The 57,082-nt window shown below is 66.6% G+C and carries 48 protein-coding genes (2 of these 48 cut by a window edge); 33 read left to right on the forward strand and 15 right to left on the reverse strand.

The window, feature by feature from the left end:
• The 4 genes from ACVWYS_RS07260 to ACVWYS_RS07275 form a co-directional block, all read left to right on the forward strand.
• On the forward strand, positions 1-221 hold the final stretch of the coding sequence (locus tag ACVWYS_RS07260; protein ID WP_456508843.1) for a putative Ig domain-containing protein. It extends 1,123 nt beyond the left edge of the window; the window shows 221 of its 1,344 coding nt (coding positions 1,124-1,344); the start codon falls outside the window, past its left edge; its stop codon occupies positions 219-221.
• 261 nt (positions 222-482) lie between these two features.
• Positions 483-3,881, forward strand: a complete 3,399-nt coding sequence (locus tag ACVWYS_RS07265; protein ID WP_456508844.1) for a putative Ig domain-containing protein — start codon at positions 483-485, stop codon at positions 3,879-3,881.
• Positions 3,882-4,295: 414 nt separating this feature from the next.
• Positions 4,296-4,931, forward strand: coding sequence for a hypothetical protein (locus ACVWYS_RS07270; RefSeq protein WP_456509563.1), 636 nt, complete (start codon positions 4,296-4,298; stop codon positions 4,929-4,931).
• Between the two features lie 92 nt (positions 4,932-5,023).
• Positions 5,024-6,043 carry an LLM class flavin-dependent oxidoreductase gene (locus ACVWYS_RS07275; protein WP_456508846.1) on the forward strand — a complete coding sequence of 340 codons (1,020 nt, stop codon included), beginning with the start codon at positions 5,024-5,026 and terminating at the stop codon, positions 6,041-6,043.
• 13 nt (positions 6,044-6,056) lie between these two features.
• On the opposite strand, the gene ACVWYS_RS07280 is transcribed toward ACVWYS_RS07275, so the two are convergent.
• From ACVWYS_RS07280 to ACVWYS_RS07290, 3 genes are read right to left on the reverse strand one after another with little or no spacing between them, the layout of a single operon-like run.
• Positions 6,057-6,839, reverse strand: coding sequence for an SDR family oxidoreductase (locus tag ACVWYS_RS07280; RefSeq protein ID WP_456508847.1), 783 nt, complete (start codon positions 6,837-6,839; stop codon positions 6,057-6,059).
• Entirely contained in the window at positions 6,836-7,876 is a 1,041-nt protein-coding gene (iolG, locus tag ACVWYS_RS07285; RefSeq protein WP_456508848.1) for an inositol 2-dehydrogenase, read from the reverse strand. Before iolG ends, ACVWYS_RS07280 begins: the two co-directional genes overlap by 4 nt.
• 6 nt (positions 7,877-7,882) lie before the next feature.
• Positions 7,883-9,085, reverse strand: a complete 1,203-nt coding sequence (locus ACVWYS_RS07290; RefSeq protein WP_456508849.1) for a phytanoyl-CoA dioxygenase family protein — start codon at positions 9,083-9,085, stop codon at positions 7,883-7,885.
• Between the two features lie 374 nt (positions 9,086-9,459).
• Here ACVWYS_RS07290 and ACVWYS_RS07295 point away from each other — a divergent pair, with 374 nt between their 5' ends.
• Together ACVWYS_RS07295 and ACVWYS_RS07300 are read left to right on the forward strand one after the other, a co-directional pair.
• Positions 9,460-10,488 (forward strand): LacI family DNA-binding transcriptional regulator, encoded by a 1,029-nt coding sequence (locus ACVWYS_RS07295; RefSeq protein WP_456508850.1) that lies wholly within the window; start codon positions 9,460-9,462, stop codon positions 10,486-10,488.
• 96 nt (positions 10,489-10,584) lie between these two features.
• Positions 10,585-12,504: a plasmid pRiA4b ORF-3 family protein gene (locus tag ACVWYS_RS07300; RefSeq protein ID WP_456508851.1), complete on the forward strand. Its 1,920-nt coding sequence runs from the start codon at positions 10,585-10,587 to the stop codon at positions 12,502-12,504.
• Here ACVWYS_RS07300 and ACVWYS_RS07305 read toward each other — a convergent pair.
• From ACVWYS_RS07305 to ACVWYS_RS07330, 6 genes are all read right to left on the reverse strand, one after another.
• Positions 12,476-15,331: an FAD-binding and (Fe-S)-binding domain-containing protein gene (locus ACVWYS_RS07305; protein WP_456508852.1), complete on the reverse strand. Its 2,856-nt coding sequence runs from the start codon at positions 15,329-15,331 to the stop codon at positions 12,476-12,478. The two genes, ACVWYS_RS07300 and ACVWYS_RS07305, sit on opposite strands and share 29 nt — an antisense overlap.
• A 44-nt stretch (positions 15,332-15,375) precedes the next feature.
• The gene (locus tag ACVWYS_RS07310) at positions 15,376-16,515 is read right to left on the reverse strand and encodes a Glu/Leu/Phe/Val family dehydrogenase (protein ID WP_456509564.1); all 1,140 of its coding nucleotides are present in this window, start codon (positions 16,513-16,515) and stop codon (positions 15,376-15,378) included.
• A gap of 132 nt (positions 16,516-16,647) precedes the next feature.
• Positions 16,648-18,177, reverse strand: a complete 1,530-nt coding sequence (amaB, locus tag ACVWYS_RS07315) for an L-piperidine-6-carboxylate dehydrogenase (RefSeq protein ID WP_456508854.1) — start codon at positions 18,175-18,177, stop codon at positions 16,648-16,650.
• Positions 18,178-18,217: 40 nt separating this feature from the next.
• Complete coding sequence (gene hglS, locus ACVWYS_RS07320; RefSeq protein WP_456508855.1) at positions 18,218-19,633, reverse strand: 2-oxoadipate dioxygenase/decarboxylase; 1,416 nt, start codon at positions 19,631-19,633, stop codon at positions 18,218-18,220.
• Between the two features lie 77 nt (positions 19,634-19,710).
• On the reverse strand, positions 19,711-20,901 hold the full coding sequence (locus ACVWYS_RS07325; protein WP_456508856.1) for an NAD(P)/FAD-dependent oxidoreductase: 1,191 nt from the start codon (positions 20,899-20,901) through the stop codon (positions 19,711-19,713).
• Between the two features lie 193 nt (positions 20,902-21,094).
• The gene (locus ACVWYS_RS07330; protein ID WP_456508857.1) at positions 21,095-21,760 is read right to left on the reverse strand and encodes a GntR family transcriptional regulator; all 666 of its coding nucleotides are present in this window, start codon (positions 21,758-21,760) and stop codon (positions 21,095-21,097) included.
• Between the two features lie 249 nt (positions 21,761-22,009).
• Between ACVWYS_RS07330 and ACVWYS_RS07335 the strand changes: the two genes are divergently transcribed.
• The 7 genes from ACVWYS_RS07335 to ACVWYS_RS07365 all read left to right on the forward strand — a co-directional run bounded on the left by ACVWYS_RS07335 (position 22,010) and on the right by ACVWYS_RS07365 (position 27,919).
• The gene (locus ACVWYS_RS07335) at positions 22,010-22,855 is read left to right on the forward strand and encodes a substrate-binding periplasmic protein (RefSeq protein ID WP_456508858.1); all 846 of its coding nucleotides are present in this window, start codon (positions 22,010-22,012) and stop codon (positions 22,853-22,855) included.
• A gap of 51 nt (positions 22,856-22,906) precedes the next feature.
• Positions 22,907-23,893 carry an ornithine cyclodeaminase family protein gene (locus tag ACVWYS_RS07340; protein WP_456508859.1) on the forward strand — a complete coding sequence of 329 codons (987 nt, stop codon included), beginning with the start codon at positions 22,907-22,909 and terminating at the stop codon, positions 23,891-23,893.
• Positions 23,893-24,666, forward strand: a complete 774-nt coding sequence (locus ACVWYS_RS07345; RefSeq protein WP_091252141.1) for an amino acid ABC transporter ATP-binding protein — start codon at positions 23,893-23,895, stop codon at positions 24,664-24,666. The genes ACVWYS_RS07340 and ACVWYS_RS07345 overlap by 1 nt, the downstream gene beginning before the upstream one ends.
• 9 nt (positions 24,667-24,675) lie before the next feature.
• On the forward strand, positions 24,676-25,308 hold the full coding sequence (locus ACVWYS_RS07350; RefSeq protein ID WP_456509157.1) for an amino acid ABC transporter permease: 633 nt from the start codon (positions 24,676-24,678) through the stop codon (positions 25,306-25,308).
• Positions 25,305-25,961 (forward strand): amino acid ABC transporter permease, encoded by a 657-nt coding sequence (locus tag ACVWYS_RS07355; protein WP_344367522.1) that lies wholly within the window; start codon positions 25,305-25,307, stop codon positions 25,959-25,961. Before ACVWYS_RS07350 ends, ACVWYS_RS07355 begins: the two co-directional genes overlap by 4 nt.
• A 21-nt stretch (positions 25,962-25,982) precedes the next feature.
• Entirely contained in the window at positions 25,983-27,218 is a 1,236-nt protein-coding gene (locus tag ACVWYS_RS07360) for an NAD(P)/FAD-dependent oxidoreductase (protein ID WP_456509565.1), read from the forward strand.
• Positions 27,219-27,295: 77 nt separating this feature from the next.
• The gene (locus tag ACVWYS_RS07365; protein ID WP_456508861.1) at positions 27,296-27,919 is read left to right on the forward strand and encodes a short chain dehydrogenase; all 624 of its coding nucleotides are present in this window, start codon (positions 27,296-27,298) and stop codon (positions 27,917-27,919) included.
• 34 nt (positions 27,920-27,953) lie between these two features.
• Here ACVWYS_RS07365 and ACVWYS_RS07370 read toward each other — a convergent pair whose 3' ends face one another.
• Complete coding sequence (locus ACVWYS_RS07370; RefSeq protein ID WP_456508862.1) at positions 27,954-28,463, reverse strand: LURP-one-related/scramblase family protein; 510 nt, start codon at positions 28,461-28,463, stop codon at positions 27,954-27,956.
• 109 nt (positions 28,464-28,572) lie between these two features.
• Between ACVWYS_RS07370 and ACVWYS_RS07375 the strand changes: the two genes are divergently transcribed.
• Positions 28,573-29,169 carry a TetR/AcrR family transcriptional regulator gene (locus ACVWYS_RS07375; protein ID WP_456508863.1) on the forward strand — a complete coding sequence of 199 codons (597 nt, stop codon included), beginning with the start codon at positions 28,573-28,575 and terminating at the stop codon, positions 29,167-29,169.
• On the opposite strand, the gene ACVWYS_RS07380 is transcribed toward ACVWYS_RS07375, so the two are convergent.
• Positions 29,166-30,197: an alpha/beta fold hydrolase gene (locus tag ACVWYS_RS07380; protein WP_456509566.1), complete on the reverse strand. Its 1,032-nt coding sequence runs from the start codon at positions 30,195-30,197 to the stop codon at positions 29,166-29,168. The genes ACVWYS_RS07375 and ACVWYS_RS07380 overlap by 4 nt on opposite strands.
• Before the next feature lie 254 nt (positions 30,198-30,451).
• Here ACVWYS_RS07380 and ACVWYS_RS07385 point away from each other — a divergent pair, with 254 nt between their 5' ends.
• From ACVWYS_RS07385 to ACVWYS_RS07430, 10 genes are all read left to right on the forward strand, one after another.
• Complete coding sequence (locus ACVWYS_RS07385) at positions 30,452-31,354, forward strand: LysR family transcriptional regulator (protein WP_116768324.1); 903 nt, start codon at positions 30,452-30,454, stop codon at positions 31,352-31,354.
• Between the two features lie 172 nt (positions 31,355-31,526).
• On the forward strand, positions 31,527-32,903 hold the full coding sequence (locus ACVWYS_RS07390; protein WP_456509567.1) for an MFS transporter: 1,377 nt from the start codon (positions 31,527-31,529) through the stop codon (positions 32,901-32,903).
• A complete protein-coding gene (locus tag ACVWYS_RS07395) occupies positions 32,900-33,811 on the forward strand; it encodes a shikimate dehydrogenase (protein ID WP_456509568.1) in 912 nt (303 codons plus the stop codon). The genes ACVWYS_RS07390 and ACVWYS_RS07395 overlap by 4 nt, the downstream gene beginning before the upstream one ends.
• Positions 33,808-34,563, forward strand: a complete 756-nt coding sequence (locus ACVWYS_RS07400) for an SDR family NAD(P)-dependent oxidoreductase (protein WP_237563555.1) — start codon at positions 33,808-33,810, stop codon at positions 34,561-34,563. Before ACVWYS_RS07395 ends, ACVWYS_RS07400 begins: the two co-directional genes overlap by 4 nt.
• Positions 34,564-34,628: 65 nt before the next feature.
• Positions 34,629-35,753, forward strand: coding sequence for a Gfo/Idh/MocA family protein (locus tag ACVWYS_RS07405; protein ID WP_456509569.1), 1,125 nt, complete (start codon positions 34,629-34,631; stop codon positions 35,751-35,753).
• Between the two features lie 9 nt (positions 35,754-35,762).
• Positions 35,763-37,859, forward strand: coding sequence for an FAD-dependent oxidoreductase (locus tag ACVWYS_RS07410; RefSeq protein ID WP_456509570.1), 2,097 nt, complete (start codon positions 35,763-35,765; stop codon positions 37,857-37,859).
• Entirely contained in the window at positions 37,856-38,776 is a 921-nt protein-coding gene (locus tag ACVWYS_RS07415; RefSeq protein WP_456509571.1) for a sugar phosphate isomerase/epimerase family protein, read from the forward strand. Before ACVWYS_RS07410 ends, ACVWYS_RS07415 begins: the two co-directional genes overlap by 4 nt.
• Entirely contained in the window at positions 38,773-39,612 is an 840-nt protein-coding gene (locus ACVWYS_RS07420) for an aldo/keto reductase (protein ID WP_456509572.1), read from the forward strand. The genes ACVWYS_RS07415 and ACVWYS_RS07420 overlap by 4 nt, the downstream gene beginning before the upstream one ends.
• A 12-nt stretch (positions 39,613-39,624) precedes the next feature.
• Entirely contained in the window at positions 39,625-41,436 is a 1,812-nt protein-coding gene (locus ACVWYS_RS07425) for an FAD-dependent oxidoreductase (RefSeq protein WP_456509573.1), read from the forward strand.
• A 74-nt stretch (positions 41,437-41,510) separates the two neighbouring features.
• Complete coding sequence (locus ACVWYS_RS07430; RefSeq protein ID WP_344367534.1) at positions 41,511-42,014, forward strand: mycothiol transferase; 504 nt, start codon at positions 41,511-41,513, stop codon at positions 42,012-42,014.
• A 16-nt stretch (positions 42,015-42,030) separates the two neighbouring features.
• Here the strand turns inward: ACVWYS_RS07430 and ACVWYS_RS07435 are convergent, their stop codons facing one another.
• On the reverse strand, positions 42,031-42,726 hold the full coding sequence (locus ACVWYS_RS07435; RefSeq protein WP_456508873.1) for a maleylpyruvate isomerase family mycothiol-dependent enzyme: 696 nt from the start codon (positions 42,724-42,726) through the stop codon (positions 42,031-42,033).
• Positions 42,727-42,894: 168 nt separating this feature from the next.
• Here ACVWYS_RS07435 and ACVWYS_RS07440 point away from each other — a divergent pair, with 168 nt between their 5' ends.
• The 3 genes from ACVWYS_RS07440 (at position 42,895) to ACVWYS_RS07450 (ending at position 48,397) form a co-directional block, all read left to right on the forward strand.
• Positions 42,895-43,713 (forward strand): nuclease-related domain-containing protein, encoded by an 819-nt coding sequence (locus ACVWYS_RS07440; RefSeq protein WP_456508874.1) that lies wholly within the window; start codon positions 42,895-42,897, stop codon positions 43,711-43,713.
• A 102-nt stretch (positions 43,714-43,815) separates the two neighbouring features.
• Positions 43,816-44,454: a hypothetical protein gene (locus tag ACVWYS_RS07445; protein WP_456508875.1), complete on the forward strand. Its 639-nt coding sequence runs from the start codon at positions 43,816-43,818 to the stop codon at positions 44,452-44,454.
• Positions 44,455-44,926: 472 nt separating this feature from the next.
• The gene (locus tag ACVWYS_RS07450) at positions 44,927-48,397 is read left to right on the forward strand and encodes a choice-of-anchor D domain-containing protein (RefSeq protein WP_456508876.1); all 3,471 of its coding nucleotides are present in this window, start codon (positions 44,927-44,929) and stop codon (positions 48,395-48,397) included.
• Positions 48,398-48,409: 12 nt separating this feature from the next.
• On the opposite strand, the gene ACVWYS_RS07455 is transcribed toward ACVWYS_RS07450, so the two are convergent.
• Entirely contained in the window at positions 48,410-50,974 is a 2,565-nt protein-coding gene (locus ACVWYS_RS07455; RefSeq protein ID WP_456509158.1) for an alpha/beta fold hydrolase, read from the reverse strand.
• Between ACVWYS_RS07455 and ACVWYS_RS07460 the strand changes: the two genes are divergently transcribed.
• The 5 genes from ACVWYS_RS07460 to ACVWYS_RS07480 all read left to right on the forward strand — a co-directional run bounded on the left by ACVWYS_RS07460 (position 50,891) and on the right by ACVWYS_RS07480 (position 55,189).
• Positions 50,891-51,637 carry a TetR/AcrR family transcriptional regulator gene (locus ACVWYS_RS07460; RefSeq protein ID WP_456508877.1) on the forward strand — a complete coding sequence of 249 codons (747 nt, stop codon included), beginning with the start codon at positions 50,891-50,893 and terminating at the stop codon, positions 51,635-51,637. The two genes, ACVWYS_RS07455 and ACVWYS_RS07460, sit on opposite strands and share 84 nt — an antisense overlap.
• A 58-nt stretch (positions 51,638-51,695) precedes the next feature.
• Entirely contained in the window at positions 51,696-52,697 is a 1,002-nt protein-coding gene (locus tag ACVWYS_RS07465) for a zinc-binding dehydrogenase (RefSeq protein WP_456508878.1), read from the forward strand.
• Positions 52,698-52,861: 164 nt separating this feature from the next.
• The gene (locus ACVWYS_RS07470; RefSeq protein WP_456508879.1) at positions 52,862-53,290 is read left to right on the forward strand and encodes a nuclear transport factor 2 family protein; all 429 of its coding nucleotides are present in this window, start codon (positions 52,862-52,864) and stop codon (positions 53,288-53,290) included.
• 85 nt (positions 53,291-53,375) lie between these two features.
• Positions 53,376-54,359, forward strand: coding sequence for a dienelactone hydrolase family protein (locus ACVWYS_RS07475; protein WP_456508880.1), 984 nt, complete (start codon positions 53,376-53,378; stop codon positions 54,357-54,359).
• Between the two features lie 68 nt (positions 54,360-54,427).
• The gene (locus tag ACVWYS_RS07480) at positions 54,428-55,189 is read left to right on the forward strand and encodes a glycoside hydrolase family 16 protein (protein ID WP_456508881.1); all 762 of its coding nucleotides are present in this window, start codon (positions 54,428-54,430) and stop codon (positions 55,187-55,189) included.
• Positions 55,190-55,219: 30 nt separating this feature from the next.
• On the opposite strand, the gene ACVWYS_RS07485 is transcribed toward ACVWYS_RS07480, so the two are convergent.
• Entirely contained in the window at positions 55,220-55,483 is a 264-nt protein-coding gene (locus tag ACVWYS_RS07485) for a hypothetical protein (protein ID WP_456508882.1), read from the reverse strand.
• 323 nt (positions 55,484-55,806) lie between these two features.
• On the opposite strand from ACVWYS_RS07485, the gene ACVWYS_RS07490 reads away from it, so the two are divergent.
• Entirely contained in the window at positions 55,807-56,460 is a 654-nt protein-coding gene (locus ACVWYS_RS07490) for an aspartate/glutamate racemase family protein (RefSeq protein WP_456508883.1), read from the forward strand.
• A gap of 16 nt (positions 56,461-56,476) precedes the next feature.
• On the opposite strand, the gene ACVWYS_RS07495 is transcribed toward ACVWYS_RS07490, so the two are convergent.
• A protein-coding gene (locus ACVWYS_RS07495) for a glycoside hydrolase family 16 protein (RefSeq protein ID WP_456508884.1) crosses the window boundary here: on the reverse strand, positions 56,477-57,082 show its 3' portion. Its footprint extends 558 nt past the window's final position; only the last 606 of its 1,164 coding nucleotides appear in the window; the start codon falls outside the window, past its right edge; its stop codon occupies positions 56,477-56,479.

Below are 57,082 nucleotides of genomic sequence, written 5' to 3' on the forward strand. Positions count from 1 at the left end.
CCCAGACGATCGACACAACCCAGTGGCACAACTACGCGGTCCAGTGGACCCCGTCCGGGATCACCGGCTACATCGACGCAGTCCCATGGTTCACCGACACGGACCCGGCGCACCAGCCGCCAGTCGGGATGCACCAAACCATCCAGCTCGATTGGTTCCCGGACGGGACCGCCACCAAACCGAGCCAGATGCAGGTCGACTGGGTCCGCGTCTACGCCTGACGCCCGACGTCTGGCTCGGCGGACGCGAACACTCTGACACCACCCACGGAACCCCGGTAGTTTCACTCGAGAGACAAGTATCGCCCACTGGTGACCCGCAGGTTGCCGGGCCGATAGGCTCCGGACTTAGCCGTCATTTCGGCCAATGCGGCAAGCGGGTGCCAGCCGTAACAGGCGTTATCAATGCAGGGGGACTTGATGCGGTTCTTAGCAAGGCTGGGCCTTATCGGACTGCTTCTGGCGCCACTGCTGGGAACGGGCATGCCCACCGCAGATATCGCCGCAGCAGCCACCCCAAGCTGCCAGCCCACCACGCCGGCACCGACCGACCCGTACCCTGGTGCCACCGTCGTGGCCGACAACTTCGAATCAGCTACCCTCGCCCCGTTCATCGTTCAAACCGCCGGAACCGGAACCGCCACAGTCTCCTCAGCTTTGGCACACACAGGCGGCTGCGCCGCCTACCTCCACGTAACCTCCGACGCCGGCTCGCTCGCATACCTCACTGCCCCCTTGCCGGCAGGAACCCCTTCCGCCTACGCAGACGGCTGGTTCAACATCACCACGGCCGGCCTGACCGGCAGTGACGTACCCTATTTCCGGTTCTTCTCCGGAACCACGCGGATCGCAGACGTATACCGCTACAACAGCAATGGCCAGCTCTGGCTGCGTGTGACCTCACCTACCGGCGCTTTCGTCTACACACGCTTGCTGTCCTCCAGCATCCCTCTCAGCTCCTGGCACCACGTCGTCATGCAGATCGTCCCCAATACAAGCGCGACAACGATACAGGTGTGGTTTGACAGCGTCCTCGTCTATTCCAGTAACCAGGTCAGCACCGGATTCACCACCTTGTCGACCGTGCAGCTCGGATCCGAACACACAAGCCAGATGGGCGACAGCTACGTCGACGACGTCATCGTCAAGAGCGGCGCCCAGGCGGCCCCGGTGTTCACGGCGTCCACGCCTCCGGGCGCTGCCACGGTCGGCACTGCCTACTCGTACACGTTCGCGGCATCGGGTAATCCGGCGCCGACGTTCCGGGTGTCGTCCGGTGCCCTGCCGGCCGGGTTGAGCCTGAACACCACTACCGGGGTTCTTTCCGGGACCCCGACGGCGGCTGGTCCGGCAACCTTCACGGTCACCGCGACGAACGGCGTCAGTCCCGACGCGGTCACCCCGTCGATCACGATCACGGCGAGCACCGCCCAGGCGGCCCCGGTCTTCACCGCGTCCACGCCGCCGACTACTGCCACGGTCGGCGCTGCCTACTCGTATACCTTTGCCGCGTCGGGTAACCCGGCGCCGACGTTCCGGGTGTCGTCCGGTGCCCTGCCGGCCGGGTTGAGCCTGAACAGCACTACCGGGGTTCTTTCCGGGACCCCCACCACTGTCGCTACATGGGACCACATCGTCATCCTGATTGACGAGAACCAAAAGGACACGTCCATTATCGGCAACTCCAGCGCGCCCTACCTGAACTCCCTCGCCACATCGGGCGCGAACATGACGCAGACGTTCGCGGAAAGCCACCCTTCGCAGCCGAACTATCTCGCGTTGTTTTCAGGCTCCACGCAGGGGATCACAGATGACAGCTACCCGCATAGCTTCACAACTACGATGCTTGAGGGCCAGCTAAAAGCAGCAGGCAGAACATTCACGGGATTCGCCGAAGGCCAGACCTCGCGAACGAACTACCTCGCTTATCACTCACCATGGAACAACTGGGCATCCATCCCGTCATCGGAACGCCTCGATTACAGCGCATGGCCGACTGACTTCACAACGCTACCGACTGTGTCCTTTGTCGTCCCCGACAGTTGCAACAGCATGCACGATTGCTCCGTCGGCACCGGTGACACGTGGGCAATGAACCACATGGACACATACCTGCAATGGGCCAAAACGCACAACTCACTGCTGATCACCACTTGGGATGAAAACGATTCATCTGTAAGCACGAACAAAATCGCCACGTTCTTCAACGGGGCCAACGTCATCCCCGGCAACTACACGCAGACGATCAATCACTACAGCATTCTTGGCCTGATCCAGGATGCTTACGGGCTCCCGCGCAACGCCAACACGTTAGGGGCAGCGGCACTCGCTGCCCCGTTCAGTGCAACGTTCACGGTCACCGCGACGAACGGGGTCAGCCCCGACGCCGTCACCCCACCCATCGCGATCCACGTGAACCCAGCACCGGCACCGCCTGTGTTCACGGCGTCCACGCCTCCGGCTGCTGCCACGGTCGGCACTGCCTACACATATGCCTTTGCCGCTTCGGGTAATCCGGCGCCGACGTTCGGGGTGTCTTCCGGTGCCCTGCCGGCCGGGTTGAGCCTGAACGCCACGACCGGGGTCCTTTCCGGCACCCCGACGGCGGCTGGTCCGGCAACCTTCACGGTCACCGCGACGAACGGGGTCAGCCCCGACGCGGTCACCCCGTCCATCACGATTACCGTGAACACCGCCCAGACGGCCCCGGTGTTTACCGCGTCCACGCCGCCGACTACTGCCACGGTCGGCACTGCCTACTCGTATGCCTTTGCCGCTTCGGGTAATCCGGCGCCGACGTTTCGGGTGTCTTCCGGTGCCCTGCCGGCCGGGTTGAGCCTGAACACCACCACCGGGGTCCTTTCCGGCACCCCGACGGCGGCTGGTCCGGCAACCTTCACGGTTACCGCCACGAACGGGGTCAGCCCCGACGCGGTCACCCCGTCCATCACGATTACCGTGAACCCGGATACGACAGCCCCAACGGCCCCCACGAATCTCTCCGCCGTGGCCGGTACCGGCCAGATCTCTTTGGCCTGGAGTGCCAGCACCGACAACGTCGGCGTCACCCGCTACAACATCTCCCGCAACGGGGCCGCGATCGGCACCGCTACCGGCACGTCCTTCGTCGATGGATCGGTTGTCGCCGGCACGACCTACAGCTACACCGTGACGGCACAGGACGGGGCCGGCAATGTCAGTGCTCCCTCGAACACCGCCACGGCCACCGCCGCCGGCGTCCGGACCATCACCGTCGACAAGCTCGTGACCGCCCATCAGGGCACCAGCGCCGCTACCGTCAGCGCCGCCGGCCTCACGACCACCGGAAGCAACCAGCTCATCCTTGCCTTCATCAGCTCCGACGGGCCCAGCGGTGGCGGCACCGAATCCATCAGATCGGTCAGCGGGGGCGGCCTGACCTGGACGCTGCGCCGGCGCGCCAACGCCCAGGCCGGCACGGCCGAAATATGGCAGGCCGCCTCACCGGCCCCGCTGACCAATGTCACCATTACCGCCACCCAGAACTCGGGCTCGTGGCAGTCAGCCATGACCGTCGTGGCGTTCAACAATGCCGACACCGCCAATGGCGCCACGGCCGGGGCCGGCGCCGCCTCCGGAGCACCGAGTGCCAGCGTGACCACCACCGGTGCCGGGTCATGGGTCTGGGGCGTCGGAACCGACTGGGACGCAGCGCGGGCCCGGACCGTCGGGCCGGCCCAGACCCTGGTTGACCAGTACTTCCCGCCGGCCGGCGACACCTACTGGGTGCAGCGCCAAACCGGGCTGACCGCCACCAGCGGCACCGTCGTCGCCATCAACGACACCGCCCCCACCACCGATCGCTGGAACCTCGCGGTCATCGAAATCCGCGCCGCCCCCTAAGCAGCATCCGGCTCTACAAGTTGGGGCGCGCGCCCGAACAGGTAGTCAGCACTCATGAGGCAGGTAGCCACTACTCTTGGGCTGGCACCTTCGGCTCGGTTAGGCTCGGACCGCTGTGCCGGTAGACCCGGCCGATTGGCGGCATGTCGCCACGCCGCAGTCAGGGCGTTGTCCCGAAATTTCACGGCAGCCGGTCTTATTCGACAGTTCCGGTCGGTATGCCACCGATGAAATTCACGTTCCACCATCGCGGAGCCTGACCCTGATGCTGCCGCAGCCCCGGGACTGCCTTCCGGGGAGAAGAATGTGGGCGCCGGGAGCGCACCCTGAGGCGGCTTCGTTGTCTTCCGCTTGAACAGAGGATCAAAGGTGAAAAGGGCAATCATCGCATTCATTAGCGCCTCCATATTGTTGATGGCAGCTCCGCTGGCAGCGTCAGCCTCGTCCGTGGCCACGCCGGCGGGAGCCGCTGCGCCGTCGGTGGCCAACGCTTACAGTCCTCTTGCGGCGAAGTGGTGGACCTGGGCACTGAGCCAGCCGGCGGCCTCGAATCCGCTGCTCGACACCACCGGCTCGCAGTGCTCCAACCAGCAGTCCGGCCCCACGTGGTTCCTCGCCGGACTCTTTAGCACCGGTGGAAGCGTCACCCGCAGCTGCACCATTCCGGCCCACAAGGACCTGTTCTTTCCGCTCGCGAACGCCTTCGATATAGAGCCTCAGTCTGCCCATAAGACCCCCGCCTACGTCCGGGCGCAGGTCGCGCTGGCCGGCGTCCAGGCCGGGGCAAGCAATCTGACGGCGACCTTCGACGGAACAGCCGTACCCCCGGGCGTCGTGAAGTATGAAGAATCACCCATCTTTAACGTCACCCTGCCCGCTGACAACGTCTTCCGCGACCCGACGTTCGCTGGCTACTACAACATGGGGGCTGATGCCGGCCACTACGCGCTGATCAAGAATGTGCTTCCGGGCACTCATACGCTGAATTTCACGGGGACACTCAATGGCCAAACGATCAATTCGACGTACACCCTGACAGTCACGCCATAAGAGGGCACCGACACTTCCAGGCAAGCCGGGGGAGTGGAACTGTGGCAGGTGCACTTCCGAAAGTCCGAGTCCTCATGACAGTGTGTGTTCTGATGAAACGGATCGGTTTTCTCTCCTTCGGGCACTGGGGCGACGTCCCCGGTTCGCGCGTGCGTTCGGCCCGGGACGCCCTTCTCCAAGCGATTGAGCTGGCCGTGGCCGCGGAAGAAGTCGGCGTCGACGGCGCGTTCTTCCGTGTCCATCACTTTGCCGAGCAGCAGGCCTCGCCGTTCCCGCTGCTCGCCGCGATTGCAGCGCGCACCTCCCGCATCGAGATCGGCACGGGTGTCATTGACATGCGCTATGAAAACCCGCTCTACATGGCTGAGGAGGCTGGCGCCGTCGACCTCATCAGCGGCGGCCGCCTGCAGCTGGGGGTCAGCCGTGGTTCGCCCGAGACTGTGTTAGCCGGCTACGAGGCCTTCGGGCACCTCCCCGCCGAGGGCGAGTCCGACGCCGACATGGCCCGCCGGCACACCGAGCGGTTCCGTGCCGCCATTGCCGGCTTAGGCGTGGCCCGGGCCAATCCGCAGCTCAGCGGGCACAGCGGGCTGGTCCCGGTTCAGCCGTTGTCACCAACACTGCCCGAGCGGATCTGGTGGGGTGCCGGAAACCGGGCCAGCGCCCGGTGGGCGGGGCAGCAGGGAATGAACCTCATGTCCTCAACCCTGCTGACCGAGGACACCGGGGTTCCTTTCGACCAGTTGCAGGCCGAGCAGATCGCCGGATTCCGGGAGGCCTGGGCTACGGCCGGCCATGCGCACACGCCCCGGGTGTCCGTCTCGCGCAGCATCATTCCGCTGATCGATGACGAATCGCAGCGGTACTTCGGGCTGCGCGCCCAGGCCGATGCCCGGGACCAGGTGGGCTACCTCGACGGCGGCCTGGCCCGCTTCGGGCGAAGCTACATCGGCGAACCCGACCGCCTCATTGACCAGCTGGCCCGGGACGCGGCCGTGGCCGCGGCGGACACCGTGCTCGTCACCGTCCCCAACCAGCTTGGCGTGGACTTCAACGTCCGGCTGCTCGAGTCGATTTCCCGCCATCTCCGCCCGTCCCTGGGATGGGATTGACGCCGTCCCCGACTCAGTCCGAGCCGCCGATCACGTTCTGGTCCCAGTCGATCACGGATCCGGTGACCACCCCGCTCCGTGAGGAGAGCAGGAAGACCACGAACTCGGCGATTTCGTCGATCTGACCGAGCTTTCCCATGGGGACAGACGCGTTGGCCTTGTCGAGCCAGTCATCGCCGGCTCCGTGGAACCGGCGTTGGATCGCGTCTTCCCCTTCGGTCGCGGTCCAGCCGATGTTGACGCCGTTGATCCTGATTTTGTCCCAGCGGTGGGCATGCGCGGCGTTGCGGGTCAGCCCGGCCAGGCCGGCCTTCGATGCGACATAGGGTGCCAGGTACGGCTGGCCGGCGTGCTCGGACATCGTGATGATGTTGACGATGTTGCCGCCCGCGCCGCGATCCTTCAGGTGCTTGATGGCCTCGGACATGATGAAGAAGGGCGCCTTCAGGTTCACCGCGATGTGCTGGTCGAACAGCTCCGGCGTGGTGTCGGTCATGCTGCCGCGGGTGGTCAGACCGGCGGCGTTGACGACAGCGTCGAGCCGGCCGAAGCGGTCGATCGTCCTGGTCACGGTGCTGGTGGCCTGCCCGGTGTTGGCGAGATCCGCCGGCAGGAAGACGGCGGGCACGCCGAGCTCGGTTAGCTCTGCGGCGACCTTCTCGCCGGCGTCGACGGAACGTCCCGTGACGGCGATGCCGGCGGCGCCCTCCACGGCGGCCTGCCGCGCGATGCCGGCGCCGAGGCCGTGAGTGCCCCCGCTGACCAGAACGATGGTGTCCTTGAGTAGTCCTGTCACTTTCGTAGGGCTCCTTCGTGAGTAATGACCTTTTCGATAGCGATGGTTTTGCCCGTTGCGGCCGACTCGGCTGCGGCGTCGGCAAGGATGAGGGCGGCCATGCCATCCTCAAACCCCGGCGAACAGGGGATTCCGGTGTGGATGGCGTCGACAAAGGCGTCCAGCTCACGGCGGTAGGCCGCGGCGTAGCGCTCGAGGAAGAACGGCTCATACGGGTCGGCCCCTTCCACGGCCAGTGTGCCGAAGCTGCGGACCGTGGTGGGTGAAATGTTGTCCGCGCGCAGCATGCCCTGGCTGCCGAAGGCTTCCAGCCGCTGATCGTAGCCGTAGGCGCTGTGCCGGGAGTTCGTGATGCTGACTAGTTCCCCGTTCCGGCCGCGCAGGGTGATGGCGGCGGAGTCGAAGTCTCCTGCCTCGGCGATGTAGTCGGAGGAGACGTTCGCGCCGTGCGCGGTGACCTCGACGACGTCAGGGATGAAGAACCGGGCCATGTCCAGGTCATGGATGCTCATGTCCCGGAAGATCCCGCCGGACGCGGCGATATAGGAGGCGGGCGGGGGTGCGGGGTCCCGGCTCGTGATGGTCAGCTGCTCGAGCCGCCCGATTTCCCCCGCCTGGACCCGTTGGCGGATAGCTGCGAAGGTCGGATCGAAGCGCCGGTTGAACCCCATCATCACCGCGGCGGTGCTGCCGGCCAGGTCCGCCAGGCAGCTCCGCACCCGGCCAATGTCCAGATCGATCGGCTTTTCACACAGCACCGCAACACCCCGCCCGACGGCAGCCCGGATGAGGTCGATGTGCGTCGGCGTAGGCGAACAGACGACGACGGCATCCAGGGACGTATCGGCGAAGACGTCGTCGGTGGAGCCGGTAGCCCGGGCGCCATACAGGGCGGCGACCTCGCTGGCGCTGCTGATCACGGGATCGGCCACCCACGCCAGGTTCACGCCGGGGTGGGCGGCGATGTTCGCGGCGTGGACCCGGCCGATCCGGCCGGATCCACACAACGCGATGTTCAATGTGTTCCGTGAGGTCACGATCGCCTACTGACCGTCGGTGAGGCGGCGACGGCTGGCCGCTTCGAGATCGCGGGCGACGTCTTCCTCGGTGGCGTCTTCCTGCAGGCTGCGCCAGATCAGCTCGGCCTGCGATTCGGGCGCGATTCCGCCGACAGGCTGGTCCCGGTCCAGGTTGGTGGGGAAGCCGTAGCCCTCGGCGGACGCGGCGATGACATTGCGCAGGAACCTCTCGCTAGCGCCGTCGGCCTTTAGCTGCCGCAGCGTCGGGTACAGGGCCTTTGACATAACGGCGCGGTCCACCGACTCCATGGCACGGCCGAACGCGGACGAGACCTGCAGCAGGTTGGCCATGCGCCGAATGTCCGAGGACGTGTTGTGACCCGCGCCGTGGAACAGAGCCGGATTAAAGAAGACCGCGTCCCCCTTTTCCAACGGCAGCTGGACGTAATTGTCCTCGAAGTAGCGGGTGAACTCCGGCTTGTGGAAGGCGAGGTAGCCGGCGTCGTACTTATGGGAGTGCGGAAGGTAAAGAGTAGGCCCTGATTCCATGGGCATGTCGCAGTGTGCCACCGCTCCCTGCAGGGTCAGTGCGGGGGAGAGCAGGTGGACGTGGGCGGGGAAGCGCGAGGCCTGCGTCGCGGACATGAAGCCGAGATGGTAGTCGCGGTGGGCGGTCTGGGCGGCCCCGCCGGGGTTGACAACGTTGACCTGCGAGGTGACTTGATAGTTGGGGCCCAGCCAGGCCTCGGAAATGAGGGCCAGGATGTCGTTGGAGTAGTAGTCGGCGAACACTTCGGGTTCCCGGACGGCGAATTTGTCCAGTGCCCCCCAGATGCGGTCGTTGGCGCCGGGCTTGGCGAAGTGGTCTCCGGCCGCGGCGCCCGAGGCCTTCTGTTCGGCGATGATCGTATTGAAGGATGCGGTGGCGCGGTCGACGATGGCGGTGTCGCCGAAGGCGCCCTTGAAGACCACAATGCCGGGGCCGGTGCTTAGGGCGCGGATGAGTTCGGCCTGGACATCGGCCCGTTCTTCCGGAGTGTCCACGTAGTTGCGGAGGCGGTTTCCGTAGATCAGGACGTTGCGTTCGACGGCGTCAGCATACGCGTAGTCCTCGAGCCGGGTTTCCTGGCTGACGAGGGCGATGAAGTCGTCGAGTTTGCAGATGCCCTCGTCGAACCACTGCGGGCCGTTAGCGCCCAGGGTGTGTGTCTTAGCGGCGGTGGTCATGGTGTTTCCTCCTTGAAACGTCGATCTTGCGTTGATGTTGGTTCTTGTGGTTCCCAGCTTCGTTCATCCGGCCGGAGCGTCACAAGGCCAAAATCCATCAAAAAACCATCATTCGGCGCCCCCGCATTGCCCGGATGTGTCCTCGGCTACGGCCGGCTGCGGCTGCCTGCTGATGGTCACAAAAGACACGGCACTTGTTCGCTCGCACACACCGCATGCTGAACAGGCGTGACGGCCCTCTCTGGGCTCGGTCTCGCTCATGGGAGGCTCCTTTCATTGGTGGTCTCTTGCCTTCCAGCATGAGCTCATGGCAGAGTCGTTTCCACACCCAAATACATCAAAAAGACATCAGGGCGTGTTGTGGAAGGACTCTCATGACCCATCCGTTTTCGGTCAGGGAAATCGCACGCCAGGCAGGGGTAAGTGACGCGACGGTGGACCGTGTCCTCCATGACCGCCCGGGCGTACGGCAGAGCACCGTGGGGCAGGTGCGCCAGGCGATCAAGGACCTGGAGGCCCAGCGAATCCAGCTGGAGCTCACCGGACGCAGATTCATGGTGGACGTCGTCGCCGACGCTCCCGCACGGTTCACGTCGTCGGTGAAACACGCGCTGGAATCTGTCCTGCCGCTCATGCGGCCGGCAGTGTTCCGGGCCCGTTTCCATCTGCACGAGCAGTGGAGCGCCGATGAATGTGTGGCGGAATTGGACACGATCGCCAAACGGGGAAGCCACGGCGTCATCCTCAAAGCCCCGGACGTGGCCTCAATCACGGCCGCCGTGGACCGGCTGGCCCAGGTGGGGATCCCGGTTGTTACCCTGGTCACCGACCTGCCGGCCAGTCACCGTGCCGCCTACGTCGGCATGGACAACAGATCGGCGGGGGCTACAGCCGCCTACCTGATCCACCAGTGGATGGGAACCGCACCCGGAACAGTTGCCGTGACGGTCAGCAACGATTTCTTTCGCGGCGAGGAGGAACGGGAAATGGGTTTCCGGGCGGCCATGCGGGCCATGGACCCCGGACGGGACGTCCTGTATCTGCCCGGCAGCGACGGGCTGGACCGGACCACCCGGCTCCTGATGGGCGATGCCCTGGCGGCACACCGCGACCTTCGCGCCGTCTACTCGATCGGCGGCGGCAACGCCGGCATCAGCGAAGCCTTCGATGCCGCCGGCCGCCGCCCTGACGTGTTCATCGGCCACGACCTGGTCCCGGACAATATGGCTTTGCTCCGCGAGGGGAAAATCAGTGCCGTGCTGCACCATGATCTCAAGCAGGACATCCAGAGATGCTGCCGCATCATCATGCAGGCCCACGGGGCCCTGGCCGACAGTGATGCCGGCGGCGAACCCTCCAAGATTGACATCATCACTCCCTTCAACATTCCATCGGGATTCTGAGGCAACCGGCTCGCATTAGCTCGCACAAATTGGCATGCTGCGCTAAGGGTTAGTACCGTCGTCGTAACGGCACGTTCGCCATCAGGCAGGGGCACCATGAGCAAGAGCGGCAGGAATCGGCACAAGGGCAACGGCTCCGGGGGGAAGAACGGCGCAGGCTCCCAGGTGCCTGGATCCGTTTCCCTGAGCACGTTCCGCGTTGGCCGTGCACTGGACGCGCTTACGCCGGCGTTCGTGCAGTGGTTCGACGACGGCTCGCCGGGTGCCGCCGCTCTGGCGTTGGGGTGCTTGAAGCAGGTCGAGAACGTCCTCGGCCGCTATATGGACAGCACGGCCGCGGCAGAGGTGACCGGATTCGAGCCGGTTCCCCTTGCGGCCGCGATCTCCGACGAAGTCGTTGCCCTGAGCGACGCTCCTGCCGACGGGATGACGGACCTTGAGAACGCCGGTTTCATCGTTGGCGCGTTCCACGTCTATGTTGATTTCCTTGCCGAAACGGGCCAGTGGAGCGGCTCAGCAGAGCAGCTGGCAGGCGTCGTGGATTTCCTGGACCTCATCGCGGATGACGACGACGAACCCGGTGTCATCGATGTGCCGTACATCCCCGAAGAAGAGGCCCTGAAGGCTTTGTCTGAGCTCCCGCTGATCCGACGGGCGACGGCACTGCTGCGGTGGATCGGCGACGGGCGGCCCGTCACGGCCACCGGAGCGCTCCGTCTGCGCGATATCGAAGCGGCGGCTGCCTGCGTCGGCGTCGCCGTCAAGGGCGGGGCCAAGCAGACGAGTGCACCGCTGCCGGGCACTGCCGTATCCTCGGAGCCCGTGCCCACGGTCCGGAGCATGTACGAGGTGCCGCTTCTAGCACAGATGTGGAACGCCCTCGAAGCCGCCGAACTGATTCAGATCAAGTCGACAAAGGCTGTGCCGTTTCCGGACTCGGCCGCTTTCCTGACGGGCAGCGACTCGGAACGGCTGGACGAGTTCTCCCTTTTCGCGCTGTGTTTCCTGCGCGAGGCTGTGCTCGGGTTCGACCCCGAACAGCCTTGGGAAAGGATCCTCGCCGGAATCCAGACGTCGATTCTGATCGCGGCCACGACGGCGGATCCGCCGTCGATGGAGCGCGTGCTCGCCGCCCCGCACCACGCGCCAGCGGCGGAAAAGTCAATGACCGAGCTTTTGACCAGCATGGCCGTGGGGCGCCTGGAAGGGCTCTCCGAGCTGGGGCTGCTCACTATCGACACCCATTTCCGGGTGCCGGCGGCGCTCATTGGCTGCGTGGCGGACGTTTTCGACGACGACCGGCTGCTGGCAGAACTGGGCCTCGAGGAAGACCCGGACGATTCGGATGATGACAAGTTCTTGCGCTGGGGAGGTCCGGAGACGGCAGTTCCGGAGACTGCGGTGCCTCTGACAGCAGTGACGGCGGCACCGCAGGTCGGCGCCCCGGTTTTGCAGCTGAAAATCACGCTCAACGATTCGAGGCCGCCCATTTGGCGGCGGGTTCTGGTTCCAGCGGGCATGCCGCTTCCGCAGCTGCACCAGGTGATCCAATCCCTATTCGGCTGGTTCGACTACCATCTGCATGAGTTCCGGACCGGGGGCTTCCGTGGCCCCGCCTACGCGCCGTTGAACGACGAGGGTGAATTCTACGGTGACGCTTCCCTCGACGAATCGTCGGTCACGGTCGGCGACCTGCTCCCGGCCGTGGGCAGCACCCTGACCTACACGTATGACTTCGGCGATAACTGGGTGCACGGCATCAAGCTGGAGAAAGTTCTGACGTCCGACGACGACGGCGGGCAGCTCCCGCGGTGCACCGCGGGGCGCGGTGCCGCGCCGGCGGAGGACAGCGGCGGCACGCGGGGATGGGCGAACATTGTCCAGGCCGTCAACGATCCAGGCCACGAAGATAATAGGGAGTACCGGGAGTGGCTGGGAATGGTGCCGGGCGAGATCCTGGATCCCAGAGCCTTCGATATCGACGAGCTCAACGAGAACCTGGCAGACCTCTTCTGACAACTGGCTCCGGTGCCGCGGAGCTGTCCAGCGCCTCCGCGATGATCTGGACGATGTGCCGGGAGCCGCGGCCGGCGAGATCGGCCACTTGGGTCCGGCAGGAGAACCCGTCGGCGAGGATGCCCCGGTCCGGGGTAGCCGCGATCTTGCCCAGAATTCCCTGTTCGGCAATGGCCACTGAGATTTCATAGTGGCCTTTTTCCATGCCGAAATTGCCGGCGAGGCCGCAACATCCGTTGGAGACGTCCACGTCGCAGCCCATGGACGTCAGCAGCTCCAGATCCTTCTGGTACCCCATGACGGCGTTGTGATGGCAGTGGGGTTGGGCAAGGACCAGTTCGCCGCTGGCGGGCGGCTGCCAGTTGATGGATGTGAGGAATTCCGCGACGGTCCGGGTCCGGGCGGACACCTGCCGGGCGCGGTCGTCGTCGGGCAGCAGTTCGAGCAGGTCCGAGCGGAGGACTGCCGTGCAGGACGGTTCGAGTCCGATCACGGTCCGGCCGTCGGCTACATGCGGGTGCAGGACGTCCAGGGTCTTCCTGAGGGCTGCCTTGGCCGCGGTCAGCTGTCCTGTTGAGATCAGCGTTAATCCGCAGCACGCGCCGGGGCCCGCAATTTCAATGTCACAGCCCGCGGCCTGCAGAACCTTGATCGCGGCGAGGGGGACCTCGGGGCTCAGCGCGTCCGAGAACGAATCAACCCAGAGTAGGACCTTGTGGGCGGAGGACGCCGCGTGCCCTGTCGGGCTGCCTGCCCCCGCCAGGGCACGGAACGGCGCCCTGGGGAACGTCGGCAGGGACCGGCGGGGATCCGCCCCGGCGAGCCGCAGCATGGTCCGGCGGAGGATCCCGACGGAGGCAACTTTGTTGACCAGGGGGCCGAGGGGCCCGATCAGTCCCAGCCAGGCGGGCAACCGGCCGAGCGTGTAATGGCTGAGCGGACGCAGCCGGCCTTTGTAGCTCTGGTGCAGTGCCTCCGACTTGTACATGGCCATGTCGATGCCGGTGGGGCAGTCGCTGGCGCAAGCCTTGCAGCTCAGGCACAGATCGAGGGCCTCATGGACTTCCGGGGACTTCCAGGACATGTCCACTACGCCGCCGTTGAGCATTTCCTGCAGGACGCGGGCCCGGCCCCTGGTGGTGTCCTTTTCATCCTTGGTGGCGAGGTAGGACGGACACATGAACCCGCCCTCCTCGCGGAGATCGGCCCGGCATTTGCCGACGCCAACGCAGCGGTGCACGGCGTTGGTGATGTTGCCGGCGTCGTGCGCAAACGCAAAACCGTCCGATGCCAGCAGGTTGCCGGCGTGCGGGCGGCGCAGGTGCGCGTCGAACGGGTCCGGATTGATGATGACGCCGGGGTTGAAGATGTCCTGGAGATCGAAGAGGGCTTTGAACCCGGCCATCGCGGCCAGGGCCCGGGGCGAATACATGGTTTTCAGCAGTTCGCCGCGTGCCCGGCCGTCGCCGTGTTCGCCCGAGAGCGAGCCGCCGTACTTGGCGACGAGGTCCGCCGCCGCCGTCAGGAAGCGGCGCATCACACCGGCATCGTCGTCCAGCGGGAAGTCGATCCTGACGTGGACGCAGCCGTCGCCAAAGTGGCCGTATGCCAGCCCTGACACGTTTTCGCGGGCCATGAGCAGTTCAAGATCGCGAAGGTAGTCGCCCAGATGTTCCGGCGGGACGGCCGAATCTTCCCAGCCCGGCCAGGCCTGGGTCCCGGCGGCGGTCCGGCCGGCCAGCCCGGCGCCGTCGGCCCGAATCTGCCACAACCGCGTGGCCTCCGGGCCGGCCGGAAGGATCAGCGAGTCGATCGCCCCCGCATCCAGGACCATCCGTTCGGCTGCCGCCACCGCCTCCTCCGACGTCGCTCCTCCCACTTCCACCATGAGCCAGCCGTTGCCGGCTGGCATGGTGGGGACGGCGTGCACGCCTTTGGCGTTGCGGACCACGTCGACCAGCTGTGCGTCCAGGCCCTCCAGGGCCAGCGGACGGTGTGGAAGCAGCCCGGGAACCGCATCAGCCGCGGCCGGCATGTCCGGATAGCCCAGGACGGCCAAGGCCGGGGCCGCCGCCAGCGGGACCAGCCGGACCTCGGCCTCCAGGATGATGCCGCAGGTACCTTCCGTCCCCGTCAGGGCGGCGGCCAGGTTGGCGCCGTTCTCCGGCAGGAGGTGCTCCAGGCTGTAGCCCGAGATTTGGCGGCCGAACCGGCCGAATTCCAGCCGGAGGACCTCCAGGTTGGCCGTGATGAACTCATCGAGTCCGGGGATCCGGGCCGTGGCATCCTTGCCCGCGCCCAGCTCCACCACGTGTCCCGAGCCGGTGAGCCAGCGCAGCCGGTGCACGTTGTCCGCCGTCCGCCCGTACGAGAGCCCGTGCGGGCCGCACGCGTTGTTGCCGATCATGCCGCCGATCGTGCACCGCGTGGCCGTGGACGGATCAGGCCCGAACCGCAGCCCGTGGACGGCGGCCGCCCGCTGCAGGTCACTGAGGACAACGCCGGGCTGGACCACCGCCGTCCGGTTTTGCGGATCGATGTTGATGATCCGGTTCATGAACCGGCTGAAGTCCAGCACCAGTCCTGGCCCCACCGCGTTGCCGGCGCACGACGTCCCGGCACCGCGGCCGGTGACGGCGAGTCCGTGCCGGCGGGCAATCCTGACCGCCTCGACGACGTCGTCCGCAGTCTTGGGCATGACCACCACCTGGGGCACCACGCGGTAGTTCGAGGCGTCGGTCGAATATTCCGCACGCCGACGGGTGCTGCTGTCGACGATGCCCGCAATTGCTGCGGTGAGTTCGTCGACAATCTGGTCAATGTTCATGCGTGGTGCTCTTCCTTGTCCCTGCGGCGTTGCGTGGTGGGAGGTTAGTACTGCAGGGGCTTGCCGCGCAGCTCCATGGCCCGGCGGACACGGTTCTGGGCCAGTGAGCGGGCGGCATGGTGGGTGGTGGAATCCAGTTTTTCCGCCTCTGCCAGGACGATGGCCGTGTTCTCGCGGAGCTTGTGGGAGACGGTGGTGAAGATCTGGTCCGTCTCGGGACGGAACGGCGAATACCGGGACTCCATGGCGAAGGCTGCACTGACCACGCCGCCTGCGTTGGCGACGAAGTCGGGCACGACCGTCACGGACGCCGCGCGCAGCGCCTGCTGTGCCGCGGCGTTAGTGGGAAGGTTGGCGCCCTCCACCACGAGCTTGGCCGAGATGCCGGCGACGTTTCCCTCATGGAGGACATCCTGCAGGGCAGCAGGGATGGCGATTTCGGCGTCGACGAATAACTCGGTGCCTGCCGGGATAGCCAGCTCCGGGAACTCTCTGACCAGTCCGTCGCCGAGCCGCGGCCGCATGGCCAGCAGCATGGGAATGTCCAGCCCGGCGGGATCGTGAAGCGCGCCCTCAGCGGTGGAAATCGACACAACGCTGTAGCCGAGCTCATGCAGCCGGGCCGCCGTGGCATGCCCGACGGCGCCGAAACCCTGGATGGCCACGCGCTGGCCCTGGAGGCCGATGGTTGCCGCGGCCTCATCCGTGACTTCGGCGACGCCGTAGCCGGTGATGCCCAGCTGGTCGTAGGGCACGCCGCCGAGGTCGTACGGAGTGCCCACCGCGGCGCCGCGGTCGCCCAATTCGTCGATGATGATGGCCGCGTCGTTTTCCGTCAGCCCCATGTCCAGGCCAAAGACGTACTCGGACGGGACCTCATTGCTCAGGGCCCGGACAAAGGAGCGAAGGATTGCTTCCTTGTGGGGCGAGTTGGGATCGGCGCGGATGCCGGCTTTGGCGCCGCCGAAGAAAAGGTCGACGCCGGCCCACTTCCAGGTCATGACCCGGGCCAGGCGGGCAATTTCCTCGACGGTGACGCCGGGCTGCATCCGGGTGCCGCCCTTGCCCATGCCGCGGGCGGTGTTGTCGATGACCAGCACGCCCTTCATACCTGTTTTTGCGTCGCTGACCGTGACGATCTTTTCCGGTCCCCATTCATCCATCATGTCGAACAGACTGGTCATCGTGGGATACTCCTTCTGTGCTGGGGCCAAGTGTTCCGGGGCCAAGTGTGCTGGCGGCTAAGTGATCTGACGGGGGACGGGCCGCGGAGACGGTGCCGGACGGACCGGCCGGCACCGTCTCCGCCGGGGTGCCTAGAGGAACTTCACGCCCTGGGCGAGCGGCAGCTGTCCCGAGTAATTGACGGTGTTCGTGGCCTGGCGCATGTAGACCTTCCACGAGTCGGAACCGGACTCCCGGCCGCCGCCGGTTTCCTTCTCGCCGCCGAAGGCGCCGCCGATTTCGGCCCCCGAGGTGCCGATGTTGACGTTGGCGATGCCGCAGTCCGAACCGCTGGCCGACATGAAGCGTTCGGCCTCGGCCTGGTCGTTGGTGAACACGGCCGAGGACAGACCCTGGGGAACGTCGTTCTGGATGGCGATGGCGTCATCGAAGTCCGTGTACGTTATGACGTACAGCAGGGGTGCAAACGTCTCGTCCTTGACGACGGCGGTCTGGGCCGGCATCCGTACGATCGCCGGCTCCACGTAGTAGGCGCCGGGCTCATCGTCGGCGTTCACGCGGCCGCCGCCGCACAGCACCGTGCCGCCCTGTTCCCGGGCCGCCTTGATGGCGGCCTGCATGCCATCGAAGCTGGACTTGTTGATCAGCGGCCCGATCAGGTTCTCCTCGTCCAGGGGGGTGCCGATGCGCAGCGTGGCGTAGGCATTGACAAGCTTGTCGGTCAGTTCGTCGACGATCGATTCGTGCACGATCAGGCGGCGCATGGACGTGCAACGCTGGCCGGCGGTTCCGACGGCGGCGAAGACAATGCCGCGCAGGGCCAGATCCAGGTCGGCCGACGGCGCAACGATCGCCGCGTTGTTTCCGCCGAGCTCAAGCAGGGCGCGGCCGAACCGCTGGGCCACGCGGGGGGCGATTTCCTGGCCCATCCGAACCGAACCGGTGGCGGAGAGCAGGGCAACCCGTGGATCATCGACGATCACCTGGCCGCCGGACCGGTCCGCCAGAACAAGCTTGTGCAGGTCTGTCGGAGCGCCAACATCGGCGACGGCGCGGGCCAGCAGGGCATCGGCGGCCAGGGCGCTGAGCATGGTCATCCCGGAGGGCTTCCACACGATGGTGTCGCCGCATACCAGGGCCAGTGCCGTATTCCAGGAGTAGACGGCGACCGGGAAGTTGAAGGCGGAGATGACGCCGACGACGCCCAGCGGGTGCCAGGTCTCCATGAGGCGGTGTCCGGGGCGCTCCGAGGGCATCGTCTTGCCATAGAGCTGACGGGACAGGCCGACCGCAAAGTCGCAGATGTCGATCATTTCCTGGACTTCGCCGAGTGCCTCGGACTGGATCTTGCCGGCCTCTGCCGTCACGATCCTGGCCAGGTCGTCCTTGTGCTCGGTCAGCAGCTCGCCCCAGCGCTTGACCAGGTTGCCGCGGAGCGGCGCGGGCACATCACGCCACGTCTTGAACGCCTCGTGCGCCTGGCCAATCATCGTCTCAATGTCCGCCGGTGTGTTGACCGGCAGGGTCATCAGGACTTCGCCGGTCAGCGGAGAGGACGCCTCGTGCGGGCCTCCGAGGGCGTCAACGTTGACGCCGCAGGCTTCCAGCGCGTCGCGGACGATCGCCGCAAGTTCTGACGTTTGGGTGAGAGTTTCGGTCATCGTGATCTCCTGAGGTTGGTTGGTTGGTCTGGCGGGCTGATTAGTGGGTGATGGTGATGTTGAGGCGGTGGGCCAGGGCCGCGATCGATGCGTCCTGCTGCCGCTGGTAGAGATCGTTGGGGTCGTGGACTTCGGAGCCGACGATCTCGGACATCCGGTGGATGTCGTAGCTGGTTCCCAGCTGGGCTTCGTCCTTGGAACCCTCCTCGGTGAGGTTCGACTGGAAGATCCCGGCGGCAGAGCGGGGGAGGAAGTCTTCGTAGACGATGGGTTCCGGGACGGCGATTCCGGCTTCGACAAGACCGGCCAGGGAAGCGGTGCCGGCCAGGGGCGCACTTCGGAGGGAGGCCCTGTCCAGGGCGGCGTCGTCGAGGCGGTAGGTGAAGAAGGCCAGTCCCTGCAGGGCGAGCTCCTTCTCGGTGCGGGGCAGGTTCTCCGCCCAGACCCCGGCCGCGACCTCGACGCGCGTCGTGCCGGCCGGGGCCACCGCCAGCCGGGCATCGGACTCGGCGACCATCCGGTCGTACAGGTCGCGTCCCGCCACCGTCAGGGCCATCCCGCGGGCCTCGACCTCGCCGAAGCGCACACGCAGTTCACCTTCGCTGGTGGACCCGTCGGCGTACCGGAACACCCGGTTTTCACCAAGTGCCCGGAAGGACGTCTGGCGCAGGAGCAGGTCCGGCCCATCCCAGCGCGGCGGCCCCTGGATCTCATCGATCATGCTGATGCCGCGGTCCTGCATGCGCTTGTACAGCTCATCGATGTCCAGCACCCTGGGCGTGAGGTGGTTGATGTGCGTGGTGGAAACGCCCCCGATGTCGGAGGCGACGGCGGAGACCGCTTCCAGCTTCTTGTACCACTCATAGTCGACGGGGTCGCCGGAGAGTTCAAAGGCCGCGGTGGCCAGCTCCAGCAGCCGGTCGGCGTCGTCCGCCGCGAGGCCGCCGTCCGCGGCGGCTTTGTCCGCCAGGGTGAGCAGTTCCTCACCGAACAGCTGCCGGGCGCCGATGAATGCGGCCAGCTCGGCGCGCAGCTCTTGGTCAAAGAACCGCGGATCCTCGGCCGCCAGCATGGAGGTGAAGACACGGAACGGATTCTTTGCCAGTTCGGCGCCGTCGATCGGGCGGAAGGCCGTCGAGACCACGGGAACGGAACTGGAGGACGCATCGCGAAGGTCGTAGAAGCCGACCGGGTACATCCCGAAGGCCGCAAAAACGCGGGCAACCTGGGCCATTTCCTTCGGGGAGCCGACGCGGATGGCGCCGTGGCGCTCCGCCGTCACGCGTGCGATGCTGCCCAGCCGCTCGGCTTCGGCGCCGTGCTTGGCGGCATACGCTTCGTTCACCTCGGTGGAAACCTCCACGAGCGTGTTGTAGGCGGGGACTTCCCTCCCGTACATGGCGGAGAGCCGCCGCGCGAACTCGGCTCGAAGTTCCCAGGTTTCAAGGGCGGTCATGGCGTGGTTCCTTTCACGATCATTGCTGATGGAGCGGGGGATGCGGCTTGAGCTGCGGCTCGGCGGGGCGTTCCGCGCTAGATGATGTGCACTTCCTGGATGAGCTGGTCGGCCGTGCGGAAACGATCGGCGGAAAACGAAGTGTGGTCCATGAAGGATTCCCGGTCCAGGTAGAGGTCCCTGACGAGTTCGCCGACGGCAGGGCCCTGCAGGAAGCCGTGGCCGGAGAATCCCGTGGCATAGTAGAAGCCGCCTACTGAGCTGGACGCTCCGATAAGCGCATTGTGATCCGGCGTGTTCTCATACAGACCGGCCCATCCGCACTCCAGCTCCGGGGCCTCCAGCGCGGGGGCGCACACGCGGGCCGCTGCATTGAACTCGGGGAGCCATTCATGGGTGAAGTCACGGGCGAAGCCGGGCTCCTGGTTCGAGTTGGAAATCCCCAGGAGCATGCCGTTGCGGTAGTTGTGGAAGTACATCGTGGTGGACAGATCCAGCGTGAACGGCACGGTGGGCATGGGGGAGCTCATCTGGCGGGTCATGCCGATCTGCCGCCGCACCGGGACAACCGGCAGGTTGACGTTGACCATGTCGCCCACGCGCCGGGACCAGGCGCCGGCACAGCAGATGACGGCATCGGTGGTGATGGTGCCGCGGTTGGTGGTCACTGAACTGATGCTTCCGCCTGAGGCGGCCACATCCATGACTTCCGTGTGCTCAAGGATGCAAACGCCCAGCGCGGCGGCCGCGTCGGCGTAAGCCTGGACCACTTTCCCCGGTTCGGCAAAACCATCCTCCGGTGAGAACGATGCGCCGATCAGGGCTTCCTGGCGGAGGAAGGGATTGATGTCCACAGCCTCGGCGGGAGAAATCATCCGGCTGGTGCTGCCAAGACCGTTTTGGATGACGGTGCTGCGCTCGCAGTCCAGGAGTTCGGATTCGCTGCGGCACAGGAACAGGTAACCTACCTTGCGCAGTCCGATGTCAGTGGAGAAGCGCTGCCCGAATCCCTCAAACGCGCGCAGGCTGCGCTGGCCAAGGACAATGTTTGCCGGATCCGAGAACGTCGCCCGCACGCCGCCAAGGGGTTTGGACGATGATCCTGCGCCCAGGTCGGACCGGTCAACGAGAACTATGTTGCGTACACCGGCTTCGGCCAGGTGGAACGCGATGCTGGTTCCCATGATGCCGCCACCGATGATGACGACCTCTGCATGCGAAGGCTGCCGGATTCCGGCGGGAAGCTGGAGCGAGACCACATTTGACATTGATCGTCCTGTCTCAGTTGCGGAAGCATACCCACCGCTCTGTGGGTATCAACTATCGGTAATGGGTTATATATAACCATCTTGGGGTTCGATGTGATCTACGTCAAGCAAAATATTCAGACAGATTCTCCGGCGGCCAGTGACGGCAGGGGACGCGGGAAAGTGCGCGGCAGGTCCGCCGTCGGCGTCCCGCTTAGGGCAGCGAGTAGCTGAGGTGCTGGACCATGAGGGACTCGACGAGCGTCCGGTCGCCGGCCATCAGGGCGGCCAGGATGGGCCCGTGTTCAGCGGCGCTGGTGGCGAGCAGTCCGCGTTCGGCCAGGTGGTAGGAGCCGCTGATCCGGCTTTGGTCCCGCAGGTTCTCAATGATCTTCGTCATTCGGGAGTTGCCCAGCAGTTCGACGATGGCCAGGTGGAATTGCTGATCGTGTTCGAGGTAGTCGACCATTTTGTCGGGCTTGGCCGTCGCGAGCGTGGCCTCTGCCAGCTCTGTGAGACGCTCGGCGTCGGCAGGGGAGACCCCTTGTTCGGCAACGCGGCCCACTGCGGTCACCTCGATCAGCAGGCGGAGGTCGTAGACCTCTTTTTGGTCCTTCGGGGTCATCTCCACGACCCGGAAGCCGCGGTTCCGCACCACTTCAAGGAGACCCTTTTCGCTCAGCGCCATCATGGCCTCGCGGACAGGGCTGTTGGAGACGCCGAGCTGGGTGGCCAGGGCGTTGGCTGAATAGATCTTGCCCGGCTGCATGTCACCGGACATGAGGGCGTGGCGGACTATGGAGGTGGCCTCGTCCTTGAGGGTGACCCGGCCTTCGCCCAGCTCGGATATTCCCGCAACGGCAATTCGCTGTTCCTGCATTTCGCTCCTCAGACGGTGGTCCTCACGGCTAACACTAAGACACAACATGTGCGCCGCCGGGAAAGGTCGCGACGATTTCCGACTTGTTTCCACATATTCTGCGGCGATTTTTAATGCTTGACATCCACGGGCAATGGATGGAGATTGGTAATCGACAATCGATAGTGTGTCATACATCACCAATTACTCCGATGTGCATCGAACCGTCGGACACCGAACAAACTTCAGCTCTGATCAAAGGGGATCATCATGAACACTCGTAAAATCTTGGTGGGCGGCACATCAATTGCCCTGCTGGCGCTTTCCCTGTCCGCCTGCGGCGGCACCGCCGAGAGCTCCGTTGCCAAGGGCTGCCGGCCGGCATCAACCTTCAAGACGATCTCCGCCGGCTTCCTGACCGTTGCCGCCCCCGAGTTCCCCCCGTTCTCGTCCGATAAGGACGGCAAACTCACCGGTGTCGACGCCGACATCATCAAGGAGTTCGCCGCCAAGAACTGCCTCGACATCAAGGTCGAGGCGACGTCCTACGCCGGGACCATCCCGGCCGTCCAGAGCGGGCGCGCCGACGTCGCCATCGGCTGCTACTACCGCACCGCCGTCCGGGCCGACATCGTCAGCCTGTCGGCTCCGGTGTACACCGACGAGATGGGGATCATTTCCGAGACCGGGGTCAAGGACATTAAGGAGCTCGAGAGTATGAAGGTGGGCACCGTCGACGGCTACCTCTGGGTGCCGGACATGAAGAAGGTCATGGGCGCCAATCTGACCATCTACCCCAGCGCCGTGGAGATGCAGGCAGACCTCAAGGCCGGACGCATTCAGGCCGGCATCGACGGATTCGGCTCCGCCGTCCAGATGTACAAGTCCGATGCCAAATACAAGGTTGCAGGCGCCAGCGCCGACGCCCGCGTCATTGCCTCCAAGGAGCCTGCCCAGATCGGTTTCCCGATCGGCAAGGACAACGCCGACATGACCAAGGCCGTGGATTCCTCCATCGCAGCCATGAAGTCCAGCGGCAAGATCGCGGAGATCGTGAAGTCGTATGGCCTGCCCGAGTCGGCCGTCGAGACCGGTGAACCCCGCCTGGTGAAGTAGGAACGCCTCCCCTACACCGTTCCGGCACCGCGAGCAAAGGAAACCGATTCCATGGATTCACCTGCCACCCCTACCTGGCCTCAACGGTCGGCACCCGTCTTCCTCGACGGCGCTGCCATCGCGTCGGCACTGACGGCGCGCGAGGCTGTGGCCGCCATGGAATCGGTCCTGGCCTCCGGGTTCGATCCCGAAACGAGCGCACCCAGGACCCGGGTGGAAACGGGCAGCGGAACGTTCATGCAGATGCCGGCGAGCCATGGCCAGTACGTCGGCACCAAACTCCTGACCATCACGCCGGGCAACGCAGCGTCCGCGTCTCCGGTGATCCAGGGACTCTACGTGCTGTTCGGCGGCCACGACCAGCGGCCGCTGGCCGTGCTCGATGGCGTCGCGTTGACCGAACTGCGGACGTCCTCCGTTTCGGTGATGGGGGCCAAGCTCCTGGCTTCGCCCGGACCTAAGCGTCTCGTCGTGTTCGGCACAGGGGTGCAGGCGCGGGCCCACATCGAGGCATTTGCCGAACTCTTTGAGCTGGACAGCGTTGACATCGTCGGCCGCAACGCGGAAGCAGCGGAGCGGCTTGTGAAAAATGCCGAAGGACTCGGCCTGCCTGCCGCCGTCGCCGGTCCGGAAGCCGTACGGGAGGCCGATCTCGTCATTTGCGCGACGGCGTCGCCGACCGCCCTCTTTGACGGCGCCATGGTGAAGGATTCCGCCGTCGTGGTGGCCATCGGGTCGCATGACAGGGAGCACCGCGAGCTCGATGACACGCTGCTGGCCAAGGCCACGGTGTGCGTGGAGTCGAGGGATTCCGCAGCGCGGGAGGCCGGCGATGTCATCCAGGCCATGGAATCAGGTGCCATCGCCGGGCCCGCCGACCTGATCACCCTGGCCGACCTTGTTTTGAAACGCCGGGAGGTTGCCGCGGACCGTCCGGCCGTCTTCAAGACCACCGGCATGCCGTGGGAGGACCTTGCGGTCGCGACCGCCCTCTACGAAGCCTGCACCCGGCCTGACTATGAGAAATGGAACAACTGATGATTGAACCGACTATCCGGACCGGAACACCCGTGGTCCAGGTGAAGAATCTTGCCAAGGCCTACGGTTCGAACGTAGTGCTTCGTGACGTCTCCTTGTCCGTGCCGGAGGGATCAGTCACGGCCATGATCGGGCCCAGCGGCGCCGGGAAGAGCACCGTCCTGCGGTGCATGAATCTCCTGGAGCAGCCGGACAGCGGCGAAATCGAGATTGATGGACACCGCATCAACGCCGGCAGGAAGCCCAACCCAAAGAACCTGGCAGCCCTGCGCCGCAGCGCCGGCATGGTCTTCCAGCACTTCAACCTCTTCCCGCACATGACGGTCCTGAAGAACATCAGTTTGCCCCAGGAACGGGTTCTTGGACGCAGCCGCGACGAGGCCAACGAGAAGTCCATGGAGCTGCTCAAGCGCATGGGCCTGGCCGACAAGGCCGACCAATATCCGTCGCGGTGTTCCGGCGGCCAGCAACAGCGCATCGCCATTGCCCGGGCGCTGGCCCTTGGCCCGCGGGTGATGTTGTTTGACGAGCCGACCTCGGCGCTGGATCCCGAAGTAGGGGTTGAAGTGCTCGAGGTTATGAAAGAGCTCGCGTGCACCGGCATGACGATGGTGGTGGTGACCCATGAGATGGCGTTCGCGGGAAACGTTGCCGACGAGCTCGTCGTGATGGCCGACGGCGGAATCATCGAAAAGGGCGAGCCCGGACAAATCCTGCAGGATCCACAGCACGAGCGCACGCGCCGGTTCCTCCGCGCCGTACTGGAGCGTTGAGCCGTGGAGATGCTCCGGGCCATCGCCATCGGCTTGCCGCTCACAGTCCTCGTGACCATTCTGGCCCTGATGATCGGGACGGTTGTCGCGCTGCCCATCGTTGCCGGGCTGCGGAGCCGGAACCGGCTCGTCTGGCTGATGTCGCGCGGGCTGGTTGACCTGCTGCGAGGAGTCCCGCCCGTGGTGTGGCTCTTCATCCTGTACTACGGCGTCTCCATCGGCGCCATCCGGCTCACCGCCTTGCAGGCCGGCGTCCTGGGCCTTGGCGTGGTGGCCGCAGCTTATCTCGCGGAGATTTTCCGCGGCGCCATCTCGTCAATTCCCAAGGGCCAGTGGGAGGCCAGCTCGGCGCTGGGCTTTCACCGGGCCACGGTCTGGAGCCTAATCATCGGCCCGCAAACAGCGCGGGCCGTCGTTCCGGCCTACACCACGTTTGCCATCGGGCTGCTCAAGGATTCCTCCATCGCGTCGTCCATCGGCGTGGCCGAGATCGTCTTCATGTCCAGCCAATACGCCCGGCAGTCCGGCGAAGGCATCATGGTGTTCTTCGTGGCTGCCGGTGTCTACATACTATTGAGCGTTCCGCTGGGACTGCTCTCGAGGCACCTTGACATCAAGATGCGGAAGGCGGTGGCCCGATGAACAACCTGGTCGATGTCGCAATCCAATACGGGCCGACACTCTTTGACGGACTCAAAGTCAGCCTCACCCTGACGCTCCTGAGCCTGGCCTTTGGACTGCCCCTGGGGCTGGTCTTCTCCTTCGGCGTGACCGCCCGCAACAAAACGTTCCGCTACCTCTCGGTGTTCTTCGTCGAAGTGGGCCGCGGCGCGCCGGCCCTGGTCCTCCTGCAGCTCATGTACTACGGCCTGCCGAACGCCGAGATCACCCTCAGCTCCATGGCCTCGGCATGTTTGGCCCTGACCTGGACGACGGCGGCCTATAGCGCCGAGCTGATCCGCGGCGGCATCCAGTCGGTGCCGCCGGGTGAAGTCGAGGGATCCCATGCGCTGGGCATGAGCTACCGGGACTGTCTGAGGTTCGTGGTCATCCCGCAGGGATTGCGTATTGCCCTCCCGTCGCTGATGGGCTTCGCAGTACTCCTGTTTCAGGCGACGTCGTTGGCCTATTCAGTTGCCGTCCCGGAACTCATGAGCCAGGCGTACTCGATCGGCTCGTCCACGTTCCAGTACCTGCCGGTGTTCATCATTGCCGGCCTGCTCTACGCTGCCATCTCGATCCCCGCAACATGGCTGTCCGTCTTCGCGGAACGCATGCTGAGCCGGCACCTTTAGACGATGACAGGGAGCAACCAGATGAACACACCGCAATCGGCCATAGTCGTCGGCGCCGGCATCGTCGGACTGTCGACGGCCTGGCACCTGCAGCAACGGGGGTTATCCGTCACCGTCGTGGACAAAGTCGGGTCGGCCGCCGGAGCGAGCTGGGGCAACGCCGGCTGGGTGACCCCGGGCCTGGTCATGCCCCTGGCTGAGCCGGGCGCCTGGAAGCACGCCCTGCAAAGCCTGACCGATCCGGACGCCCCGCTGCACGTGCCGCTGCGTTTCGACCCGCAGCTGTGGAAATTCCTCCTGCGATTCGCCGCGAACATGAACGCCCGGACGTGGCGGCAGACCATGTCAGCGCTCCAGCCCATCACGACGGCCGTTGATGAGTCCTTCGCCGAGCTCAAGGCGCACGGCATTGCCTCACCGGTCATTGCGGCGCCCTACGTTGCAGGCTTCAGCAGCGCGAGGGCCGCCGCGGCGTTCCGGACGGAACTGGAACATCTCCACGCCATGGGCCAGAGCATCGGTGTCAGCACCCTGGCCGACGGGAACCGTCCGGCGGTGTTCTCCGACGCTGTGGCGCACGGCCTGGAGATATCCGGACAGAGCTATCTTGATCCGGGTGACTTCGTCTGGGACCTTGCCCGGGCCTTTAAAGCCTGCGGCGGCCAGATCATGGACGGCGCCAACGTATGTTCCGTTGACGCCGGGCCGTCGTCGGCAAGCGTGACGTCCGACGACGGCAACCGGCTCACGGCCGACGTCGTCGTCCTTGCCACCGGCGCTTTGCTGCCCAGGCTGGCCACTCGGTGGGGGCTGAGAATCGGCGTCCAGGCCGGCCGGGGCTACTCGTTCACCGTCGACGGCGATTGCCTGCCGGCCGGACCTCTCTACTTTCCGGAACAGCGGGTTGTCTGCACGCCCTATCAGGGGGCGCTGCGGATCGCGGGAACCATGGAGTTCCTTGATCCGGACGAGCCTCTGAATTCTGCCCGGCTTGAGTCAGTAGCGCGAGCCGTTCGTCCGCTGCTGCGGGGCATCGACTGGCCGTCTCGTCGCGACGAGTGGGTGGGCTCCCGCCCGATCACACCCGACGGTCTGCCCGTTGTTGGGCGCCTGGCCTCGGACAGAATTTATGCGGCCGGCGGACACGGCATGTGGGGGATGGTTTTGGGACCGGCAACAGGCAAGCTACTGGCCGAACACATCGTGACGGGTGCCGTGCCGCACCAGCTAGCGGCGTTCAACCCCCTGCGGAGATAAATGCGCAGATAGATGCGCAGATAGGACCGTCAACCGGGGGTTCCGGTTGCACATTCTCAACAACGAAGGGCACATTCATGCGAATCCTCGTCATCGGCGCCACCGGAACCGTCGGCCAAAACGTGGTGCGGGCGTTGTCCGCACACCACGACAAGGTCGGGGAAGGGCAGCCGGACATTATCAGCGCGTCACGGTCGTCGACCGAACATCCCGTCGATTGCCGGGACGATGCCAGCGTCGCGGCCCTCTTTGACAGGGTGGGGACCGTGGACGCGGTGGTCAGCACCATTGGGGGAGCCAAATGGGCATCAGCATCGGATGCGACCCTGGATACTTACGCGTCGACCGTCAACGGCAAGCTGCTGTGCCAGATCCGCATCACCTTGGCGGCCCGTGGCCATGTCCGGCCCGGCGGATCCATCACCCTGACCAGCGGGATCGTGGGAAATTATGCATTCCCGGGCGGATCGCCCAGCGCCATCGCCAACATTGGCCTTGACGCCTTCGTGAAAAGTGCCGCTGCGGAGCTGCCGCACCTGCGGTTGAATACCGTTAGCGCCACGGTGCTGGAGGAGTCCGCTGATGCCTATGCGGCGGTGTTCCCCGGTTTCGCTGCCGTTCCCGGCGCCGTGGCGGCCGCGGCCTTTGTCCGCAGCGTCTACGGTTCCGAAACGGGGCAGACGATTAGGGCCTGGTCATAGCAGGGAGGGCGCTTCCTGAACGCCACGGACCATGTCAGTGGGTCGTCAACGACTCGATGGCGACCGTGATCGCGAGGATGAGCGGGGCGTCCTGGCCCGCGGCGACGTCGACGCCGTAGGAGTCACGCACGCGGAACCACTTCTTGGAGATCGTGGCGACGGTGTGGCCGTCGCGTTCGATCTCGTATTCGTGGTCGACGATGTTCCCGTGCGCCTTCATATCGGCGCCGTCCTTCACATCGATGGTGAAGCGATCGCGGAGCCCGATCAGCGCCTTGTGGACAGTCGCGGCGGTGTCGCCGCCGCGTTCGATGGCGACCTTGTCCCGGAGCGAGAGCTTGCGCTCCTGGATCCGGGCCACCTCGTTTCCCGAGGCGTCCTCCAGGACGAACGTGTCCCGGACGCGGAGCGCCTTGCCATTGACCTTGTACGCGCGCTGGCCTTGGTCGTTTTCGATCCAGAAGTCATCCCCGATCGAGAGAAGTTTCTCGCGCATCTGAAACCGTTCGCCCGCGGGTTCGTGCCGGTGCCGTAGTAGTCCCATGTTTTGACCATAGGTCCGGTTCGCCGGCCGGCGCCTCACCCGAACCGGATGGTCACCGCTGGTAACCTGAACATAATTGTTTGAGTAATCGGATGGGCGGGTAGGCCGGGTGTCTGAGGTGCAGAAAGAGCGGACCAAGCGGGCGGACGCCGTCCGGAACAAGGACGCCATCATCGATGCGGCACTGACCTGCCTCAGCGATGATCCGGGGGCCAGCATGTCTGAAATTGCGCGCGTCGCAGGAGTGGGCAGGGTGACCTTGTACGGACACTTCGCGGACCGGGAGGAACTGGTCGGTGCCGTCTTCGCCCGGACAATGGACCGTGCCGCGGCCGAACTCGCCGCAGTAGACATCAAGCAGGACACGTGGAAGTGCCTCCGGGACCTCGTTCAGTCATCCTGGCGAGTCCTATATCAGTTCAACTCGCTCCTGGCGGCGGCCGAACCGTACCTTTCGGCCGAGCAAATCAGAGCCCACCATGACAAGCCGCTCGCGCGGGTGATCACGGTCCTTGAAAAAGGCAGGAGTGAGGGAACCTTCCGCACCGATCAGTCCCTCACATGGCAGGGGGCCTGCTTCTACTCGATCCTCCACAGCGCAGCCGCGGAAATCCGTGCAGGGCGTCTCACAGAAGACGATGCAGCAAGGGTCCTTCCGGCAACCATCCGGGCCCTCCTGATCCCGCCGGCGGATCCGGCGCCCTAAGGGCCCTGCTTCACGCCGCTTCGGCCCAGGAACTCCGTGATCGTCTTCGCCATAGCTTTGGACTGAGTCCAGTGCAGGTAGTGGTCTCCCTCGAGGACAACCAGCTCGTGGTGCGTGACGTTGGCCAGCTGGCGTTCGTGCGCGGCATACCAGTCCGGCTGCTGTTGCATCGTGTCCCGGGACAGGAAGTCGAGCACCGGGAGGTTGCCGGGGTACCGGACATCCCGGAGCTTCGTGGCGTTCTCGCCCATCCGGAGAGTTTCGTCCGTGACGGCCTGGTTGCCGAAGTTCCAGCTGGTCATCTGGCGGATGTGTTCGCGTTCGGCCGGCGTAAAGCTGTCACCCCCGGGCTCCCCGTAACCCAGAGCTGTGGCCCAGCGGACCACGCCCAGGGTCGAAGGAATGTGCGCCCAGGAGTAGTCCGCTGCGGCCCTCTCCGCGGGGGCCGTAGTTCCGGTCGAGGATGATTTGCCCGCAGGGACGGTCGGGTCGATGCCGATCACCGCGGACACTTCGCGCGGATATTTGTTGGCGTAGTACAGGGTGGAGTAGCCGGCAATGGAGTGCCCGATGAGTGTGTACGGCGCCCTGACGCCGAGTGTGGACAGCACTTCGTGAAGTTCTTCGGTGATGTTTTCTATGGTCCGGGGCCGTGCTGTCATGTCGCTGTAGCCGTAGCCGAACCCCTCAACGGCAATGACCTGGTAGCCTCCCAGCTCCCGGATCAGCGGGGCGAAATCCAGGCCCGGGGCGGGGGTTCCGAGTCCGCTGAGCAGTACGATTGTCGGTCCGGCATCGCCGGTCCGGGTGACGTTGATGGTTCCCTCGTTGATGTGGACCTTCTGACCGTAGGCGACCGTGTTGGTCTTCTCGACCTGTTCCACCAGGAGGTTCGTTGAGGTGGAGGCGAGCAGCAGCCCGGCGAGGCTCAGCGCCGCGACTCCTGCCAGCCGGAGGGGCCGTCCCCGCCGCCGGCGGGGCGGCTGGTCCGAGGCTGAGCTGGTGCGGCGGACGAGGCGTAGCGGCATGGCAAAAACTCCAGGAAGAAGGGACTGAGGTATGCGGTGCGACGTCTCCGCGCTGTCGGTCTGCTGGTTAAATCATACAGTGCTGTATGAGATAAATCAGTGAATCCGCTTATGAATTTTTTCCTACGGAGGATCAGGCTTGAACCGGGCTCAATAACCGCACTATTGTGTTGATTCATGGCATTATCCGCATCCGGCCAGAGCCGGACAGGGGTCCGCAAGGGGCCGCCGCGGCGAGGAGTAGGGCGCCTGAAATGACCGAAATCCGATGGCTTGAAGCGTTCGTGGCGGTTGCCGAAGAGCTCCACTTTGGCCGCGCGGCGGTGCGCCTGCACACCTCGCAGTCCCCGCTGAGCCAGACGATCCGCAAGCTCGAGGCCGACCTCGGGACGCGGCTCTTTGAGCGCAACACCCGCAGCGTGGCGCTGACGCCCGCCGGCCACGCCCTCCTGCCGCGGGCTTACCGCGTGCTGCAGGAAATGCGCCTGGCCCGCGAAGCCGCCCAAACGGAGGTCGCGGGCATCCGGGGGAAGATCCGGATCGGTTTCTCCGGAGCGGTGAACCATTTGACCCTTCCGCCGCTCACGCGCGCCTTGCGGCGTCGATATCCCGACATCGAACTGGACCTCACCAGCAGGGTGCGCACGGCGGACGGCCTGGCGAGCGTCGCAAACGGCACCCTTGACCTGGCCTTCGTCGGCTTTCCCGAAACCCCGGTCCCCTCGGTCACGGCCCGGCTGGTTGCCCGCGAGGAAATCGGGGCTGTGCTCCCGCTGGATCACCCGCTGGCCGGCGAAAGGTCCATCCCGCTGCAAAGCCTGGCCGGGGATGACTTCATATCGCCGCCGATGGACGGGTCGTCCTCGATGACGGAGGTGCTGCTGGCCTCATGCATGGCGGCGGGGTTCCGGCCTCGCGTCGTACAGGAGCTGTCGGATCCGTATATGGTCCTGACGTTCGTCGCGGCCGGCGTCGGCGTCACGCTGATGAGCAGCGGAATAGCGAACATCATCCCGTCGGGCGCCACGTACGTGGCCCTGGAGGACCCGCAGCACTATATGAACCACGCCATCGCCTGGTCCTCCGAAAATGACTCCGCCGTCCTGGCGGCAGTCCTCGCCGTCGTCGAAGAGATCTTCCCGGACCCGCTCGACTGACCGCAATTGAGACCAAAATCCACTTAGTGATAGATCATTTCTGTCGTGGACTTACACAGTGCAACGCATCACACTTGTGGATGAGCCGCACACAGCGGCGGAACCGATCCGCATCGTCGCCCACTTCAGGAGGCAGCGGAGCAACGGTTCCCGGTCACACGAAGGGAACACCATGTCAATGTCGACATCGGCGTCAGCACGGCCTCGGAACAACGCCAAAATCGCGGCGGTCTCAGGGTTTGTTGGAAGCGCTCTGGAGTATTACGACTTTTTCATCTTCGGCTCAGCGGCAGCGCTGATCTTCGGGAAGCTGTTCTTTGCCCCCGGCCCGTCGTCGATGCTGCTGTCCTTCGCAACGGTCGGCGTCGCCTACGTCGCCCGCCCGCTCGGGGCCGTGATCTGCGGTCACCTCGGAGACAAGTTCGGGCGGAAGCGCGTGCTGCTCTTCACCCTGCTGCTCATGGGCACCTCAACGTTCCTGATCGGCTGCCTTCCCACGTACAGCCAGATCGGCATGGCCGCACCCGTCCTGATCGTGGCCCTTCGGCTGCTTCAGGGACTCTCCGCCGGCGGCGAATCGCCCGGCTCGAGCTCACTCACCCTCGAGCACGCCCCCGATACGAAGCGCGCTTTCTACACGAGCTGGACGATGAGCGGCATCATGTTCGGCATCGTGCTCTCCACCCTGGTCTTCATTCCCGTGGCGTCCATGCCGGAAGAGCAGCTCCTGGCCTGGGGCTGGCGCATCCCGTTCCTCGCAAGCGCAATCGTGACCGTCATCGCCTTCGTGCTGCGGCGTCTCCTCGAGGAGCCTCCGGTCTTTGAAGAAGTGAAAGACAACGACGAAGTGGTCAAGGTACCCCTGGTCACCCTGTTCCGCTACCACTGGGTCACCGTGCTCCGCATCACCGCGATGTCACTGTTCACCATCATCAATACGATCATCAACGTCTTCGCGCTCTCCTATGCCACATCGGTGGTGGGAATCGACAAGGGACTCATGCTCGTGGTGATCGCCGTGGCCAACGTCACCGCAGTCGCCATGGGGCCCCTGGCCGGACTTCTTTCGGACCGCATCGGCCGCAAGCCGGTCTTCCTTACCGGGCTCGTCCTGCAGATCGGGATGATCTACGTGTTCTTCTCAGCCCTGTCCGCAGCGAACGTTCCGCTGATCTTCCTGACCGGAATCCTGCTCATCGGTGTCGCCTACACCGGCGCGAATGCCATTTACCCCGCCTACTTCCCGGAGCAGTTCCCGGTCAAGGTCCGCTACTCGGGCATGGCCATCAGCCTCATGTTCGGCCTGCTCCTGGCCGGGTTCGCTCCCGCGATCTCCGAACTTCTGATTGGGGGCAACAAAGGCAACTGGATCCCTGTGGCCACCTTTGCCGCCGTGGCCTGCCTCATCTCCGCGATCGCAACCCTCACCGGTCCCGAGACGTACCGGACCCCCACCGCGCTGCTGGGCCTAAAAAAGTCGCGCACGCAGCGCCGGACGCCGCAGGCCGTCGTGGCAGAAGCAGTTGTTTCAGAAAAGGCCCCAGCATGAGCCTGCAGACGCTGGAGAGCACGTGGGCGTTTGAGCCCCGGGCTGCCGATCCGACCCACCGGCACGTCGTCGGCCTGCTGGGCGCCGGCATCGGCGGATCGCTGACGCCCCGCCTTCATGAGGCCGAGGCCGATCAGCTCGGCCTGTCCTACACCTACCGGGTGATCGACCTCGACACCGTCGGCCAGCCCGCCGAGCGGTCCGCCGCCCTGGTCCGCAGCGCAGCCGACTTCGGCTACGACGGACTCAACGTCACCCACCCCAGCAAGCAGCTGGTCCAGGATGGCCTGGATGATCTTTCACCCGACGCCCGCATCCTGGGCGCCGTGAACACGATCACCTTCCACGGTGGAAAAGCAGTCGGCCACAACACGGACCACCTCGGCTTCATCGGCGGCTTCCGGGCCGGCCTCCCCGCCGCCGCGACCAACCTGGTGGTCCAGATCGGCGCCGGCGGAGCGGGAGCAGCGGTCGCCTATGGACTCCTCCGCGCCGGCACACGGCAGCTGGTCATCGCCGACATCGAAACGGCCAGGGCCGAGGGCCTCGCCGCACGGCTCGCCCCGCACTTTCCGGACAGCGAGGTGTCCGTCACGCGCACCGACTCCGTGGCCCCGAGCATCAGGACAGCCGACGGGCTCGTGAATACGACGCCGATCGGCATGAGCGGCCATCCGGGCCTGCCGGTGGATCCCGAACTTCTCCATTCCGGGCTCTGGGTCGCGGACGTCATCTACCGGCCCCTCGACACTGAACTGATCAGGGCCGCCCGGGACCGCGGCTGCGCGGTGCTCGACGGCGGACGCATGGTGGTCGGGCAGGCCGTCGCCGCCTTTGAGCTCTTCACCGGCATCCGGCCCGACGCCGAACGCATGCTGGCCAGCTTCCGGGCCGAGGCCCGCTCATGAGTTCAGACGTGGCACCCGGCACTGCAATACCCGGCACCATCGCGGAGTCACGCTGCCTGGTCATCGGCGCAGCGAGCGGCATCGGCCTGGCGACGGCGGAACGTCTCAGGGCGTCGGGCGCCGCCGTCATCGGGGCTGACCTCCCGTCCGCCCGCTGGCCCGGCGAGGACCCCGGATCACTTCCGCTGGACGTGACGGACCCCGAGTCCGTTCGTGCCGCCGTTGCCTCGGCCGTACAGGCCATGGGCGGCCTCGACGCCGTCGTGAACTGCGCGGGCATCCTGGGGCCGGTGGCCTCAGCACTGGGCACTACGGTCGAAGAATTCGAACGGATCCTGACGGTCAACCTCACGGGGGCCTTCATCGTCTCCCGGGCGGTCCTGCCCGCCATGGCGGCGGCGGGTTACGGGCGGCTCCTGCACCTTTCGTCGACGGCGGGCAAGGAGGGCGTGATCAACATGCCCGCCTACTCCGCCAGCAAGGCCGGCATCCTGGGCCTCGTGAAGTCGCTGGCCAAGGAATTTGCCCTCACCGGCGTCACCGTCAATGCCCTGGCCCCCGGCAACGTCATGACACCGCTGTTCCAGGAAGTCCCGGCGGAACAGCAGGCGGCACAGGCCGCCAAGATCCCCATGGGCCGTTTCGGCACACCCGCCGAAGCCGCTGCACTCATCGAATTCATCGTCTCGCCCGCGGCCTCCTACACCACCGGAGTCGTGTTCGACCTCTCCGGGGGCCGCGCCACGTACTAGCTGCGCTAGCACCTTAGCCCACCACATTTCTCCACGATCCCCGGATCAGAAAGACGGCTCTTCCGATGACCCCCTCAGCATCCCCGGCCCCCCGCACGCTCCGCGTTGGAATAGCCGGCTGCGGCGCCATTTCGCGCAACCACCTGGCGGCCTTCCGTGCCCTCGACAACGTGCAGATCGCGGGCGTGTGCGACGTCGACCTGGACCGGGCGCAGGCCACCGCCGCCGCCTGGGGTGTTCCGGCGGCCGTCGCCACCGTGGGCGAGCTGCTGGACCTGGACCTGGACCTCGTGTCCGTCTGCACGCCGCACCCCACCCACGAGGACGTCGTGCTGCAGGCTGCCGCCGCCGGGGTCCACGTGCTCTGCGAGAAGCCGATCGCCATCGAACTGGCCTCCGCGGAGCGCATGGTTGCCGCCTGCGATGCCGCGGAAGTGAGGCTGGGCGTCCTGTTCCAGCGCCGCTTCTGGCCGGCGGCGCAGCGCATCCGCGCCGCGATCGACGACGGCACGCTGGGCCGGCCCATCATGGGCCAGTGCTCGGTGATGCTGCACCGTGACCCCGAGTACTACTCCCGGGACGCCTGGCGGGGGACCTGGGCCAGCGACGGCGGCGGAGTCCTCATGACCCAGGCCATCCACTACATCGACCTCCTCCAGTGGTTCATGGGCGACGTCGCCGAGGTCTACGGCAGGATCAACACCTACAAGCACGGCCATCACATCGAGGTGGAAGACTCGGCCGCCGCCGTCATCACTTTTACCTCCGGGGCCATGGCCACCCTGGAAGCCTCGACGGCGGTGTCCCCGAGCCTGGGCGTGCAGCTGCGCGTCACGGGGGAGACGGGCGCCTCCGCCTCCCTCACCGAATTTCCGGAAGGCAGCGACGGCCGCGTGGACTTGTGGGCCGTGGCGGAGACGATCAGCGCGGAGCCCGCCCACCCGGAAGGCGTCCACCCGAACGTGGACCTGGCCACCATCAACGGCCAACTGATCCCGCACCACACCACCCAGGTCCGTGACTTCGTCCAGGCCCTCCGCGACGGCACGGACCCCGCCATCACCGGCCACGACGCCACCAAAGCCCTGCGGATCCTCCTTGCCGTCTACGAGTCCTCACGGTCCGGGCAACCCGTGCGCTTCGCCGCTCTACCGTCCACCAAGCAAACACCGGCGCCCGTCGCCGGCTAAGGAACAGTCATGGAACACAACACCCGCCGCGCCGCCCAAACCCTGAGCGCCCAGCCCCTGACGCTGGGCCGCAACGGCCGCACCCCGAAAACCCTCCGCAACCGCCTCGCCTCCGCCCCGATGGAGCGCAACTACGGCACCACCGAGGGCGCCATCACAGAGCAGTACATTGACTACCTCGTCACCCGGGCCAAGGCCGGCCTCGGCCTGGTCACCACGGAGGCCACCTTCGTCCGCGCCGACGGCAAGGGCCGCACCCACCAGCTGGGCCTGCATACGGATGCCGTGATTCCCGGGCTGCGCCGGCTCACCGACGCCCTGCACGCCGAGGGTGCGCTCGCCGCCGTCGAACTCAACCACGGAGGCCGTACCGCGCAGGCCGCCGTCTCCGGGTTCAAGAACCTGGCACCGTCGCCGGTCCCGTGCGCGACGGCGGGCGGGGAGGTTCCGCGGGAACTCACCGCCGCCGAGTGCTATGACCTCGCGGACGCCTACGCCCAGGCCGCCCGCCGGGCCGTGCAGGCAGGCTTCGATGTCATCAACATCCACGGAGCCCACGGCTACCTGATCCACCAGTTCATGTCGCCGATTTCCAACCACCGCACCGACGAGTTCGCCGCCCCCGAACGCTTCATGAACCTGGTCATCGACGCCGTACGGGCAGCTGTCCCGGACACGATCGTGGGCCTGCGCGTCTCGGTGGTGGAGGGTCCTGCCGAGGGAATCAGCGCCGAACAGCAGCTCGGGATCATCGCCAAGGCCCACCTGGAGCACCTGGACTTCCTGGACATCTCCGCCGGCAGCTACGAGGCCGGCGAATGGATCGTGCAGTCCGGCGAATGGAAGCCGGGCATCCTGGCCGACTACGCCAAGGCGTACCGCCCATTCGGGCTCCCACTTGGCATGGCCGGCCGGCTGAACTCCCCGGAGATCATCGAGGAGGTCCTCCGCGAGGGGACCTGCGACTTCGTCAGCCTGGCCCGCGCCATCCACGCCGACCCCGCCTTCGTGGGCGGCGTCCTGCGCGGCGACCGCTACCGGCCCTGCATTGCCTGCAACGTCTGCATCGACAACCTCGGACTTGGCCAGGTGACCTGCACGGTCAACCCGGCCGTGGGCCGATCCCGCGTCCCCGTCCCCACCCCCGCCGTCCGCGACGGCTCCCGCGTTGTGGTGGTCGGTGCCGGGCCCGCCGGCCTGACCGCCGCCCGCGAACTCGCCGAAGCCGGCGCCCACGTGACCGTGCTCGACGCCGCCGCCCGCCCCGGCGGTCAGTTCGCCCTGGCCGAACGCATGAAATCCACGCCGGACTTCCACCGCTTCGCCGAATGGTCGGCGGAGGAGAACGCGCGGCTCGGCATCGACGTCCGTCCGGGCACTCGCGTGGACACCGACGCCCTCGGCGAGCTGGTGCGTGACACCGCGGCAGACGCCGTCGTGATCGCCACCGGCGGGCTACGGCCGGCCGCCGGATTCCCCGGTGACGACTCCCCGAACGTCCTGGACGTCCGGGCGTGGCTCGCCGCCCACGCGGACATCCTCGACGGCAGCGCCGCCGCTCCGGAGGCCGTGACCATATGGGGCGCCGATTCCGTCGCCATGAGCGTTGCGGACACCCTTGCCGACCGCGGGACTGCGGTGCTCCTGGTGGGACCGCAGGAAATCATCGCCCCGGAATCGGGCCGCCGCGCCAAGGTCCTGGCCGTGCCCCGGCTGACCGCCAACCCCCGGGTGCGGATCCGCCTGGGCGCGGCCATTGAGGAGTACGACGGCGCCCGGGTCCGGATCAGCGGGCCGGGCCTTCCGGCCGGAGGCGAATGGCTGGCCGCTCCGGGACCTGTCCTGGTCTCACGCTCCGTGGTCCCGCTGGACGGCTCGGTCCCGGCCGACGTCCGGGACGCGCGACTGACCGGCACCGCCGGAGTGCCGGTGACCCTGGCCGGGACCGTCGTGGACCAGACGCCCGCGATCGCCTCCAACGCCGTCAAAAGCGGTTACGACGCAGCCCAGCGCATCGCCGCGCTCCTGACCCCCGGCACCACTGAGAGCCCTACCGAGAACACTACTGAGAACAACACGATGAGCCTGAACGGAGCAGCATCATGACCCACGGCACCCGGCGACCATTGGGGCTCGCCCAACTGTCCCTCCTGAACACCGCCCCGCCGCAACTGCTCGGCATCGCGGCTGCAGCAGGCTTCGACTTCATCGGAGCCCGGGTCCGTCCCGTGACTGCCGCCGAACGGCCCTACGACCTCCAGCCCGGCTCGCCGATGTTGCGGGAAACCCTGGCCCGGATGCGGGACACCGGCGTGAGTGTCCGTGACATCGAATTCCTGCTGCTGGACGGCACCGACCAGCGGGACGCCTGGCTGCGGATGATGGAAGCCGGGCAGGCCCTGGGGGCGGAATCCCTGACCGTCGCGGGAGCCGATCCGGACAGTACCCGGCTGGTCCACACGCTGGCCCGGATGACCGACGACGGCCGCGGTTTCGGAATCACCCCGACCCTTGAAGCGATCTCCTACCAGCCCGTGGCCTCGATCGCCCAGGCCGCGGACATTGCCCGGCAGGCCGGCTGCAGGATCGTGGTGGACACCCTGCACTTCAACCGGTTCAACGGCTTCACCTCTGTCAACTTGGTCAACTCTGTCAACGGCCGGGACGGCCGGGATGGCCGGGAAGCCGCGCAATGGGAGCACCTGCGCGCCAACGCAGACCTGGTGCCACTGCTGCAGCTGTGCGACGGGCCGGCCCGGCGGCCGGCCAGCCGCGAGGATCTCGTCACCGAATCCCGCTCGGAACGCGAGGTGCCCGGCGAAGGCGACTTCGACCTCGCCGCCGCCGTGGCCGCCCTCCCGGAGTCCCTCCCGCTGAGTGCGGAGACGCCGTCGGACCGCCGCGTAGCCGAACTCGGCGAACTTGGCTGGGCGCGCCGGCTCAAATCCGGCGTCGACACGGTGCTGGCGGCCGCCAGCACCCTGCGGGACGCGGAAATCCTCCAGGGGGCGGGGCCCCGATGACTGAAACCAGGGACGACACCACGACGGCGGAACTGGCCCCCGGCGTCCGCATCCCGCTCATCGGGCTGGGAACCTGGCCCCTGACCGGCGAGGATGCCGCGGCGGCCGTGGCCCAGGCGATCGGCAGCGGCTACCGGCACATCGACACGGCCGAGAACTACGCCAATGAGGCCGCCGTGGGGGAGGGGATCCGGCGCAGCGGGATCGAGCGCAGCCGGCTGTTCCTCACCACCAAGTTCAACACCGAATGGCACAGCCGGGACGGCGTGCGCGAGGCCTTCGGCCACGCCGTGAAGCGCCTCCGGACCGACTATCTGGACCTTTTCCTGGTGCACTGGCCCAACCCGGCGCAAGGTCGGTTCGTCGAGGCCTGCGAAGGACTTCAACGCCTGGTGGAGGAGGGCTCCATCCGGGCCTGGGGCGTGTCCAACTTCAAACCGGCCCACCTGCGGCTCGTTCAAGCCGCCCGGCTGAAGGTTCCGGTGAACCAGGTGCAGATCGACCCCGAACACGGTCAGCCCCGGCAGCTTGCCTACCACCGGGACCACAGCATACAGACCGCCGCCTACAGCCCGCTCGGCCGCAACGGCGCCTTCCTCAGCCACCCTGCCGTGACGGGCCCGGCCCGGGACCTCGGCAAGACCCCCGCCCAGATCGTGCTGCGCTGGCACGTTCAACACGACCGGGTGGCCGTGCCCAAGTCCGCAAGCCTTGACCGTCAGCGCGAAAACCTCGACGTCTTCACCTTCGCCCTGAGCCAGGACCAGCTCGACGCGATCGACGCACTCGACACCGGGGCGCCCCCGCGCCTGGACTCCGACACCTTCTTCCACTGAAAGAGAAACACCATGCCTGCACCCCTAAACGCCGATCGTGACCGCACCAGCCTGGACTGTGACGTCCTGGTGGTGGGCTCCGGAGCCGGCGGCCTGTCCGCCGCGGTCACGGCCGCCTACCACGGGCTGAAAGTCATTGTTGTTGAAAAGGCCGATGTCTGCGGCGGCGCCACCTCGTGGTCCGGCGGCTGGGCCTGGACCCCGGGGAACCCGCTGGCCAAGGCCGACGGCGTCAACGAGGACCGCGAACTCTTCCGCACCTACCTGCGCCACCGGCTGGGCGGGAACTACCGCGACGACAAGGTGGACGCGTTCCTTGAGGCAGTCCCGCACATGGTCGGCTTCTTCCACGACAAGACCAGCCTGCAGTTTGTCCCCGGCGCCAAAATCAAGGACATCTACGGCAGCACGCCCGGTGCCGGCACCGGGCACCGCTCGGTGGGGCCCAAGCCGTTCAACGCCCGGCGGATCAGGCCCGAGCTGCGCGCCAAGATGCGCCACCAGCTCTACGAGACCTCCTTCCTGGGCATGGGCATCATGGCCGGCCCGGACCTCACCAAGTTCCTCTCCGCCTCCCAGGGCAACGTCCAGGGACTCTTCCACGCCGGCTGGCGGGTGGGCCTGCACCTGCTGGATCTCCTGATCCACCGGCGCAACATGCAGCTGGTCAACGGCACCGCGCTCACCGGCCGGCTCATGAAATCCGCCGATGACCTCGGCGTGGACATCCGCGTCTCCACCCCCGCGAAACGCCTCATCACTGACGCTGCCGGCACAGTCACCGGAGCTGTGGTGAGCTCACCGGAAGGCGAGCTGCAGATCAACGCCGCCCGCGGCGTCGTGCTGGCCGCCGGCGGCTTCCCGAACGACGCCACCCGGCGCGCCGCGCTGTTCCCCAAGACCCCCACCGGGCGCGAGCACTGGACGCTGGCGCCGAAGGAAACCACCGGCGACGGCATCACCATGGCCCAGGCCGTGGGCGCCCGGTTCGACACCGACATGCAGTCCCCGGCCGCCTGGTGCCCGGTCTCCCTGGTCCCGTACCGCAACGGACGCACCGGGACGTTCCCGCACATCATGGACCGCGCCAAACCCGGCAGTATCGGCGTGCGGGCGGACGGACGCAGGTTCGTGAACGAGGCCAACGGCTACTACGACTACGTCGAGGGAATGCTCAACGCGACCCCGGACGGCGAACCCGTCGAAGCCTGGCAGATCGCCGACGCCGCGTTCGTGCGCAAGTTCCCGCTGGGCATGGCCAAGCCGCTTCCCGTGCCGCGCTTCCCCTACCTGCGCTCCGGCTACCTCAAGAAAGGCCGGACCATCGAGGAACTCGCCGTTGCCTGCGGCATCGACCCGGAAAGCCTCGCCAAGACCGTCGCAGACTTCAACAAGAACGCCCGCAAGGGCCTCGACCCCGACTTCGACCGCGGCGCGAGCGAATTCAACCGCTACGGCGGGGACCCGAAGAACACGCCCAACCCGTCGCTGCGGCCGCTCGAAAAGGGGCCGTTCTACGCGGTCAAGATCGTGCCGGGATCCTTCGGCACCTTCGCGGGACTCGCCGCCGACTCGCGCGCCCGGGTACTGGACACCGCCGGGAGGCCCATTGCCGGCCTCTACGTCGCCGGAAACGACCAGGCATCCGTCATGGGCGGCCACTACCCGGCCGGCGGCATCAACCTCGGACCGGCCCTGACGTTCGGCTACATCGCAGGCCGCGACCTCGCCAACGCGACACACTACGAAGACGACAGCAGCCTGGCCCCTGAGCGTACCGCGGGGGATGAGGAGCCCGCGGGCCACGTGACCGCCTCGGCGTAGGGCCGGCCCTACCCACCGCTGCGGCTTCCGTGCAAGCATGGGGACTCAGCGATGATGCACCGTGAGGGGACTCGATGAAATCCAACGAACTGCTCCTGGACGCCTTCGGCCGCATCCATGAGACCGTGGCCGCCGCGCTGGAAGGCGTCGACGACGAGACTCTGGTGCGCCGGCCGGCGGGTAACGGAAATTCGATGGCATGGCTGATCTGGCACCTCAGCCGGGTCGAAGACGCGCAACTCGCCTCCGCCGCAGGCCTGGAACAGGTCTGGACCTCGCAGGGGTTCGCCGGCAGATTCGACCTTCCGCTGCCCAAACGCGACACCGGCTACGGCCATTCGAGCAGCCAGGTCGACGCGGTGCGGGTTTCCCGGCAGTTGTTGTTCGACTACTACGACGCCGTTCACCGGCAGACCGTGGGGTTCCTGACGCCGCTCGGCGACGAGGACTTCGACCGCATCGTCGATACGCGATGGGACCCGCCCGTCACGCTTGGGGTGCGGCTGGTCAGCACGATTGCCGACTGCCTCCAGCACGTGGGGCAGGCGGCATATGCCAAGGGTTTGAATCCCGCCTAAGCCCGAACTCCGGGCCTCACGGCGTAAGCGGGCCCCGAAGGACGCGAAGGGCAACGGCGGCGTCACCTTCGATGATGGCAGTATCCTCGAGCCTGGATCGGCCCCAGAGGCCGAGGTACATCCCAACCGCCGGGGCCGTAATTGATGCCACGGCGGGACCCGGGCCCAGGGTCCAGCTCGCGGCCCCGGGCACGTGGAAGGTTACGGCCTTGTCCGGGGGCGTCATCCGGCCCAGTCGAAGCTGGCGCGGGGTGAACATCGTCAGGACCTCGGCGATCCCGTCGAGCATGAAGTCCTCGCCGGGAGCAGGGCTTTCCAGGCCCAGCGCCTGGCATGCGTCGATGAGGTGGATGGCGTGTTCGTGGGCTTGGCGTCGAAGCCAAAACCCGGCCGTGCGCGGCGGTGGTCCAAAAGTCCAGCACCGTGCCTCTGGATCAAGGGCCATGAGCGTCTCGAAGAAGGGTGCAACGCCGTCGAGGAACCAGGCTGCCGAACCCTCTGGCGGCGGGGCCGGTTCCGCAACGAACGTGCCCTCACGAACCACTGCGGCAGCCCACCGCTCAATTGAACCGAGATGCCCGAAAAGTTCCTCGAGAGTCCATCCGGCGCAGGCCGGAACGGAGCGGGCCAGCACGTCCACCGGCTGGCGGGCGAGCGTGCTGAGGCGGTCAAGAGAGCTGGCAAGCTCGGCCAGGTAGCGATCGGGGACCATGGGATGAGCCTAACGCGACACCCGGCGAGGGCCCCACGCGCGCTGCCTGGGACCGGGGCGTCATCCGCGCTGCCCGCAAGGATTGCGGCGCGCCGACGCTCCCTCCTCACGGTGTGGGCCTTGGACGCGTAGGCTGCCTCGCATGCGTCCCACACCACAGCCGCAGCCATGATCGCAGACCCCGCGCCTGCCCTGCTCACCGAGCGATTTGCGGCGCAGTCCGTGATCGAGGAACTCCTGGCAGTCCAGGCGCTCGTACCGCCGCGTTCGCGGCTCCGGCGGATATTCGGCGCCAGCCCGTTGAACGACGCCAGCTGGCCCTGGTACAAGGGTGCACTGGGCGAGATTACCGTGGGACGGATTCTGGCCGGGCTGGGGCCCGAATGGCTGGTGCTGCATGCCGTCCCGGTCGGCTCAGGCTGGTCGGACATCGATCACGTGCTTGTCGGTCCGGCCGGCGTTTTCACCCTCAACACCAAAAACCATGCGGATCAATCGATCTGGGTGGCAGGGCAGACCCTGATGGTGTCAGGAAAGAAGCAACGCCATCTCTCCAACGCCGCGCACGAGGCCGCCCGGGCCTCGAAGCTCCTCAGCACCGCAACGGGCGCGGCAGTCGAGGTGACCGGCGTCGTGGTGATCGTTGAACCCCGGCGGCTCACGGTTAGGGAGAAGCCGCGCCAGGTGATGGTGCTGAGCGAACGGCAGCTCCTGGGCTTTCTCCAGCGGCGCCACCCCGTCTTGAACGCTGAACAGGTACACGGCATCGCCGCCGCGGCCATGCAGCCCCGGACCTGGCACACGAAGCCGACGGCGCGCGGCAACCCTGATGAACTCAAGCGGAATTTCGCCGCCCTCCGGGACCTGGTGGATCAGGCACGACGGCGCCGGGTCGCCTGGGCGCTCGGCGTACCGGCCGTCGGCGTCCTGATGCTGACCGGAGGCCAGTGGGCCGCGGCGATCATGCACGCTTTGACCAACCGGTAGGGGAGACCCTCCAGCGCGGCGCTTGCGTCAGCAGTCCCGCGCGGCGACTTCTTCACAGCAGGAGCGTATCCTCGGCCTAACAGATTTGAAGGAGAACGCGTCATGGCTGACTGGCAGGACACCCTTCCGCTCTGGGCCGCCGCCTGGGCCGCCGTCCGCGGACAATCCTCAGCACCGGAGGGCTCCGGACTCGTCACCGCACCGGACACGGAGCCGGCCCCTCCGGAGTACATCTTCGCCTGGCCCGGAACCGACGCGGACCGCGCCGCAGAGACCGTCCGCGAGCATCCGGGGGCGGTCCTCACGCTGGTCACCGCGGAGTCCGGGGACGCGTTGGACTACGCCGCAGCCCGGGGCCTGGAACCTGTAGACCAGGCGGTGCTGCTCACTGCCCCCACGGGTGAGATGAACGCTGCTCCTGAATTACCCGAGAACGCCGAGCTGGCCCAGGCGCCCCTGGAGCGGTACGACGTCGTGGAAATATCCGTTTTCGACCACCCCGTTGCCGGCGGCCGTATCAGGATCGAGGAGGGCCTGGCCGTCATCGGCGGCCTGCAGACCCTCACGCCGGAATCCGCGAAAAGCCTTGAGCCGGCCGTTGTGGCGGCACTCGCGGACGAGGCCTATGTGCACGGCGCGGACACCCTCTACACAGTCCTCGCCCCGCACCGGGTGGCCGACTACACCGCCTCGGGGTGGACAGTGGCCGCCCATATCGTCCACCTCCGCGCACCCGAATGAACGACCGCCGTTGACGGCCCGAGTCGACGGACCTTAGCCCTGACCCCCGCATCACCGGGGCACATGATGAAACGACGAAAGCCGCTTCCACTGAGGTAGCGGCTTTCGTGCGATGGGCGAGGATCCGGGCCCAGCAAGTAGGCAGCCGGGTGGGCCCGCACGACGGGCAAGTAGCGCCCGCAAGAAAGCAAGAGTCACCCCGTGGAAGTCGAGTAGGCCTCACTCGCGCGCCGTTCCTGCCCGACTTCTAGGCTCCTGAGTACTGGGTTAATAAAGTCAATGTAGTGGTCAGAAACGGGTCTCAACCATGCATGATCAAACAGTACCTTCGGTGTTGTCCGGCCATTCCGCTGGCCGTTTGCGTGGTGGGCGAAGGGGCGAGGCGCCACATGCCCGGAAGGAACGGGCGGCGACGCTCCTGGCAAAGCAGTCCGTGCACCGCCCGTGGTCCCGACACGCATGGGCCGCCCTCGTGTCGGCCTCGCTCACACTGGCCGGGCTGACCGTCAGCGAGATCGCCGCTGCGGACGTCGGGACGATCTCCACCGATTCGCTGCGGACAGGCTGGGATAGAGACGAGCCAGGGCTTTCGCCGTCGGCGGTCGCATCATCGAACTTCGGCAAACTGTTCTCTGCAACCGTGGACGGGCAGGTCTACGCCCAGCCCCTTGTGGTCGGCGGCACCGTGATCGCCGCGACGGAAAACAATGCCGTCTACGGACTGGACAGCGCCACGGGTGCGAAGAAATGGACCCGCAAACTCGGGCCGGCGTGGCCGGTGTCGACCGTCAGTTGCGGTGACCTCACCCCCAATATCGGAATCACGTCGACGCCGGTCTATGACCCTGCCACGAAGAGCGTCTTCCTGCTGGCGAAGACAAACGACGGCGCAACCAAACAGCTCCCGCACTGGTACATGCATTCCCTCGACGCGGTCACAGGAGCGGAGCGGCCCGGATTTCCCGTCACCATCGAAGGCGCCCCGACGAACGACCCCACCCGCCCGTTCAACCCCATGACCGCGATGCAGCGGCCCGGGCTGCTGCTCCTGAACGGCGTGGTCTACGCCGGATTCGCCAGCCACTGCGACTACACCCCGTTCGTCGGCTACGTCGTCGGTGTGTCGACGGCCGGGCGGCAGACGACGATGTGGGCGACCGAATCCGGCAACGCCAACGCGGAGGGCGGCATCTGGCAGTCCGGCGGCGGACTGGTGTCCGACGGCCCCGGCCAGATCCTGCTCACCACCGGCAACGGCATCTCGCCGAAGGCCGGCCCGGGCACGAAGCCTCCCACTACCCTGGCGGAGTCGCTGGTCCGGCTCCGCGTCGGCACCGACGGCAACCTGAAGCCCACCGACTTCTTCAGCCCGGCGGACAACGCGAAACTGAACCGCAACGACGCCGATCTGGGGTCCGGTGCGCCGGTCGGGATACCGGACGGCTACGGCACAGCGGCGCACCCGCACCTGATGGCGCAAATCGGCAAAGGCGGCCAGTTGTACCTGCTGGACCGCGACAATCTGGGCGGCATGGCGCAAGGGCCGGGCGGAACTGACGCCGTCCTCGACAAGGCCGGTCCCTACAGCGGAGTATGGGGAAAGCCCGCGTTTCTCGGGACCAGCACCGGCGGATACCTCTACGTCGTCGAGAGCAACGGGTATCTCCGGGCCTTCAAACTCGTGCCAGGCGCCACCGGCGGCGTCAGCCTCGCCGCCGTCGGCACCTCCGCCGGAACCTTCGGGTTCAGTTCCGGTTCCCCGGTGGTGACGTCCTCCGGTACGGACGGCTCGTCCGCCTTGGTCTGGGTGGTCTACGTCAGCGGAGGCACCGGGGCAGACGCGGAACTGCGCGCCTACCGTGCACTCCCGGATAACACCGGGAACCTCCAGGAAGTGTTCAGTGCCCCTCTGGGTACGGGGGCCAAGTTCTCCTCCGTGGCCACTGACAAAGGCCGTGTGTATGTAGGTACCCGGGACGGGCACGTCCTGGGCTTCGGCGCTCCGACAACATCAGCGGTCGGGGCGAAGGACACCGACCTCGGCCAGGTCAAGGTTGGTTCCTCGGTGACCGGAAGCGTGACGATCACGGCGTCGCGGGCGGTAACGATCAACTCCATCACCGCCGGTGCCCCGTTCAAGGTCGGCACCACGCTCACGCTGCCCCGGAAGCTGTCCAAAGGGGCAAGCATGACGGTTCCCGTGACCTTCTCGCCGACGGTCGCGGGACAGGCCGATGGCACGCTCACCGTCAAAACCGCCGACGGCGAGACCGACCTCCTCGGCGTCCACGGCGTCGGCACGAAGGAGGGCCTGGGCGCGACCCCGGCCCTGGTCCAGTTCACCGACGTACCCACCAAGACGGTCAGCCGGCAGACGGTCAACATCGTCAATACCGGAACGACCGTCGTCAAGATCACCGGCGTCACCTTGCCGGTCAACGCACAGCTCAGCGTCGACCCGGCCACGGTGCCGGCCGTGGGTCAGACGATCCAGCCCCTGGCGTCGGTGGCCGTATCCATGATGTTCAGTCCCACGACGGCGACGCCGGTCACCGACTCGCTCGTCGTCGCCAGTGACCGCGGCAAGGTGACAGTCAAGGTAACCGCGACCGCCGTCGAAGGAGCGGCGCACCTGCAAATGCCGCGCTCGCTGGACTTCGGTGACGTCCCGGTCGGGACCTCGGCCACACGGGCGTTCCAGATACAGAACACCGGCAACGTGCCCATGACCATCACCAAGGCGAAGGCGCCGCAGGGAGCCTTCTCGACCACCACACCCATTGCCGAGGGACTGAAGATTCCCGCGGGTGAATCCGCATACCAGAGCGTGACCTTCACGCCGTCGGCCTTCGGCCAGGCCGGGACGACGGACACTTACTATCTGATCACCGCCGACGACGGCCAGGGCGCGCTGAAGGTGATGCTCACCGGGAACGGCACCGACGACCCGATTGCGGCCTACGCGTGGAAGACCAACGCAGGACGTCCGGGGTCAATCCTCGGCCGCTCGCTGACCCTGGAATACGACGTTGCAGGAGGGAAATGCCAGGACTATTTCCGAGGGATGATCTGCTGGTCGCCCAAGACCGGCGCACACGCGGTGGTCGGCGAGATCAGCAGCCGGTTCAGGGCCGCCGGCGGCGCAGCGGGCATCCTGGGCTTCCCGACGACCGATGAGCAGCTTTCCCCGGACGGAGCAGGGAAGTACAGCAACTTCTCCGGTTCGGGCGGCGCCTCGATCTACTGGTCGCCGACAACCGGGGCGCACTATGTCCTGGGTGCGATCCGGGCCAAGTGGAGGGCGCTGGGGGCTGAAACAGGAGCTCTGGGCTATCCGATCACCGACGAGAAGGGCACCCCGGACGGGGTGGGGCGGTACAACCACTTCTCGGGCGCTGGCGGGGCATCGATCTACTGGACACCGACGACCAAGGCGCACTCGGTGACAGGTGCGATCCGGGCCAAGTGGGCGTCCCTGGGCTGGGAAACGGGCCTGGGCTATCCGACCACGGACACGACCGGTTCTGCGGACGGCGCGGGGCGCTTCAACCACTTCTCCGGGGCCGGCGGAAACTCGATCTTCTGGTCGCCGGCCACCGGGGCGCACTTTGTCCTGGGTTCGATCCGGGCCAAGTGGGCGTCCCTGGGCTGGGAAACCGGCGCGCTGGGCTACCCGATCACGGACGAGAAGGGCACCCCGGACAAGAAGGGGCGGTACAACCACTTCTCCGGTTCGAACGGTTCGTCGATCTACTGGTCGCCGGCGACCGGGGCGCACAATGTCCAGGGTGTGATCCGGGCCAAATGGGCATCCCTCGGCTGGGAGACGAGCCGGTTGGGCTATCCGACCAGCGACCAGTATTTGATTTCCACCGGTCGGGTGTCGGAATTTGAATACGGCCGGCTTACCTGGAACTCGACCACCAAGAAAGTGATCGGTTAGCGGTCCGCGGCGTCAGTACAGGAACTCCCGGATCAGTCCGGCTGTCTCCCGGGCCCGTTCAATGTGTGGCATGTGTCCTGTCTGCTCGAACAGATGCGTTTGGGCCTCGGGCAACAATCTGCGGGCCTCGTCCAAGTGCCCGGCCGGCAGAATGAGATCGGAGTCGCCCCACAGGATCAGCACGGGCTTCCCTGCCGCGGCGACCTCGGCGATCAGGCGCGACCGCCACCTCGGCCGGATCCCCCTGAACGTGCCAAGATCGCAGGCCACTTCGCGGAAAGCCCGCATGGCGCCCCGCTGCGAACCGCGGGCCACGCTCGCGGCAATGCGCTCCTGCGAAACGAAGGAACGGTTCACAAAGAGCGCCCGCTCCGTCCGGTACGCGGCCTTCGGCGAGGGCCGCAGGAGCAGCCGGCCGAGCACGGGCACCGCGATCAGCCGCAGCGCCGGGGTCACGGTCGCGCCGAATCCGGCGCTGTTGATCAGCACGAGGCGGCGCACCTTCTCCGGGCGCAGCACCGACAAGCGCATCGCGACGGCGCCCCCGAGCGAGTTGCCGACGACGTCGACGGCCCCCAACTCCTCTTCAGCGTCCAGGGCGTCCAGGAACCGGGAGACCCACGCGGCCAGGACGTCGAGCGTGTGCCGTCCGCGCAACGCCGTCGAGCCGCCAAACCCGGCGAGATCCACGCTGATCACCCGATGGCCGGCCCCCAGCAGCGTGTGCTGCTCATCCCAGTCCGCAAGGCTCCGGCCGATGCCATGGAGCAACAGGACCGGGGACCCGGTACCGGTGTCGCGGTAGGAGACCGGGCGGCCGTCCACGGCGATGCTCCGCGGTGCCGCCAGCACCGGGTCCGCACTCACAACGCCGCCAACGTGCGGGGTTTCCTTGAACGAGCCGCTGCGCCGTGTCCACTGAACAGCACGTCCGCTGAACAGCAAGCCGTTGCCGTGCAGCCGGCTCAGCCGGAACATCCTGACGTCCCGGGGGTAGTTCTGGTGCAGCCGCCACGGCGCGTGCGCGCCTTGTTTTGGCATCTGGTCGATGCCGCGGCGGATGTAGCCGGAGGTAAGGTCGATCAGCGGCCTGAGTTCGCCGACGTCGGGCGGGGCCACCGGCGTCACAGTGGTGTGACCGCTCCGGTCAAGGTGGCGCAGGATCCGGGCCACGTAGTGCACCACGAGATCGATCTTGAGGGTCCAGGACGCGTTCGTGTAGCCGATCGCGAAGGCCAGGTTCGGCACGTCGGCCAGCATCATGCCCTGATAGGTGACCTTCGTTGCCGGGTCCACCGGGACGCCGTCGACGCTGAGGGCCATGCCGCCGAAGAGCAGCAGATTCAGGCCGGTGGCCGTCACCACGACGTCGGCGGCCAGTTCCGCGCCGGAGGCAAGCCGGATCCCCGCCGGCGTGAGGGTCTCGATCGTGTCGGTAGCGACGTCGGCGCGGCCGGAGCGAATGGCCTTGAAGAGGTCGCCGTTCGGCACGATGCACAGCCGCTCGTCCCAGGGGTTGTACTTCGGCTGGAAGTGCTTCTCGACGTCGTAACCGTCGGGCAGGCGCTTCGTGACCTGGTGGCGCAGGATGCTCTTCATCTTTTCCGGACTCCGCCTGCTGATCTGGTAGCTCAGCAGCGCCCGCGCGATCCCCTTCCAACGCGAGACGACGCCGGCCAGGCGCCGGGGGACATGCCGGGATACGAGGGTGTCGAAACCGTCGTCGGTGTCCGGGAGGACGGCCATGTAGCCGGGGGAGCGCTGCAGCATGGTGACGTGCTCCGCGGTGGCTGCCAGCGCGGGAACGAGGGTGACGGCCGTGGCCCCGCTGCCGATCACGACGATCCGCTTGCCGGTCGCGTCGAAGTCCGCCGGCCAGTGCTGCGGGTGGATGATCTCGCCGGTGAAGCTGTCCTGGCCCGGGAACGTCGGGCTGTAGCCCTCGTCGTAGCGGTAGTAGCCCGAGCAGATGAAAAGGAACGAGCTCGTGAAGGTGACCGGCGCCTCGGCGCCGCGGCCGACCTCGACCGTCCACAACGAGGTTTCGGAGGACCAATCGGCCCTCACCACGCGGTGACCGTAGCGGATCAGGCGGTCAACGCCGTAGGCCGAAGCAGTTTCGCGCACGTACTGCAGGATGGACGCGCCCGGGGCGATCGACGTCGACGTCTCCCACGGACGGAACGGATAGCCGAGCGTGAACATGTCGCTGTCCGAGCGGACCCCCGGGTAGCGAAAGAGATCCCAGGTGCCGCCGCTGGATTCGCGGGCCTCGAGGATCGCCATCGATTTCGACGGGAACGCTGTGGTCAGGCGGCATGCAGCGCCGATGCCGGAGAGCCCGGCTCCGACGATGAGGACGTCGAGATGTTCGGCGATGATGGTGCTCCCTGGTAGTTGCGCGGCCGATGGGTGCCGCCCCGATTTCCCGCAGTCTATGAACAGGGTGTTGATGAAGTCAACACCCTGTCGAGAGGGTGCTACGCTGACCGCATGAACCCAGCATCCGCCGCAGAAACTGCGCCGCCGTCGTCCGGACCGGCGGCGGCGAAGGCCGCGCCCGACGACGCCGCACAGGGCGTTCCGAACCGGGGACGCCGGGCGGCCAGGCTGTCCGGCGACGAACGCCAGCGGGCCATCCTGGTCGCGGCCGAGCGGCTGCTCGGCGAAAAGGACTTTGCGGACGTCACGATCGACGACCTCGCCCGGGGCGCCGGCATCTCCCGTCCGACGTTTTACTTCTATTTCGCTTCGAAGCAGGCTGTTCTGCTGACCCTCCTGGACCAGGTGGCGCACGAGGCCGAGAAGCGCACGGCCGATGTCTTCAGCGACCTCAGCGCGGCACCGTCGGCCGCCTGGCGGAAGGCAATCGAAGCCTTCGCCGGGACGTTCGCGGCGCATCGGGGGGTCTCGGTGGCCGCTGCGGCCGCGCGTTCCTCGGAACCCGAACTCGCTGCCGAGTGGGCCACGCTGACGAACCGCTGGATCGACGCCACAGCGGCGGCGATCGGTGCTGAACGCGACCGCGGCGCTTCTCCCGCCGGACCGGAGCCGCGGCTGCTCGCCAGCGCGCTCAATCTGCTCAACGAGCGCGTCATCACGGCGGCGCTGACCGGGCTCGAGCCGACGGGACCGGCGCTTCGGGCACCAGCCCTCCCGGGCGTCGTTGAGGACACCATTGAGACCTTGCTCCACATCTGGCTCACCAGCATCTACGGAGCGGTGCCGGCTGACCCTTAGGAATGCCTACGCCGGAGGAAACTCCACTCACGCACTGCCGCTTTTCGAAGGAGAGATCATGCTCGCAGGCCGACTCGACGTTGGGACCGCCACGTTCGCGGTTGAGGAAGTACCGGAGCCTGAGGCCGGCCCCGGACAGGTACGGATCGCCGTCGCCGCGGCAGGCGTCTGCCTCTCTGACGTCCACCTCATCGAAGGAATGCTCAAGCCGCAGTACCTCCGCGGCGATACCGTGACCCTCGGGCACGAAGTCGCCGGGGTGATCGACCAGCTCGGCGACGGCGTGGAGGGGTTGCGGCTCGGCCAACGGGTGCTCCTCCATGCCGGCGAGGAGCGCGGCGGCACCGTTCTGACCCGCGGCGTGGACTACGACGGCGGATGGGCGGAGTACGCAGTCGCTTCGGCCGGAACTGTTGTTCCGCTGCCGGACAGCCTCCCCTTTGAACAGGCCTGCTTCATCCCCGACGCCGTTTCGACGCCGTGGGCGGCCATCACCTCGACGGCCAGGATCCAGCCGGGCAAGCCGGCCGGGATCTGGGGTGTGGGCGGTCTCGGTGCCCACGCGGTGCAGCTGCTCCGGCTCGTGGGCGCCGCTCCGATCATCGCCGTCGACCCGCTCGAAGCGGCCCGCGCCCGGGCCCTCGATTTCGGCGCCGACGTCGCCCTTGACCCCAACGACGCCGGATTCACGGCCGCCATGAGGGCGGCGACGCGCGGCCGCGGACTCGCCACGGCGTTCGACTTCGCCGGGGTGCCGGCCGTCAGGGAGCAGGCGGCGGGATCGCTGGGCGCCGGCGGAAAGATGGTGCTCGTGGGTCTGGCGGATCAACCCCTGCACGTGAGCAACGGGACTCTCTTCAGCTACCTCCGCCAGCAGATTCTCGGGCACTACGGTTCGGCCCCCGCCGACGTGGCCGATCTCGTCTCGCTCTACGAACTGGGCCGGATCGAGTTCTCCCGCTCCGTGAGCCGCATCATGCCGCTCGCCGACGCCGCCGAAGCCGTGCGGATGCTCAGCGAGAAGGACGGCAACCCGATTCGGATCGTGCTCAAGCCATAGCGGCTTCCGGTGACGTGGCGGTCTGGAAGCGGGAAGTCCCGGGGCGTAGATTGAAGCTCGGGGCACGCCGATTTCCGGGCACAGTCCCGACCAACAACGTGGCAGGGCGCAACGCCGCGCACGAGCATATGCGCAAGCCCCCTGCCGCGGGGAGGAGCGATCACATGAGCGAAGTCATCCAACGCCTGCTGGCTGCGATGAATGCCCACGACCTCGAGGCAGCAGCCGCGTTGTTCCATGAGTCCTACAAGAGCGTGCAACCGGCCCACCCGGCCAGGGCCTTCGTGGGAAGGCGGCAGATGCACGCCAACTGGGCAGCGATGTTCGCTGGCATTCCGGATTTTCACGCCGAGGTGATCAGCTCGGCGGACCACGGCAACACCGCGTGGAACGAATGGACCTGGGCCGGCACCCGCAGCGACGGACGGCCCTTCGACATGCGTGGTGTGACGATCTTCGAGGTCGAGGACGGCCTCATAACAGGCGGACGGCTGTACATGGAAGAGCTTGAACGAGAAAACGTGGGGATCGCCGAGACGGTGCAGTCGTTGGCGGGGCGCCGGCCGGATCAGCCCGCGCGGCCCGCGGACTGATAGGGCTGGCCTCATGACGAGCCGCATCACTTGCCGGGAGTCGGCCTTCGGAGGAGGATGAACGGCAAAGTCCAGGAGGTCCATCATGATCCAGCTTGGCAAGTTTGAGAAGTATCTGATTGAGGAATTCTTCGACGACTACCGCGCCGGCGCCATGAGCCAAGGCACGTTCACGCGCCGGGTGGCGTTCATTACAGGCAGCATGGCGACAGCCTCGGCAGCGATGCTCCTGGTCGGCTGCACGCCCGACGAAGTTCCTCGCAGCAAGGACCCCATGCCGACGCCGGCTACGTCCTCGGCCGGGCCGGGGCAAGGGACACGTGCGTCGTCCGCGGGTGCGGTACCGGGGGCCAAGAGTCCGTTGTCCGTCCCCGAGGGAGCGGCCGGACTCACGACGGCCATGGTGCGGTTCACCGCTGGCGGCACAGATATCAGCGGCTACCTTGCGCGGCCGGATCATGGACCGGCCGGCCCGGCCGTGCTGGTCTGCCACGAGAACCGCGGGCTGACCCCGCATATCCACGATGTGGCGCGCCGCTTCGCCAAGGCCGGGTATGCGGCACTGGCCCTGGACCTGCTGAGCCGGGAAGGCGGAACTGCGAGCATGGACCCGGACGCTGTCCCTGGAGCGCTGATCCAGGCCGGAGCCCGGCGGCACGTCTCCGACTTCGCCGCGGCCTTCGATTATCTGGCAGCCCAGAACTTCGTCGACCAGGGCCGGATCGCCATGAACGGTTTCTGCTTTGGCGGGGGAATCACCTGGCAGGCGGCGACGGCGCTCCCGGGTTTGAAGGCTACGTCCGCGTTCTACGGACCCGCGCCCGATCTGGACAAGGTGGCGGCCATCAAGGCGGCCGTCTTTGGTGTCTACGCCGAACTGGACCAGCGGATCACCGGCGCCATGCCGGCGCTCCGGGATGCCCTGGCCAAAACCGAGGTCCGGCATGAGCTCAAGGTTTATCCCGGTGTGGACCACGCCTTCCACAATGACACGGGGGAGCGTTACAACCGGGAGCAGGCCACCGCCGCGTGGAACGACACCCTGGCCTGGTTCGGCAAGTATGTCTAAAAAAGGGCATGGCTGGCTCAGCCTGTCATCATTCCAGACTCCAGCTATCGCAGACACCAGGAGGCCCGATGTTGGCAAAGCGCACGGTTGCGGTATTGACCGCGGCAGGCACGTTGGCCCTGAGCGGGTGCGGCGCCGCGCCCGCCCTCGAGCGGTCGGCCGCCGTGACGGCAGTATCCGACGGGATCCAAGCCGCCGTCGTCCGTGGCTGGGGGCCGGTGGTGGCGGGCGATGAGTTCAGCTACGCCGGGGCCCCGGACCCCGCTAAATGGAAGGTCTACGACGGCCCCGGGCACGCGGGCAAGGGGATCCGGAGTCCGAAGGCCTGGGCCGTAGGCGGCGGCGTGGTGACCGTCAGCGGCGACGCTGCGGGCACCACGGGCGGCATGTCCGCAAAGTTTGCCCAGCAGAAGTACGGCCGCTGGGAAGCGCGGATGAGGACCAATGCGCGGGACACGCAATACCATCCCGTCGTGATGCTGTGGCCGAACAACAACATATCGCCCACCTGCGCCGAAGTTGACTATGCGGAAGGCACCGCGGACACCACCAAGATCAAGTTCAACCTGCACCACGCGTGCAGCGGCCCGAACTTCCAGACCCGGGCCGCACGGACGATGGACACGACCCAGTGGCACAACTATGCCGTGGAGTGGACTCCCGCCGGGATCACCGGATACCTCGATGGGCTGCTGTGGTTCAGCGACACGAACCCGGCGCATCAGCCCACCGTGGGGATGCACCAATCCGTGCAGCTTGACTGGTTCCCTAACGGGAATCCCACCCATCCGAGCCAGATGCAGGTCGACTGGATCCGCGTCTACAAGTGAGGTCCCGTACGTGAGCCGGTGAAGCCGCGCTTACTCTCCGACGGCAGCCTTCAAGGCGGCAAGGTGTTCCACCAACGCCCGTTCCGGGTGTCCGGGATGGGCGTCAAGTTGCCGGCGGAGCAGTTCCCGGGCCCGGTCGTGCTCCGGCGCGGTGTCGGCGAGCACGGCTTCGATGATTCTGGCGGCCTGATGTCGGATTCCGGCCGCACCTGAGGCATGCTCTGCGCCGAATGCCAGGTCATCGCGATCCTGGTCTTCCTGGAGTCCTGGAGTGGACGACGGCTCCACCGACATGGGCTATTCCTTTGGTCAACGTTCCGGCTGAGCCCGGAACCGGTGTTCCGACTTCCCCCCATCCCGGGTATGGGACCCGGATCCGAAGGCGGACCACCGAGACACACCATACAACGGCGCCGGACGCGCTTGCCCAGTGCTAGCGAAGTTTTTGCCAAGCTGATGCACAAGTTACGGCGTCGAGGCCTTGAGCGGCCCCGCATCCGCGATCGCCACCTCCAAAATTCCCGGCACCGCGTGCATTGGTCATCTCCCCGAAAACACATGGAAATACTCGCCGGGTAGCCTCGCAGCAAGGTATCCGTTCGGAAAGGTAGTGCGTCATGCGTGTTGGACTGATCCGGGTAATGACGACGTCGGACCGCCGCCTGCTCCACGCCCACGGCAAACTCCTGCAGGAAGCATTCGGATTCACCGTCACCTCCCGCTGTATTCCGGACCAGCCGTCCGGCGTCTACGATCAGGCGTCGCTCGAGTCTGCGGCTCCCAAGGTGGTCCAGTTGGCGCAGGAAATGGCCGGGGAGGCCGACGCCCTGATTATCAGTTGCACGTCGGACCCGGGGCTGGCCGCAACCCGGGCAGCCGTGGATATCCCGGTCATCGGGGCGGGAGCCGCAGCCGCGGCCGCCGCGCTGACGTTCGGCGGAAGGATCGGGGTCCTGGGACTGGGCGCCCATGTGCCGGGCCCGATCGCGGAGTCGCTGGGCGACCGCATGCTGCTCATTGACGGCGAAGGGCGGCGCGAAACGCCCGATGCGTTCCTGATGCCCGCCGGGATTTTCGATGCCCTCGCCGCGGCCCACATGCTGGTTGATGCCGGCGCCGACGTCATTGTCCAAGCGAGCACGGGCCTGAGCAGCATCGGCATGGCGGACGTGCTCCGCCGCCGGCTCGGGGTGCCGGTTATCGACGCCGTGACGGCGGCCGGCTCCATGCTCGTCTCAGCGGTGTTTGCCCGCGAAGTCCAGAAGGTTTGAAGCCGGCGACCGAGGCCTACTTGTAGACGCGGACCCAGTCGACCTGCATCTGTGAAGGCTTGGTGGCTGATCCGTCAGGGAACCAGTCCAACTGCAGCGTCTGGTGCATGCCCACGGAGGGCAGGTGCGCCGGGTTCGTGTCGGAGAAGGTCTTCACGCCGTCGATGTAGCCGGTGATGCCGCCAGGAGTCCACTCGACGGCATAGTTGTGCCACTGGGTGGTGTCGATGGTCGTGGCCGCCGTGGTCTGGAAGTTCGAGCCGCTGCAGGCATAGTGCAGGAAGAACTTGATCTGGGCGGTGTTGGTGCTGCCCTCGGCGTAGTCGATCTCGGCGCAGTTGGGGGAGGTGTTGTTGTTCGGCCACAGGATCAGCACAGGATGGTACTTCGGGTCCCGGGCGTTGGTCCGCATGCGGGTCTCCCACTTGCCGTACTTTTGCTGCGCAAATTTGGCCGACATGCCGCCCGTGGTGCCGGCCGAGTTACCGCTGACTGTGGCCACGCCGTTGGCAACTGACCACGCCTGCGGGCTGCGCAGGCCCTTTCCGGCATGTCCGGTTCCGTTGAAGACGCTCCACTTGGTGGAGTCCGGGGCGCCCGTGTTGGAGAACTCGTCGCCCGC

It is taken from the genome of Arthrobacter sp. TE12231 (genome assembly GCF_054062895.1).

Excerpts from the sequence above, each read along its gene's own strand:
- ACVWYS_RS07265 (WP_456508844.1), top strand. The coding sequence starts at position 483 with ATGCCCACCGCAGATATCGCCGCAGCAGCCACCCCAAGCTGCCAGCCC.
- ACVWYS_RS07270 (WP_456509563.1), top strand. The coding sequence starts at position 4,296 with ATGGCAGCTCCGCTGGCAGCGTCAGCCTCGTCCGTGGCCACGCCGGCG.
- ACVWYS_RS07275 (WP_456508846.1), top strand. The coding sequence starts at position 5,024 with ATGAAACGGATCGGTTTTCTCTCCTTCGGGCACTGGGGCGACGTCCCC.
- ACVWYS_RS07290 (WP_456508849.1), bottom strand. The coding sequence starts at position 9,085 with ATGACCACCGCCGCTAAGACACACACCCTGGGCGCTAACGGCCCGCAG.
- ACVWYS_RS07295 (WP_456508850.1), top strand. The coding sequence starts at position 9,460 with ATGACCCATCCGTTTTCGGTCAGGGAAATCGCACGCCAGGCAGGGGTA.
- ACVWYS_RS07300 (WP_456508851.1), top strand. The coding sequence starts at position 10,585 with ATGAGCAAGAGCGGCAGGAATCGGCACAAGGGCAACGGCTCCGGGGGG.
- ACVWYS_RS07305 (WP_456508852.1), bottom strand. The coding sequence starts at position 15,331 with ATGAACATTGACCAGATTGTCGACGAACTCACCGCAGCAATTGCGGGC.
- ACVWYS_RS07310 (WP_456509564.1), bottom strand. The coding sequence starts at position 16,515 with ATGACCAGTCTGTTCGACATGATGGATGAATGGGGACCGGAAAAGATC.
- amaB (WP_456508854.1), bottom strand. The coding sequence starts at position 18,177 with ATGACCGAAACTCTCACCCAAACGTCAGAACTTGCGGCGATCGTCCGC.
- hglS (WP_456508855.1), bottom strand. The coding sequence starts at position 19,633 with ATGACCGCCCTTGAAACCTGGGAACTTCGAGCCGAGTTCGCGCGGCGG.
- ACVWYS_RS07325 (WP_456508856.1), bottom strand. The coding sequence starts at position 20,901 with ATGTCAAATGTGGTCTCGCTCCAGCTTCCCGCCGGAATCCGGCAGCCT.
- ACVWYS_RS07330 (WP_456508857.1), bottom strand. The coding sequence starts at position 21,760 with ATGCAGGAACAGCGAATTGCCGTTGCGGGAATATCCGAGCTGGGCGAA.
- ACVWYS_RS07335 (WP_456508858.1), top strand. The coding sequence starts at position 22,010 with ATGAACACTCGTAAAATCTTGGTGGGCGGCACATCAATTGCCCTGCTG.
- ACVWYS_RS07340 (WP_456508859.1), top strand. The coding sequence starts at position 22,907 with ATGGATTCACCTGCCACCCCTACCTGGCCTCAACGGTCGGCACCCGTC.
- ACVWYS_RS07345 (WP_091252141.1), top strand. The coding sequence starts at position 23,893 with ATGATTGAACCGACTATCCGGACCGGAACACCCGTGGTCCAGGTGAAG.
- ACVWYS_RS07350 (WP_456509157.1), top strand. The coding sequence starts at position 24,676 with ATGCTCCGGGCCATCGCCATCGGCTTGCCGCTCACAGTCCTCGTGACC.
- ACVWYS_RS07355 (WP_344367522.1), top strand. The coding sequence starts at position 25,305 with ATGAACAACCTGGTCGATGTCGCAATCCAATACGGGCCGACACTCTTT.
- ACVWYS_RS07360 (WP_456509565.1), top strand. The coding sequence starts at position 25,983 with ATGAACACACCGCAATCGGCCATAGTCGTCGGCGCCGGCATCGTCGGA.
- ACVWYS_RS07365 (WP_456508861.1), top strand. The coding sequence starts at position 27,296 with ATGCGAATCCTCGTCATCGGCGCCACCGGAACCGTCGGCCAAAACGTG.
- ACVWYS_RS07370 (WP_456508862.1), bottom strand. The coding sequence starts at position 28,463 with ATGGGACTACTACGGCACCGGCACGAACCCGCGGGCGAACGGTTTCAG.
- ACVWYS_RS07380 (WP_456509566.1), bottom strand. The coding sequence starts at position 30,197 with ATGCCGCTACGCCTCGTCCGCCGCACCAGCTCAGCCTCGGACCAGCCG.
- ACVWYS_RS07385 (WP_116768324.1), top strand. The coding sequence starts at position 30,452 with ATGACCGAAATCCGATGGCTTGAAGCGTTCGTGGCGGTTGCCGAAGAG.
- ACVWYS_RS07390 (WP_456509567.1), top strand. The coding sequence starts at position 31,527 with ATGTCAATGTCGACATCGGCGTCAGCACGGCCTCGGAACAACGCCAAA.
- ACVWYS_RS07395 (WP_456509568.1), top strand. The coding sequence starts at position 32,900 with ATGAGCCTGCAGACGCTGGAGAGCACGTGGGCGTTTGAGCCCCGGGCT.
- ACVWYS_RS07400 (WP_237563555.1), top strand. The coding sequence starts at position 33,808 with ATGAGTTCAGACGTGGCACCCGGCACTGCAATACCCGGCACCATCGCG.
- ACVWYS_RS07405 (WP_456509569.1), top strand. The coding sequence starts at position 34,629 with ATGACCCCCTCAGCATCCCCGGCCCCCCGCACGCTCCGCGTTGGAATA.
- ACVWYS_RS07410 (WP_456509570.1), top strand. The coding sequence starts at position 35,763 with ATGGAACACAACACCCGCCGCGCCGCCCAAACCCTGAGCGCCCAGCCC.
- ACVWYS_RS07415 (WP_456509571.1), top strand. The coding sequence starts at position 37,856 with ATGACCCACGGCACCCGGCGACCATTGGGGCTCGCCCAACTGTCCCTC.
- ACVWYS_RS07420 (WP_456509572.1), top strand. The coding sequence starts at position 38,773 with ATGACTGAAACCAGGGACGACACCACGACGGCGGAACTGGCCCCCGGC.
- ACVWYS_RS07425 (WP_456509573.1), top strand. The coding sequence starts at position 39,625 with ATGCCTGCACCCCTAAACGCCGATCGTGACCGCACCAGCCTGGACTGT.
- ACVWYS_RS07430 (WP_344367534.1), top strand. The coding sequence starts at position 41,511 with ATGAAATCCAACGAACTGCTCCTGGACGCCTTCGGCCGCATCCATGAG.
- ACVWYS_RS07435 (WP_456508873.1), bottom strand. The coding sequence starts at position 42,726 with ATGGTCCCCGATCGCTACCTGGCCGAGCTTGCCAGCTCTCTTGACCGC.
- ACVWYS_RS07440 (WP_456508874.1), top strand. The coding sequence starts at position 42,895 with ATGATCGCAGACCCCGCGCCTGCCCTGCTCACCGAGCGATTTGCGGCG.
- ACVWYS_RS07445 (WP_456508875.1), top strand. The coding sequence starts at position 43,816 with ATGGCTGACTGGCAGGACACCCTTCCGCTCTGGGCCGCCGCCTGGGCC.
- ACVWYS_RS07460 (WP_456508877.1), top strand. The coding sequence starts at position 50,891 with ATGAACCCAGCATCCGCCGCAGAAACTGCGCCGCCGTCGTCCGGACCG.
- ACVWYS_RS07465 (WP_456508878.1), top strand. The coding sequence starts at position 51,696 with ATGCTCGCAGGCCGACTCGACGTTGGGACCGCCACGTTCGCGGTTGAG.
- ACVWYS_RS07470 (WP_456508879.1), top strand. The coding sequence starts at position 52,862 with ATGAGCGAAGTCATCCAACGCCTGCTGGCTGCGATGAATGCCCACGAC.
- ACVWYS_RS07475 (WP_456508880.1), top strand. The coding sequence starts at position 53,376 with ATGATCCAGCTTGGCAAGTTTGAGAAGTATCTGATTGAGGAATTCTTC.
- ACVWYS_RS07480 (WP_456508881.1), top strand. The coding sequence starts at position 54,428 with ATGTTGGCAAAGCGCACGGTTGCGGTATTGACCGCGGCAGGCACGTTG.
- ACVWYS_RS07485 (WP_456508882.1), bottom strand. The coding sequence starts at position 55,483 with ATGTCGGTGGAGCCGTCGTCCACTCCAGGACTCCAGGAAGACCAGGAT.
- ACVWYS_RS07490 (WP_456508883.1), top strand. The coding sequence starts at position 55,807 with ATGCGTGTTGGACTGATCCGGGTAATGACGACGTCGGACCGCCGCCTG.